This is a genomic window from Akkermansiaceae bacterium, assembly GCA_024233115.1.
GTDB lineage: Bacteria > Verrucomicrobiota > Verrucomicrobiia > Verrucomicrobiales > Akkermansiaceae > Oceaniferula.
Window position 1 is genome coordinate 230687 of sequence record JACKQB010000006.1, and the last position, 57671, is coordinate 288357.

Consider the following 57671-nt stretch of genomic DNA (forward strand, 5'->3'; position numbering starts at 1 on the left):
GATGTCCAGGTCGTTGAGAAGTTGCTGCCATTCGAGCTGCGGGCAATCCCTCCCGACAGGTCATAATACAGGCTGTCGTCCAGACCGGTGAAGGTCAGCGTAATCGTGTCGTTACCCGCGCCGTTGTCTCCGCCTGTGCTGAGCAAGCCGTCCGCATAGACATCCGCATCGCTTGCATCGATATGGCTCAGCCCAGCTGTCGACGCGACATTGCCGCCGTTGTCAAAGGGAGTGGTGGCCGTCACCGTTAGATCCACATCGACAGCAGCACCATCCGAAAAACGCACCAGATCCGTGATGCTGAGCTGGCTGCCGTGGATGACGTTGTAGTTGCCATTCGGAGTGGTCGTTCCGAAATCAACCCGGATCACATCCCCCAATGCGATGGCCGGCGCCGTGGCCGCAACCGCCTCCAGCGTCAGGCCCGCCACCGTAACGTGCTGACCATTGGTATTACCCGGCCGAATCACATGAATCACCAGATTACCACTCCCGTCGGTATTGAGTCCGGACAGCGTGCCGTAACCGACCCCGCTGGCGTCCGTGGTGAAGGTTTGCCCGTCCGCCTGCCAGATTGCATTGAAGTTGGCGTTGTTATTGTCGAAACCGCCGGTGAGATTGTAGCTCAGGCTGTCATCCAGCCCGGTGAAGGTAAGAACGAGGTGGCCCCTGTCACCCGAACCATCAATCACGGTATCACCACCAGTGAGGCGCGCACCGTCGGCATCGTTCGAGATGATCCAGTCGCTGTAGATGGTGCTGTCGGTCATCAGACCAGCCCCCTGGGAGCCGTTGTTTCCTGTCGCCCGACCCGTATCCTGGCCGGACCTGTTGGTAACACTGAAGCCCACGCCTGTCACCGAGCCACCCGCTGTGTCGACCAGGGTTCCGGAAAACGATTCGGTGGCTCCGTTCGCGATCACCACATCGGTGTAGGCATTGAAGTTCGCGCTGGGGACGGGTGCGGTCGTACCGAAATCGATGCCGATGGTTTGACCGGGAATGATGGCCGCCCGGGCGGACGGAATAGCCGATGCCAGCAGCAACAAAAAACAAGAGGTTCGGTTCATTTTTCCTGGATGATGGTTGTTGATACCTTTGAAGGACTACAGTAGCTGCACAGCATAAATGCGGTTCGGGATGATTGAAAAATTGTGTCAATGCGAAAGCGGGAAACGAGCCAACTCGTTTCCCGCCCGAAGGTTTTTTGTTTTCCGTTGTCGGAATGAGCGCTTGATCAGCCTACTTCCTGCGACGCAGGATCAGCGCCAGACCGCCGAGGCCGAGGAGGGCTGTGGTCGATGGCTCGGGGACCGCTGTCAGAGTAATATTATCCACAGCGACATGACTACCATCGATGTTATTCCGGCGAATCATGTAGAATGAGATCTTTCCACTGCCATCGGTGCTGAGACCAGTAAATGAGATTGATGCCAAATTGGGGCCTTGGGTATTCGAAACATTCCCCACCTCTTGCCAGAGAGCGGAAAAATTATCATTGTTTGAATGGACCGCTGAAAAATCATAGGTCAAAGCATTGTCCAACCCAGTGAAAGTCAGAGTGGCATAAGCACGATCACCCGATCCATCGATAACTGCATCTCCGTCCGTGATACGACCAGTGCCGCCAGAATCATTGGAAATCCATTGTGTCTCAGCAGCAGATGCTGCCTCACCGGCATTGTCGCCAGTCATGTTGGTAATACTGAAATCGACACCAGTGATGTTGGCACCAAGTGTATTACGCAGCACACCGCCGTTGAGTGCGTGCCCAGAGAATGCTGTGGTCGCAGTATCAGCTGTATCCACAGTTGTGAACGCATTGTTTCCTGTCGCCGTGGTCCCGAAGTTGATTGCGATGACATCACCCGCAACTATTGCAGCACCAGCTGCCCCAGTCAGCCCAGCGGCAAGTGCTAACCCTGTAAGTATGTTCTTTGTTTTCATAGTATGTTTGCTTTCTTCTTGTTAAGCATCGCACATTAGCGACGTTCAACCGCAACATACACTACTCAAGACATGTTTGCATATCCCCTAAAAAGGGTATTTTTCATATACCCCTGCACACCGTTCCGACCGAACCTTCACTCACTCGACAGAAAACGCCTCCAACCGTGGAAGGCTGAAGGCGTTTGCGTATGTGAACAAAGAATCGTTTACCTGCGGCGGCGCAGGACCAGGGCAAGACCGCCGAGGCCGAGCAGGGCTGTGGTGGCTGGCTCGGGGACGGCGGTCACCGTTAGCGTTGCGGTGCCATCGGGAATATCCCACTGGTTAGCCTGTTTTGATTTCGTAAAGCGAAACACAGCATACTGATTCGTGAAGCTATCACTGGCGATCGCATTGGCGTTATAGGATTTATTAGGACCGGTTGATTCGGCGCCGCTGTAGACGGTGGTAACGGTGGCGGCTCCGGCCCACGCGGCCCCATTCGCCAAACCTGTCGCTGTTCCATCCAATGTGGCGTCGGCAACCGTGCCAATGTATTCGATGGTCAAATTATTAAGTACCGGATTGTTGTCTTGAGCACCCAGGTTGAAGCCGAGTGAAAAGGTGGAAGCCTGGAGTTGAGCGACACTGTATGAGCTAAGATCAAATGTCATCAGGCCAACGAACTCGATTGTAGTACTGGAATTCCAGCCAGCCCGGACAACGGTAGCGTTGACGTTGTCTCCGCTATTATCAAAGTACGTTCCGTCAGTGTTTACGGAAAGCACGGCGGCGTTTGACGTAGCAACTAGCGCCGCAAGTGCCGTCGCAGTGAGCAGTAGTGTTTTCTTCATTGTGTTTCTATATTTGGTTTATTTCTGTATAATACGCAACACACCCCCACCAATTTGGATCACGGCTGTAAATGATTGGCAAGAATTGTAATCTTGAAAGGGGAATATGCACTATTCTGCGATACTTGTAAGCTAGGTGTTTTCCTAGGTGCCTCCCGGCTTGTGGGGAATGCCCGCTTTTTTTTCTACCCCATGGACATGAGCCTGGCAGCATGATAGCCTTCCGTCCAGCGATGCCCCGGTTCTCCATATTGCTGCTGCTAAGCCTGCTCCCGGGTCTTTGTATGGCAGAAAATGACCTGTCACAGGCAAGCACGGATGATCTGGAAGACCGGCTGGAGAAAATTGAAACCGAGCTCGATGGGCTGGCCCGTTTCACGCTGCGCAGTGGGGTCGGAAATATCGGATGGTTCTCAGAAATACAGAAGAACCCAAGGCGTCCTGAGTGGGCGGAAATCCGCTTTTCAGAGAGCCGCCAGTTTGACCAGATCGTTCTGGTTCCCGTTCTCTGGATCGATGCGGGAAAAGGGCCACAGGCGGACGGTTTCCCCACGGCATTCAAGATCATCGCCGGGGCTGATGGTGACACCGGGGGGCGTGTGATCGCCGAAATGGGGCCAGGCGACCCGTTCCTGCCACGCATCGCACCGCTGGTGATAGATGTGCCCCCGACAAGCGCGTCCTGGGTGCGCATCGTAGCCACCCAGCTCTCAGCCCACAGCAGAAACGGGAATCGTATTTTCAAACTATCGGAAATCATGCTCTTTTCCGGACAGCACAATGTCGCCCTGCATCAACCGGTGCGGGTTTCATCGAACGTAGGCGGCTGGGGAGAAGCCGCCATTTACAAGAAAGCCCTCGTGGATGGGTTGACGCCCTTTCTCATGGATGCCGCCACGGAGGAAATGGGCAATGCCTTCGTGACCTCATCCAACCGCGATGTCCCATTCACCTTGACGGTTGATCTTGGAAACAACCAACCGATTGATGGCATCCGATTCCATAGTGCGCTCATTGATGAATACGTGCCCCAAATCAATTCCTCCGACTTCGGCATGCCACGACAATTCACGGTCAAGGGAGCTAAGCGGGCGGATTTTTCCGATGCCGTAACACTGCTGGAGTATCGGCGCGATTCGGTGTATCAGGCGGGCAATATTCTGGAACAGCGGTTTCTGAAAACCGAATGCCGCTACGTCAGGCTCACGGTGCCCAAGGGCGGGTGGTCACTCGATGCCAAACAAACACGGCGCATCATCAGCCTGGATGAGATTGAGGTGCTTGCGGACGGACTCAATGTGGCCCGGGGGCGACCGGTTCATTTCCCCAGGAGAACAAGCTACGGGCGCGCTGGAAATGAACTGCTGACCGATGGACGAAACCATTTCGGGCGTATCCTACCCATCCGCGAGTGGATGGGGCAGCTGGCCAGACGCCATGACCTTGAAATCCAACAGCCACAGGTCGCCAGCGCATTGAACCTGAAATACGCCAAGCAAAAGGCAAACCTGAGACGCATGTCCTGGCTGGTGGCATTGCTGGCGGCGGGAATCGTCTTCGTCATTCTCATCGACCGGATGCTGCGCTTGCGCGCCGTGCTCAAAGTGCGCGAACGAGTCGCCGCCAACCTGCACGATGAACTCTCAGCCAATCTTCACGCCATTGTCCTGTTAGGCGACATGGCAAAAAAACACATCCAATCACCGGGCAAACTCAACGAGGTGGTCGACCGGATGCAACAAGTGTCCAAGCGTAGCCGCATCGCAGCACGCCACTGCGCGAACATGCTGCAGTCGGACTCTCTCTGCGAGGATCTGGTCAAGGAGATGAAGTTTTCAGCCGAGCGCCTGCTATCCGACACCAGTCACGAGATAAGCGTCGAAGGGGAAACCTTGCTGCAACAGCTTTCCAGACGCAAACGCAATGACCTCTTTCTTTTCTACCAGGAGTGCCTGATCAACATTGCCCGTCATGCGGAGGCCACGTCATGCAGCACCCGATTGATCGCTACACAAACAGAAATATCCCTGACAGTTTCCGACAACGGCCTGGGCATCAAGAAAGTCCCCCCCTCGCTGAAACGGCGGGCGCGCCTGCTCCGGGCCCATGTCATCGTCGAAACTCCCGAAACTGGTGGAACCCGCATCATTCTAACCTTATAATCTAAAGCGGGCCAAGACCAACTTACTGCCAATTATCCCCCCCAACAACGATCATGCAGCCTATTCGTATTATCCTCGTCGAGGACAGCCCGGCCTACCAGGAAGTCATCACATTCGGACTAAGTGATGAACCGGGAATCAAGGTCATTGACCAGTTCAACACCGCCGACGCCGCCATAAGATACTTGCGCCAGCTTCCCGCAAACGAGCAACCTGACATTGTTCTACTCGACTTGAACCTACCGGGAATCTCAGGTCTGGATGCCATCCCTCACATCAAGGGCTGCTCGCCTAACACTGAAATCATTGTCCTCACTGAATCCGAACAGGAGGCCGATATCCTGGCTGCGATCAGCTCCGGCGCAGTCGGTTACCTCTTAAAAGAATCCTCCTTGGATCAAATCACGGCGGGAATCCGGACGGTGATGACCGGCGGTGCCTCGCTCGATCCCGTCATGGCGCGCTACCTGCTCGACAACCAAAGAGCCTACGTGCCAACAAACAACGAGGAATCCCTCTTATCGCCGCGCGAAACAGAGATCCTTACCCTGTTAGCCGACGGCTTACCCCAGAAGCAGATCGCCGAAGGTTTGAAGATCAGCCCTAAAACCGTGGATTTCCACGTGGGTCATATCTATAAAAAACTGAACGTTCAAAATGCTCCGTCGGCCGTTGCCAAAGCATTTAAGACCGGCATATTCCCCCGAAAATAATCCAACCAGCATTCCAGTATACCAGCAACGCATGCTAAACCCACACTCATTTCAGTTCGATGGCATTACTTACCTTTTCCTTTTTACCGGTAAACTTTACATGTATCTGCCATCTGTTTCCACTCACCCTTGGGTGAGAGTGCCCTGCTAACTGTGACGGCGGTTTGCAACCGCCTGGTCAATGCTTCTATAGGTCTTGGCGGTTATCAACCGCCGCCACATGCGGATTCCAGGATTATTGGGGCTTCGCGTTTTTCTTATTCTTCACACGCTTTTTCTTTTGAGGCGGAACAGCCTGGGCTTCGCTGGAAAGGGTGCGGCGTTTTGCACCGAAGGTGCGGGCGTTGGCACCGAACTGATCGTGGTCGCCAATGTCTTTTTTCGCCTTCTCCGCCAGCTTCATCAACTCGGCGACAATCTCCGGGTTTTCGCCCGACACATCGTGCGCTTCTGAGATATCCCTATCGAGATGATACAGGCGGGGAGATTGGATTCGGATGGCATCGGTTTTCTTGATGTGGTTTCTCCACTTTGTAGCGATGCTTCCCTGGACCGGTTCGGTGTGCGGCAGCATCAGCTTCCAATTTCCTGAGCGCACGGCACGCAAGCAGTCGTGCTGGTAGTAAAAGTAGCTGCGCTTGAGGGTTTTCACCTCACCGCGAATCAATTTTGAAATATCGACACCATCAATCACACGATCTGTCGGAGCGGTAGTTCCCGCCAGCTTGGCAAGGGTCGGCATCAGATCGATGGTAGCTGCAATCGCATCGGTTTCAGCTCCCGCAGGCACCTTGCCGGGTGCACGGATGATACAGGGCACACGCAGGCCGCCTTCCCAGCAGGAGGTTTTTGCGCCGCGTAACGGATCGGCATGACCGCCGTGATCTTTCCGTATCCACCATGGTCCATTGTCGCTGGTGAAGATGATGTAGGTGTTCTCGTCGAGGCCGAGCTCCTTCACCTTGTCAAGTACACGGCCGACGTTGTAGTCGAGCTCCTCGATCACATCACCGTAGAGTCCCCCTTTCGACTTGCCTTTGAAATCCTTGGAAGCGGCCAGCTTGGTATGCGGCATGGAGTGCGCCAGATAGACAAAGAACGGACTGCCTTTGTTCTTTTCAACAAATGCCAGCGCCTCGTCGGTGTAGCGTTTTGTCAGGGTCGCCATGTCCGCCTGTTGATCGATCAGTTCCGTGCCTCGAATGAGGGTCACCATACTGTCATTGCTACTCGGCGTGCCGAAAAACGTATCAAATCCCTGGTAAGTCGGGAGCAACTCCTTCTTGTAATGGGACGGATGATGTCCGGCCAGATCCCACTTGCCAAAGGCGGCCGTTGCATACCCCTGCTTTTTCAACACCTCGGCAATCGTGATCTCCTCTGTGTGCAACTCCGGGTGAATCGAATCCGGGTCGGCCTGACGGGCGAAACGAAGCGGATAACAGCCGGTCATCAAAGCACCACGTGAAGGGCCGCAAACCGTCTGCGCATAAAAACCGGTAAAGCGCATCCCCTCTTTCGCCATCCGGTCGATACGCGGTGTCTTGATATCCGGCGAGCCATAACAGCCGAGGTCTTGATACCCCTGGTCATCGGTGAAGATGATGATGAAGTTCGGCTTTCCCTGGGCAAAGGCACATGCCGTCGCAAGCAGGGCGGTGAAGATGATGATGGCGGTTGTTTTCATGCTTGATGAGTGTGTTCTAATAATCTGGAGTCATCGATTGGGTCTTTTCAGATGTTTGTTGGTTGCCAGGACATACACGGGTCCGAGGGTGATATACTGCACTCTCAGATCCGGCGTGTTTGAGCCGGCGGCGGTTGTTGTTGTAACCGAGTTGCTCCCCTTTTTGAAAATGAATGCCTTGGTGACTACCGGCAGGCTGCGCAGCTTGTTCCAATTCTTGTCATAGACAGTCGCCGCACCGCCCCCCTCGAATTTCATGTATTCGTTGGGTTCGATGATCCCCTTGACGGCCAGCTCGCCGCCGTCCACCTTGATAAGTGGATCTTTCAAAGCGCCGGCGCCCTCCATGACATGGATCACCACCTGCGGCTCCTGCGCCTCATTGGGGTTCAGCAGCTCCATACTGGCTCCAGTCCGAATGTGCTGGAAACGGGGCACCGCACCCCACTCCTGGTCAATGGAGAACGGGGCGTCTTTTCCCGTAGTGCGCCCCATGACCCGGTGCGGCGTGTAGATGAATTGACCATCGGCGTTCTTGCCAAGCACCAGGACATCCTCACCCTGGTAATGGTGACCGTTTTTAGTCAAAAAACCGGCGACAAACTCCGCATCCGCATCGTCAAACACCGGGGCCAGTTCGACCCAGTGTTTGAAAAGCTGAAACGCATGACCGGTCAGGCCGTAGCTCTTCAGTGTATCCAGGCTCAGGCTGGCACCGCTTTGTCCTCCCAACAACGATGCCCGCCGACTTCCCATGGTGATCCCATCCATCACATCAAAATGCAGATCCAACATACTAACAGCATACTCGGTGTGTTTACGGCCTTTTTGATGGAGCCGTGGCCCGACCCGGATATCGCGATACCCGATAGCCCCGCTGATCGCCCGGGCGGCACTGAACTGGTGCTCAAAATTGGCCGGCAAGTTTCCACCCACCCTGCTGCCGGTAACGGGCTGGTCCACCCGACTGTAAACGTAGTCGGTGAAATCACGGACATACCACGGGTATTGCCCCATCCTGCCGGTGCCGTCAAAGTGAAGATGCCCGACATTCATCTCGTTAAGGAAGTCACCGTATTCGCCGCAAATTTCCTCGGCCAGACTGTCGGGTTGGCCAAAATCGTCCTCGAAATTAAACGAGCCATTGACCTCGACACATCCAGCCATTTCGGCGCCGGCTTGGTGTGCCTTCGCGGTGCTGCCACCGTATCCGCGCGAGCATTTTTCCAGAACCCACACACCATCTTTCCCATAGGTGGTTTTTTTCGCCCGGATGATCTCGTTGCCAACCCGCATGAATACCTCATCCCTCTTATCGAGGTATTCCTTTTCGACACGAAACCGTACCGTCGTGGCGTCAGGATCAATCGCCTCCACCAACTTGCCGGAGGCCCAGCACATGATCCGCTTATCCACAACAGTGGGTGAAATGTATTTTTTGTAGTACTTATCAATCTGGGGGCTGAGGCTTTTGAGTTGTAAATGGATGCCACGGGCCGCCAGGTAATCACTGTAAGCGCGCAGATCGGCTTTCCCGTTTGGAAAAACACGGGGGTCCACCGCAACCATGCTTTGTCCACCGACCCTCCAGTCCTTGGTAAACATATACACACGATTGGCTCCGCTGGGAATGACATAGGCCTCGGTCATTGCGTAGAGGTCTTCCAGGTTTTCTGCCGCGACACTTACCTTGGCGATGGTCGAAAACTTTTTCACCCACTGATCGACCCATGCCATCACATCGGCTTCGGTCCAGGTCTTCCGGCCTGCCGGGCGCACCATGTGGCCGGCCTGGCTCTGGGCCGACCAGATCTCCGCCAGCACCGCATCACGGGCGCCCCCCCGCAGCGTATCATCGTAAAGCACCACACTGCCACGTGTCCCGTCGGGCCGGGGCCGACCCCAGAGGTAGGGCCATTGGAGTTCCAGCTTCTTTTTTCTACGACCACCGGTATCGACGGTCATTAAATCATTGAGCGTGTACGCAGCGATCTGCTTGGCATCGATTACCAAACCCAGGCTGTGATCCCGGCCGTTCCCGATACCCCGGGCCTCCAGCAAATGGATCGCCACATGCTTGGGATAGGTATCAACCTGGAAAAGAAAACTTGGTGAGCCGCGGGGATGCGACACCTTGATCTTGTTTCCCGTCGTCTCAACCTCACTCAGGTGCACATCGGCATTTTTCCCACCTCGCACATTGTGAAGATAGAACCCGGATGACGATTTCGATGGCAGCAGATGCTCCCCGCCCAACACCAGCGCCGAGACCCGACCGGAGCCATCAAAACAGAGTTCCGATGCGGCTTGGGCGGTCAACGGAGATAACAGACTTATGATGACAAAAACCCTTATTCTAAAAAATGATTTCACGGTGGTTTACGATGGTGATGTTGTTGCAACGGCGCCCAGTTTGGAAAACAGGCGGTCGTCTCGATCTCTATTGCTTACCCAGAGGTACCGGATTCTCGACTGAGCCCGCAGGCCGGACCTTGGCTTTCATGTCTTTTTCAAATCCTTGCATCGCTGCTTTCAACTGCTGGACGACTTCAGGGTGTTGGGCGGCAACGTTGTTCTTTTCGGAAATATCTTCATCCAAATGATAGAGCGCCTCCTTGCCGTCGACGATACGGAGTTTCCACGACTTCCAGCGCACCCCCTCAAGCACCCCCCAATGGGCATAAAAGAAATACTCATGCGGGCTGTCGGCTCCTTTTACTAGTGCCGGCATCATGTCCTTGCCATCAATCACGAGATCATCCGGCAACTTGGCACCACTGAGCTTGGCAAATGTGGGCAGCACATCCATCGCCGTGAGCAGTTTGTGATTTTCGACACCTGCGGGAATTCCCTTCGGCCAGCGGATTACTGTGGGCACACGTTGCCCCCCCTCCAAGGTGCTACCTTTTTTTCCACTCAAGGGATTGGCGGAACCTTTGGCTGGACCATTGTCCGATGTAAAGAGCACAATGGTGTTTTCATCGATCCCCTGCTCCTTCAATGTCTTGAGGATCTCACCAACCGACCAGTCGATCTCATAGATGGCTGTTGAAAAAATACCTGGCTTACCAGCGCCATTGACCTTGAGTTGCTCGGCGTATTCCTTTTTCATTTCAGGCGACGCCGCAAGTGGGCCATGCGGGAGCGGGTGTGCCACGTAGAGGAAAAATCTCTCGTCTTTGTGCCGTTTGATGAAATCAACCGCACGTTTGGTGATACGCCGGGTCAAGTAGTCCGCATCCGGATCAAGCTCGACAACCTTCTCACCTTCTAACAATGGAAGTGGTGGAAACTTGAAAATCCTCTGGTTCTTATGCTTCGGATGAATGTCATGGCTGTAGGGAATACCAAAGTATTCCTCAAAACCCTGACGGGTCGGCAAGAACTCGGGCTGATCACCCAGATGCCACTTGCCGAACATACCCGTCTTGTAGCCTGCGGATTGAGCCACCTCGGCAATCGTCAGCTCCCTGGGGTTCAGGCCCCGACCATCCCCTGCCAGACAGACGGGAAACCGTCGACCGGCAGGGACATGCTTCATTTTGACCGCAATCGACGACGGCACATCCATATCGATGCGCGCCGGATAGCAGCCGGTCATCAGTGCCGCGCGCGAGGGTGTGCAGAGCGGAGCAGCAACGTAAAAACTGGTCAGTCGGGCCCCTTCCTTCGCCATCTGATCGATGTTTGGCGTATAGACGTGCTTGCCACCAAAACAGCCCAGGTCGGCGTATCCCTGGTCATCGGTGAAGATGATGATGAAGTTCGGCTTCTGGGTGTCGGCCGAGAGACTCACCGGAACAAACATGAGTACAAGAAACAGAAATTTCATGGGGTTGACTATAGTGATCATAAGGTTTTGTTAGTATTGTTGTTTTTTGCCGCGCTTCTTCTTCCAGTCGGGTGTATTCAGATTTCCTGGGTAGGCATTCGCAGGGCGGTCAGTGCCGTCCTGATTCCAGTCGCCAAGCTCCTTGCGGGTCTTTGCCGCCATTTTTTGTAGTGCATCGGTTTGTTCGGGATGGGCTTTCGACAGGTTATTCTTTTCAGCAGGATCATCTGTTAGTTTATTCAACGCCGGATGGTTGAGGTTCTTATAGGCACCTTTGTTTTTCGCCCAATAGACAAGGTTCGCAGAATTGCGTGGCAGGTGTAGTTTCCATGGCCCACGGCGAACCGCTTCGAGCGTCAAGCCATTGTAGTATGCAAATTCTGTGCGTGGGCTTTTGTCGGTAGCCCCCTTCAAGAGCGGCATGAGATTGTAACCGTCGTATTTTCGATCCTTAGGTAAGGATGCTCCACTGACAGCAGCAATGGTCGGCAGGAAATCCAGCGCCGCAACCATCTCCCCACTCACCTGCTTTGCGGGGATGTTCCCGGGCCAGCGGACCAGCGCCGGCACTCGGTGCCCGCCCTCCATGGTGCTGTATTTCCCCTCGGAGAACGGCTTTGCCGAGCCGGCCGGAAGCCAGGGCCCGTTGTCCGAGGCAAAAATGACCAGCGTCTCTTTTTCGATACCCAATTCCTTCAGTTCATCCAAAACGAGCCCCACATGGTGGTCCAGTTCACGCACCATGGCAGGCAGCACGGCGGGATTCATTCCACCTTTCTTCTTTTTATACGATACCCACTCGGCATCGGTGCAAAACTCTTTGTTAGGCGACCAGGGGCCGTGCACCAGATAGTGCGCGAGGTAGATGAAAAACGGTTTCTTTGCCGCCTGTTGTTCCTTCATGAAGGCAATCGTCGCATCGGTCAGTTTCTGATGGGCCTGGGCAAACATGATCATCCCCTGCGGCTCTTCGTTGTGCAGCCATACGTTGGCTTTACCGACCGGAAAATTATACAGGCTGCCCACGTATTGATCAAAACCCTGCTTGCGCGGGGCATACCATTCCGGCTCGCCCAAATGCCACTTTCCAAACGCGGCCGTCGCGTAACCCTGCGGTTTGAGAAGTTCGGCAATTGTGATCTCGCTCAATGGCAGGCCGACGTGTTGGTTCCAATCGACATCCCTCGGGTTACCATTCGGGCAAACCGGCAATCCGGCACGCTGTGGATAGCGACCGGTCAACAGCGCCGCACGGCTAGGAGAGCAGACATTGCTGGCCGACAGGTAATTGGTAAAGCGCATGCCGTCGGCAGCGAGCTTGTCGATGTTAGGTGTTTTTGTGACCGAGCCATAACAGCCAAGGTCACCGTAACCCATATCATCCACGCAGATGAGGAGAATGTTCGGTTTTTCTGCAGCGAAGCTGATCGCAGTGGTTAACAGCAAGGCGAGAAGGCATAGTTTGATTTTCATATTATTTCCGTTTAGTCTCTGGGTTTTCTTTCGGGTTTTTTCTCCCTTTGCTTACGCTTCTTTTCAGTTTCCTCCAGCTTCTTTGCCTGCGATGCTTTCTCCTGCTCCCACTTTGCGCGATCCAGTGGAGGGAAGATCTTCTTAAGTTCGTCCAAAGAATAGGCATTGCGATCATCAATCGTTAGATATTTTTTCTTGGATGGATCGACAGGGCCAAGCACGACTTTGGGAACTTCCCGATCATAAAACTTTCCTGCATCCAGCGGCGGGCATGGGGTGTTATCCGTCAGCAGCAAATTAACCCCCTCCTCCGTCGGAGCTGGAGCCAATTTGTTCTGCTCTTTAGAATTGTTCCGGTAAACAACCCCGACTCCTCCACGGCGGCGGAACTTTAGTTCACTGACGTTGTCGTGGGCGATGACACCGGATGTGCCGTTATCCGAATAGACCGATCCGGCGGCGTGGACTCCGAAGCCCTGCCCCTTGAAACCGGTGAAGGTGTTGTAGGCGATCACCTGCTTGAGCAGTTCCGGATACCCTTGGGTGTTCACATAATAGCCACCGACATCGTGTGACGCGAGATAAGCGATATCCATGACCAGATTGAACCGGATATCAGATTCCCTACCGAACCTGCCGACACCAAACCCACGCTGGCCGCCGTCGATTCCGGAATTTCCAACCCGGCGGATCACATTCCTGAGCACATGGTTGCGCTTGCCCCATACTTGCACGCCAGCAGTCCTCCGGCCCAGCCAGCCGATGTCTTCAATAAGGCATTGTTCGAGAATGTTGTCTGATCCCTCGATCCGCACACCCCCACCCCAGCTGTGCGCGATCCGGTTGCGCCACAGACGGTTTTTTTCACCCGAAACATAGACACCACACGAGGCGTCGACCCGACCACCGTAATCGGTCGCAGTAAACGCCGTCCAGGGAGACGGATAGAGAACCACACACTTGCGGACCTCGCAGCCGACCGCATCATCCATCCGGATCGAGGCCGCCTTGAAATGCAGTCCCTCGACAACGATGTGTTTGCGCTCGCGCAGGTCCAGTCCCCACAAACGATGCCTGATCTCTATCGTAGACTTGTCGGTGGTGCTTGTTTTCGGCGGATGGAAATAGAGGCGTTTTTTATCCGGACTCCAGAACCACTCTTCGGGCGCATCAAGGGCGGCCAGACTGTTGATGATGTAGCCCCTGCCAGTGCCCATCCTGGTGGTGTTCTGCTTGTTCCACGCGCGATGGCCGAATGCAAAGATGTTCAGTGTATCGCCTTTGGACGGCAGGATCAGGCCGGTGCAGGATGTAAAGGGATTGCGTCCGTGCATACCCGAATAAATGCCGCCCTGGAAATGATTCTCCGGAAAATCCTTCACTGCGGGAAACTTCACAATGCTCTGGTCGGGTGCCGGCGGCATCAGGATTTCCGTCGGCAGGTAATTTTTCTTGTCGGTGGCCAGCAAGGTCTCCTCCTCACCCATATCCGGGAAGCGTGCCACCTTCATGCGTTTGCCATCGACAAAGATCTGCCACACTTTTTCAGATGCGGGAATCGTCATGATTCTCCCACTATACACATTCCACGTGTCCTCAACGATATCACAACCATTGATTTCAACCCGATCGTTTTGATACGGCCTGAAGGTTAGATCATCCGTCTTCGGAGCCATGGTCTCACGATAGATACCGGCGTGGATCAGGCAGTGATCGCCGGACTGCATGACTGAGGTGGCTTTGCCAATGGTGAGGAACGGGGCGTCCAGCGATCCGGGATTCGAGTCGCTGCCATTCACCGCCACATGAATCTCCGCGGCATGGATCATGCAGGGTGACATGAGCAGGCTCAGCACCCAGCCAGCTTTCAATTTTTGATGGATGTTCGATTTCATATGTCTGCTTGTTACATGAGCAAATACCCAGGACTAACAGAGCCTAAAGACCTTCGTGAGCTATTGTTTGATAAATTCACACGTCCCCTTCCCAAGATCGAGCACAACCTCGACATGTTTGAACCTACGTCTCCAAACGTCACCGTTTCTTTTTCCATCTTCCTGAGGTGGCCCCAATGGCATACTCCATTCTGGGAACGGCTGCACGTTTTTAAACAACTCCGTTCCCGCATTGTTAGCTAACGGCTGCACGGAGTACTTCAAATACGAGTGTTCCCCCGCAGCGATCAGGAACATGGCCAGTTTGAAGTCGAAATAGGCATAGATCTCCGCCAGTTCATTCTGTTCTTCGGGTTGCAGCTTGTTCCAGAATTCAGGCATCGCCTTACGCGCCTTGTCCTGTTTCTGGGCCAGCGTGAGTTCCTTCACCGGGGTGGGTCGCTTTGCACTGACCGATAAGCGGATCATTTTTCCGGCTTTGGCGGCTTGTTGGATCAGACTGATCCCCTTGTGGGCATTCGCCACATAACCACCACCGGGGCGCTCAAAGGATTCAATGTAGGCGCAGTGGATATAGTCCATCACATAGGGCATGTTTCCGCCGGGCCGGTTCACACGCAGAAAATTTCCAGTCAAGACAACCTCATCGGCATACTCATCCCGGCACTGGGCGAGCAAGGGTTTGAGGCCTTTTCCCCGGTAGTCTTTCCATACCAGCTTACCTGCGTGGTCAACGTGTTTGCCTCCCCGCCTGCCGCAATCGAGTGCCTTGACCAGGGCGTCAATAAAGAAACTCTGCCCCTTTGCGCCGCTTTGGATCTGTTTTCCCGCCTCGTCGATCCACCATTGGCGCATACCTGGATCCAGCAGGTTATAATAAGGACAATCACCACCGACCACCGGTTTACCCTCGGCCTGATACAGATAGTGCTCAGGGTTCGTCTTGAAGTGTCCTTTTTTCAGACCCTTGCTGTCGTAGTCTTTTTCCAGGTTCATGTATCCGACGCCATACAGCCTGTTAGGATACCTGGCCTTGAATTTGTCCAGCGGCCCTGACACGCCGATGACTTTGGACGCCTTGCAAATGATATCGATTTCCTTGTCCGTGAAGTTGCCCCTCTTTCTCAGGTAGAGCCATCGCTGGGGAGTTTCCCAGGAGTATGGTGAGATTTTCTCCAGATGCTTCGGCAAATAGCCCATCATTTCTTCCGGAGTCATCGCTGTTGCTGCGGGACCGACAGCAGAAATCGATGCGATGGCTAGTATCAGTGACTTGGTATGGCTGGGGTTCATGGTTTTCACGCGATTTGGATTTGTTGGGAATTTCATATCTAACATTACGATGATTATAGCGGGCTCCTATTTAGATGAAATGAAGATGTCTATTTTCAGCATAGCTATACGAATTCGATATTCACACTCTGGCCAGCCTTCAGGCTTAGCCCGTTTGCAAAACTCAGCACATAGCGTCCAGATACCTCCTTAAAACCAACATCGATCGCCTTGCCATCGACCTCGCCCTTGGCACCGCTGGCGCGTGAACCTTCGACCCTAACAAAAGACAGTTTATTCAAGGTCAACTGGCCATGACGCAGTTCCAGCATTTCAGACTGCTTGCCACCCACGACCTTCTGCGAGAAGCTGCCCCAACCTTCGGCCGCCGTAAACGGAGCCTTGAAGTCTTCGGGATGAATGCGCGGGGCGAATGCGAGGTATCCCTTGGGGCCATGATATGCATATCCGCAAGCAGCGAGAAAGATACCATAGCCGGCCATTGAACGGGCGTAGTGGTCGCCACACTCGATCTCATTGTAAGGGTTGCGTTTCGACGCGCCGTAGCGCTCATGCACAGCCTTGGTGATCGCAAGCCCCTTTTCGACGAGAGCGGAATCCGGTTCGCCTTCGTAAAGCATGTGGGCAGCGACCTGATACTCGAAGCCGTTCATACATTCGTTGAAGTAGCCGCCCACACTGGTGAAGCGGTTAGGGTTTTCCTTGGAGCGTAGTTTATTTCCGGGGATGGCATCCTTGGCACCACCCTTCGGCCAGGTTGTCATCAGCAAGCCCGCTTCACCCGGCATCGCATACCAGCGGAAGGCGGCCTCAATTTCCCGGTGGTCGATTGCATACTGCCCGGCATCCGGTGCGAAGTTATACTTCCAAATGCTGTTGAGCGCGGAAACGGTTTCCCGTTTCGGAATGATACGCCCCAACCCAACCTGGTGGGCCCAGGCCTGGCCAATAACCTGGTCGATATGACAGCCTTTGTTTGTGTTCAGCCCTTTGTTCCCCTTGGGTGGTTTGTGGATGAAATACTCACCGTCGAACACCTGGGCCACGATATTCTTGTAGCCACGGTCCAACAGCGTGCGGCAACGTTTTGCAAATGCGTCATCGCCCACTTCGGAGGCCATCGCTTCGGCGGCGGCCAAGGCTCCGAGATAAATACTGCTCAACCAACCCATCGGGCCGTGCCAGGCGGCGTCGAGGGTGTGGGGTTGTGATCCCTCCCACATGCCGTTGTCGTCCGCATCCTTGCTGATGAGGAACTCAGTGGCCAGTTTCACGTCTGGCCACAGCCGTTTCAGGAAGGTGTCGTCGGCTGACATCTGGTGTTCCCGGTAGACGCGCATGATACTGCCGGCCTGCCCGTCGAGCGCTTCTTTGCCACCTTTCCGATGGAATTCTCCGCGATCCATGATCATACCGGATTGGGGATCGAACCCGATACCGGCTTTGAAATCGACCTTCTCACGGAAGGCACGTTCGACCTCCGGGAAGATGCGTCCAAGAGCCTGGGCGTAATACCAGACGTGGGTGCAGGTGCCCGGGCAACATTCCACGCCCTCCCAACCATAGGGACGACCATTTTCAAAGTAGTGGAAAGTCTGCGTGGCCATACAGTCGAGTCCGATAAAGCTGCGGTCGAGCAACCAATAGGGCAGCGTGCTGTCGTACCAGGTCTTGTTCCAGGCCAGGGTATCTTCGAGTAACCGTTTGTTTTCGCTGGCCAGATACCCGGCAACCTCCTGCGCCGATTTGAAGTGATTGCTGTAATAACGTTTCCTGCCACGGAAGATATGGCGTGAATCCTGTCGACTCCCTTTCAGTGGTGTCGCGTCAACCTCGGCATAGTCTGGAAAAAACCAGGTGATTGCAAAGTCGACCGTCCTCGACTCTCCGGGCGCGAGGATGAAATGGGCAAACAATCCACCTGCCAATGGCTCATGCAATGCTTTGGTGGCCGACGAGACTTCCTCAGTCGGCGCCGCCTGGTCAACAAAAGCGGCGGCGCCTCTGGCACCATCGAGCGAGGTGGCCGCTTTGATGTTCAGACCCTGCTCATTCGGGCTGTGCAGCAGCGACAAGGTCATCGAGCCATATCCGTGTTTCTGCCCCAGCCCCGGCCCCTCGATGGTGCCCGACATGCTCGCTAGATACTTCGATTGCACATAGCTGTTGCGGCGTTTACCCCTCGCCGTTTTTGGCAAGTAGGGACAGGTGGCGTTCTGCAACCATCCGCCGAGATCTACCTCGACGGATTCTGCTGAGGGATTCGTCACCGTATAACGCATCACCGTTGCCGGGACCGCGGAATCCCTCGCATTGAGCGGAATGAATGGAGAAAAGGCTTGGAGCTGCACCGTGACCGGACAAGCCTCGTCCGCATAACTCACCTTGCCGACTGGATATTCGCCACGGAACTGCACATCGGAAAAGCCCTGACGATCCAGCGTCTTGGTGCCCGCCTTGGTGCGAAGCAGAAAGCCCTGGGTCACATCGACCCCATTTTGCGCGCTGTATTTTTCACCCTGCGCAACCGGTTCCGCATAGTGCCCGCCCATGGGAAAGGCGAGGATCTTGTTGCCCGGATTCGGAACCCGATGGTAGTTGCTCTTGAAAATATCCCAGAGCCAGAGTTTGCCGTCGCCACCAAGGTAAAGCTGGCCGCAGCCGATCCCCCCGATGGGCATACCGACATACCTGAGCTCCCCGCCACGGTAAACTTCGGCCGCACCGCGCTGCGTCAACGAAGCCAACCACTGTGGACTCAACTTCTTGTCGGCGGGGACGAGATGCTTGGCGACGTCCGCATTCGAAAACGGCCCCGCCATTGCAGGCAGCCTGGAAAATGTTAGACCTGCACCGACCAACGCACCGGCCCTGATAAAATGTCTGCGGCTCCAATCAGCCGCGCTCCGTGGATCATTGCCTTCATCTGAATTGCTACCTCTTCTCATGGCACCGCTAACTTGATCCTCGTTTGGGTTTATTGCTGTTGGGCTCGGTAAGCCTTTAGCTCGGCAGCCATCTTCTGCACCACTTCAGGGTACTGGTTGTAGAGGTTTTTCGCCTGGTTGACATCAGCTTCCAGATCATAAAGCTGTGCCGGCGGTGCGCCTTTTTTCAATTTTCCATGTACGATATCGCTGTTGGTCGACTTGACCAGCTTGGTGGCTGCCACGTTCCCCGCAAAACCTCCGTCACCTCTCGCCGGAATATACATCCATTTCCCTTTACGCAGCGCCATGTGGGTTGGTTTGTTAGGTGTCACAACCATTTCAGTGCGCAACGGCTGAGCCGGATCACCTACCAGGGCTGGCAGCATGTTGATACTGTCTTGTCGCTCTTCCGCACTGAGTTCCCGACCCACAACCATGGCAAAAGTGGCTTTTAAATCGACATGATTGAGCAGTTGTTTGGAAACCTTGCCCGACTCGATCCTACCGGGCCACCAGGCGATGAAAGGCACACGGTGGCCACCCTCCCAGATGCCAAACTTTGAGCCTAACAAATCACCATTGATCTTGTGCCCCATCTTGGCCGCCGCCTTACCGCCGGTGTTGAACATACCGCCGTTGTCGCTGGTGAAAATAATAAGCGTGTTATCGAGAACGCCCGCCTTTTGCAGGCTTTTCCTGAGTTCACCGACAATCCAGTCGAGCTCGTGGGCGAAGTCACCGTAGAGACCGGCCTGGCTGGTGCCCTGGAATCGCTTCGCCGGGGTAAACGGATGATGCACCTGGGTTGCGGCAAAGTAGACGAAGAAGGGTTTTCCCGCACGGCTATCAATCCAGCCGGTGGCTTTCTGCGTGAGCATGGTGCCGACCTCATAGTCATCGAACAGTTCGTGTGCTTTGTTTTGTCCCTTGTAGGGGTTCGGTGTCCGGTGGCCCGCCTCCTTGGGAAGCTTCGACATCGGGTGGGCGCCCTTGCCTTTCCGACCGACGTCAACGATCGGATCATCCGGATCGCTGCCGTAAAAGTGGTCATTCTCGACGTAGGCGTAGGGTGGTGCGCTGTTGACGACGGGCATACCGAAATAATAGTCGAATCCCAGATCCTGTGGCCCGGGGCGCAGTGGCTCCTGCCAGTCGTTTTTTCCCTTTTTAAAACCGAGATGCCATTTGCCAAAAGCGGCTGTATCGTAGCCTTGACGCTTGAAAACATCGGCAATGGTCAGTGTTTCGGTATCGATCAGCATGGCGGTATCGAGGCCGGTAGGATTCCAGATTCCCTCGCCCCCACGGGCACGAAACGGATATCGCCCGGTCAACAAACCATAACGCGATGGCGTGCAAACCGCCGAGGCCGAATGGGCGTCGGTGAACTTCTTCCCCTCAGCCGCGAGTTTGTCGATGTTAGGTGTCTGGATCCTGGTCGCGCCATAACAACCCAGGTCCCCATAACCCAGGTCGTCGGCAAAAATGAGCACCACGTTAGGTGGCTTGACCTCGGCAGCGGACAGTAGACTGGCTGCCCATACAGCAACCGTGACGCTCGCGGCAATTGGTTTGAATCCCAGGTTCATTTATGCAAGTTGGATTTGAATATCGAGTGCCTCATCGGCCTTGATTACGACGGGACTCTGGAACTTCAAGCGCAGGTCGCCACCGTTGGTGTCGAGCTTTGCCATCACAGCCTGGCCAGCCAGCTTCACTTGGGCCGACTTGGCTTGTTTGCCATCGCCTGCTGATAGAACCACCTGTTTCAAAGCAACTTTGCCTTCAGCGATCTTGATGGAGGCGTTCAGCTGGCTGGCGCTGCGTTTCTGGGAGAAGAGGCCGTAACCTTCCGCCACAGTGAAGAAACTGGCGTGAGCCTCGGGTGTTAGAACAGGGCGAAAACCGATACGTCCTGCCGGGCCGTCGTAGCTGAACCCCTGGAGCGCGAGCAGCGCCGACCAGACACTGAGCGAGCGACCGTAGAATTTGCCACACTCGTCATCGCCAAACGGGTTGCCGGAGTAGCCCCAGGGGCCATTCTTCACCTTGGAAACCCCCTCGGTGCGCAGTCGGCCGTTGTAGCGGTCGAAGATCACCTTGATCACCATCAGGCCTTCTTTAAGCATGCCGTTCTGGATCAGGGTGGCGGCGGCTCCATACTCGAAACCGGTCATCACCTCGTCACCGTATTTCATGCCGGGGATCGGCTGCGGGTTCTTCGGCCAGGTGATCATTTTCATACCACCATCCTCGACCTCGCAGTACTGTCGCGGCTTAAGCGAGTGGCCGATGAAGTTGGTCAGGAAGTTGTATTTCAGCAGCGACTGCATCGCCTTGCGGGAACGCTCCTCCGGGTAGTTGCGGTCGATATCCAACTGGTCAGCCCACCACTCGCCGAGGATCTGGTCGATGTGACAGCCATCGAGATAGTCCTGGGTGCGATTTTTCCCCGGCTTCTGGATGTAGTATTCACCGTTCCAGAGGCGTTCGTTTTGCAGTTTTTTTCCTGACTCGCGGATCTTGCGGTATTCGGTGGCGGATCTTTGGTCGCCGACGGTATCGGCCATGCGTGCAGCTGCTTCGAGAGCCGATAGATAGAGCGTACCGATCCATGAGGAACAGCCCTCGAAGGCACCATCCAGAGTATTGTGCTGGACTGTCTCCATGTAGCCATCGCGACTAGGATCGTAATGCGAGATACCCCAGTTCATGGCCTTTTTCACCATCGGCCATCTTGACTTGAGCCAACTGTCGTCGGCGGAGCAGAGGTGCTCGCGATAGGTGTTCAGGATACCCCCGAACTGGCCGTCGGCTGCGGTCGCCCTGCCGTCATGCCTGTTAGGCATCAGGCCGTCGTTGACCTGCATGCTGTAGTCCTGGTCGCGCATCTTGCGGCCGAGTTCCGGCAGCAAGCGGGCGTGGGCCTGGGCGTAGTGCCAGACGTGCGCACAATTCCCGCCACAACAACCGGCGGTTTCATTGCATCCTTCCCAGACGCCAAAGTATCCATCGGCACTCCACCAGCAAGTCTGGCTACGCAAGACCGCCAGTTGCGAACTCATGCGATCGAGTAACCAAACCGGCAGCGTGGACGCGTAGAGGGTGTCGTGGAATAGGCGCGTGCGTGCAGTCAGGCTCTCGAGATTCTGCTGGATGTAGTCGGCAACCCCTAGGGCGCTCGGCCACCAGTTGGTGTATTGCTGGCCGGAGCTCGACCAGGCTGGCCCCTTCGCCTTCCCTTCGCCCTCAAGGGAGATGCGTTTGCCGCCCGAGCCATGTTTACCCGCCTTGAAATACCAGGTGAGCACGAAGGTGACGGATTTGCTTTCTCCGGGCGCGAGTTCGAGTGGTGCCGAGAGTGCGCCGTTCACCGTCTGGCCGGTGGCGGATACCTTTGACTTGGCGGGACCATCCAAGACACCGCCGGAGGAAACGGCGGCGTGCAGGGACTTGGCGGAATCCCACTCTGCGGAGCCACTTGCCCCCTCGGCCCGGGTCATCAGGACCATGTCGGAGTTATCGATACCGGCACGGGTCATGTGCAGCAGTGTCGCGTCACCTTTTTTCACGATCTCGTTCTGATTTTTTCCGAAATTGTCACCCTTGCCCTCGGCGAACCCGAGCGCATTCTTCTGTGCGGCGAAAACGTCGACCTTGACCTTGCCGGGCGATGTGTTTTTTGCCGTCACGGTGTAAATGGCACACGGGATCGCGGAGTTTTTCAGATCCATCGGGATAAACGGATTGAAGACCTCGAGTTCGACCTCGACCGGTAGGGCGGGCTCTTCGAAACGGTACTTGCCCAGCGGGTATTCACCTTCGAACTTCAGCGACTTCATTGCGGAGAACGGCCCGACCGCTTCGGTTTGCAAGGCGCGGACGACAGGCTTGGCACCGGCGGCTTGGGCGCGGATCGCGAGGAAGCTGTTGTCGATTTTCGCCTCGTTGAAATTACAGGCAATCTGCCAGATGGCGGGTTCCGCCTTGCCGTTGAACTGGATTCCGCCGGCACCGATGCCACCGACGATGAAATCGATCGCCCCGAGACGCTCGCCCTCGTAGACGGTCGTCTTGCCGTGTGAAGTCAACAAAGGGTCGTTGAGAATTGCCCGGGCCTTGGCCTCCCGGACTGCATCACGCCTGGCTTTCACCTCCGCCACGATATCTCCTTCCACCTTGAGCTTCTTCTGCCACTCCGGGCCAGCAGCTTTGAGATGCGACTGGATCTCCGGAGCTGTTAGCCCACGTGCAAAGCAGGCGACTTCGTCGAGAGAAATCTTGGTCGACCCCCAGCCATTGGAAACCGTCGTGCTGCCCAGTGTCATGGTGGTTTTTTTAGGCCCTTTACGGGTGTATTCATAAGCACCTCCCACCAGATTACACTCGTAGCCATCGACGTAGGCGCGCACATCCAAGTCAAAGCTTGTTAGAGCAAAGTGATACCAGCGACCTACTTCGACCGGTTGATCCGTCGGCAGATTGATCTCGGTAACCACCATGCCATTGGCATTCTGATAGAGGAGTTTTGAAAGGTCGTTTTTGACACCGATCACGTAAAGTGCCTGCTTGCCTTTGCTTTGCGCAATGATCACAGGATTGTCGTTGCCCTTGGGTTTGGCATCGATCTTGAAAAAGAGTTCGAGCGTCGTGGAGCGGCCTTTCAACTTGTCGGCACCCGGAACGAGGATGGACGCATTGGGTTCGAGGCTGATGGCTTTACCATCGATTGCGCCATCAACAAAGGTGGTCGCCCCACTTGCCTTGGCATTTGATTTACCCAGCACATCGACCAAATTGCCATCAAAACGCCAGTGACCACGCAGTGTCTGTTCGGCCCTCAAGGCCTTGGCATAGGACTCCCGACTACCCGCAGCCATCAGCGGCCCAGCCGTTAGACCGGCTGCAAATGACCCTGCAGCCACCAAAAAACGCCGACGGGATACGTTTGTCAGGGAAAACGGCGAGTTGCTGTCGTCGCGATTGCTTTCAGGCAAGATCTTCATGATTGGGAACAGGTTATTTTGATTGATTACGTTTCTTTTTCTTGTTAGAATTCTTCGCTCCCTTGAATTCTGTTTTGGCACGGCCTTTTTCCTTATCCGACAGCTTGCGCCAGTCGGTGACATGGTTGCTGACGACAGGAACCTCGGGGAAGAGAGAGCCGGTCGGGCGCTGTTCGGAGCCGCGCTGCATGTATTCGCCGAGTTTGGGTCGGGTTTTTTCCGCCAGTTCCATCATTGCGGCAACGCGCTCCGGATGCTGGGCCGCGACATCGTTCTGTTCCGCGACATCTTTTGCGAGGTTGTAGAGTCGGGGCGTTTGGATCGGCTTTTGTTTGTTCATCGACCAGAAAGGAAACTGTTTTTTCTCGCGCGGCAGGTGCAGTTTCCAGTCGCCGACGCGGACACACTGCAGGTTTTCGCAGTTGTAGTAATAAAACGGCTTCTCGGTCGAACGGGAGATCTCGCCTCCGGAAAAGAGAGCTGTCAGGCTGACGCCGTCGTAGATGCGGTCGGTGGGCATCGGAGCATGGATGATTTCACTCAATGTTGGAAACAGATCCATGGCGATCACAGGAACATCCGACACCGCAGGCTTGATTTTTCCTTTCCAATAGAGGATAAACGGCACCCGGTGCCCGCCTTCTAACGAAACATACTTGGTGCCGCTGTAGGGCCTGGAATACTTGGCGGAGGTTGGGCCATTGTCCGAGCTGAAGATAACCAGGGTGTTTTCCAGAATGCCGTTTTTCTCCAGCGCCTTGAGCATTTCACCGATCCCCCAGTCGGCCTCCTGGATGATATCGCCGCGCACGCCGTCATTCGACGAACCTTTGAACTTTGGCCCGGCTTTGTAGGGCGTGTGCGGGTAGTTGTGGGCAAAGTAGATAAAGAACGGCTTGTCCTTGAAATCCTCGATGTGCTTCACCATGCGCGCGGTGTAGAGATCCGTCAGTTTTTCCAATGGAGTGCTGGTGTAGATCACTTTTTTCTCATCAAAAAACTCCGAATTGTGTCCCATGTTATCGGGAGCTCCGTAGTAGTGGTCAAACCCCTGATGGTAATAGGAAAACTTTTCCTCCTTGCCGAGATGCCATTTGCCAACCATGGCAGTGACGTAGCCCTGTTTCTTAAACTGCTCTGCGATGGTGATCTCTTCGGGGTTCAATCCGAGAAACCAATGCGCCTCCCTGTTCTGGTTAATGCCCATGTAGAGGCCGCAACGCTGAGGGTAGGCACCGGTTAGAAATGCCGCACGCGACGGCGAGCAGATCGACGCCCCGGTGTGAAAATCAATGAACTTGATGCCCTCCGCCGCCATCCGGTCAATGTGAGGGGTGTTTACCTTGGTTGCACCATAGCAACTCACATCGCTGTAGCCCATGTCATCCATGAGGATGAAAATGACATTCGGTTTTTTGGCTGGCTCTGTGGGTGTTGATGATTCCGCAGCTACGGCTTGCCCGGCCAAGGCAATAACGGATGTTAGAATAATCCGGGATAGTGTTTGTTTGCTCATTTTGGATTCTGATTAGCTCCCGGGAAAATATCTTATACGGTCTTATCCCGCCTCGACCGTAAAAACCCTCCGGAGGGTCCGGAGGGTTTTTGTAAATCATCGATAGGGCATTTGGTTATGAGGCTACTTGCGCCGGCGCAGGATCAGGGCGAGGCCACCGAGTCCGAGCAGGGCGGCTGAGGATGGCTCGGGGATGGCTACGGTTCCTTCGACAACCAAGTTGTCAATTTGACCGCGCGATGTAGTCCCATTCCCATTGGAGCCCCACATGTAGATGCGGAACTCGACCGAAGTGATACCCTGAAATGTTGAATCTCCGGAAAGGTCGATGTGAATGTCGTCAAATGCCGTCAGGCCTTGGACAACCCCGATCACCTTATCCGTCGTCAACAAAGCATTTGCTGCAACCCAGGTAGACCCCCCGTTCACCTGTGCTAGCACGTTCCACGTATCCGCAGGCCTGTTGTTAGTGGTGGATGCCACAGCACCGCCAACCGAGAAGTCACTGATGTTCAGAGTCGTCCCCGGCGTATCCACAGCGATCGTGAATGTCACGTAATCATTAGCAGTAATGGCGTTGGCAAGACTATTTGCCGTTGCACCTTCCGTGGTTTGACCGAAGTTGCCTGAGTCGGTCCTGCCAAAGGCCGTTCCGCTGGCTGCAAATCCCGTGTTGTCGCCAATCGTTGCGGTATCATGAACGAACGGAACCCAGTTATTCAACCCACCCACCCCGTCAAGAGCACTGGTCACGATGACACCGCTGGCGAGAACCGTCGGGTCTCCCGTCGCAGGGTCGGTCCCCTGGGTAGACGTAAGAGAGTTACCGAAATCCCAACCAGCCAGAACGACCGCTTGGGTAGAAACAGCACTTGCGCACAGTGCGGCGCAGATGAATCCTAATGTCTTTTTCATGTTCTTTTTCATTTTATGATATTTTTCAGCATGCGAGCGTCGTTAGATTCTATATGACTCAATCTTGCAGACATTTCGCCCTACTTTCCACAGTATCATAGCCACTTCCAAACAGGCTGTCCATACCCTGAAAAGGGTATATTTCAGGGAAAACACGCATCCAGACGGGGGCCAACCATGATCAAAAATAAAGATCCAACCCACCTCACTAACAAACACGGTCTTATCGGACAGGTCAGAGAGGGCGGGTTAGCAACTTACCGGTAGGTTGCTCGTGCGCCCGGTTACCTGTCGCGATAAGGCACGGCCTGATTGCCGTGATGGGGCGAGAAAAAAATACCCTTTTCAGGGGATTGCCAAAACCGGGGCATGATATGCTATATTGTAACTACACCCGTGATGGCATCATGCAATCTACGGGTTTGCCTGGCCCATGAAAATAGGCGTTTCTCCATCACCTGAGTTTCCTGTTCGTGTTCCAACGAACCCTGCTCTTGCGTGTACCCGGGCAAGGAAGGGTTTTGCACTGATAGCGACCATTAGCATCATGGTGCTTCTCGTGATGATCGCCTTGGCGCTGTTGAGTCTCAGCACGCTGACGATCCGAAGCACGGAAGCTGACAAAAACCAGAAAACCGCACAAGCGAACGCACGGCTCTCCTTGATGATGGCCATGTCCAGACTACAGCTTCTAGCAGGTTCCGACACACGAGTCACGGCACCGTCGTCTGTGTTGGCTAGTGGAGGTGGAGGATACGGCTCGCCAGCATCTTACGGAGTGTGGCGTTCATGGGAGGGTGAGGACCACGACCCGGCTTCCGGACTCCCGGTCGCGCCGGATTATGCCTCAAAGCTACAGGACGCCGATGATTCAGGCGCGGGTGGAGGCAAGTTTCTCGGCTGGCTGGTCTCTGGTGAGGAAGCTGACAATGCGGCTAGCTCCCCCCCCCATCTGCAACAGGGTGCCAACACCGTCGCCTTGCTTTCAGACGGAACCCTGGGGACAAATTCAGCTTCCGAGGTTCACCTGCAACCGACACCCGTAGAGAATGGCGGCTCCTATGCGTGGTGGATTACCGGGGAAAATACCAAGGCTCGACTGAAGCCGACCGTGGCGGCGGCGGGAAAATTCGCAGCCACCGAACAAATACAAATCTCGCCCGGCCCAAGCGGCTCGGCTTTCAACATTGCAGACGCCACCCATGCCGATCGGGCCATCACCAGACACTCCCTGGATTTCCTGCGGAAAAATGACACGGCAATGCCGTCGGAGTATTTCCACGACTTGACCGCCTACTCGAGCGGCCTGCTGACCAATGTCGCCAATGGTGGTTGGAAGCGTGATCTTTCCCTGTTTGCCGAGAACTTCGATTCCATCCCGGAGGATTTTCCATCGTTTACCTTACGCCCCGGAAAAGTTTGGACGTCGGGTAAGTACAACAGCAGCTCGTCATCCAATCCACTTATTTACTCCTGGAGCAACTGGTCCAGATCACCTTTCCAGAACTCGGTCAGCTGGGCGGCTTTGGCTGACTTCGCAACCCAATACAAGCAACTGAAAAGCTCTGGCAATGCAGTGGCGGTGATCGAGGATTCAACGGAGTATCAGCGCGTACAAGATAACCAGCAGTGGGAGATGACCGATACCGTGCGTCGCATGCCCGTGGTCGCTCGTATTCACACCGTCTTTTCACTCAGTGCCAAGAAGATCAGCGACGATGTCTACCAGCCCTGTGTCGTTGTCAATCCGGTGGTCACCATGTGGAACCCCTACGATGTCGCATTGGATATGAGTTGGCGCGCGAACTTCTATATGGATGTCACCATGGCCTCTCCATTCAGCATCCGTTTTGAGCTGAATGATGTGAAGAAGGTGAAAAGCCTGGAGGCCATCGGGTTGAAGAATTTATACATACCAACCGGTTCCCCGTCCTCAACATGGCTACCCGGAGAAGTGCGGGTTTTCTCGCCGTCGGGTGGTGAAACCGTGGAAAACGAAACCAATGTGCTGCGATATGACATTGGATGCAATCCAGCAGGTGGTGTTCAGTACAATATCCCCGGTCTTGCCAACGCAGCGGGGAGCGATTCCCTATCGGCGACAGAGGCATTGCTGGTAGCAATTCATAATGGACCCAATGTGGAAGGCACCGGGGTATATTATACACTCAAGAGAGCCACAAGCAGGCTCACCAGACCGCCCAATACGGCGAATAAGAGTTGCCTGTTAGACGATTTAACCAACGCCCAACGGATGCTGGGGCAGAACCTGACTCTGACAGGGGTCAAAGACAGCTTGCATAGCTTGAGTAGCAACCCAAAGCCATTTCTGACAGTAGCCATGACCATGCGATACGCCAGGGATGTCAATGACCAGATGAGTAATATCATCGTCAATGGTATCCATAACATGAACCCGGCAGTTGGTTATATGGTTACGGCTGATGAGGACCAGAACGCCACCCCGTTGCTGGATCGGTTTGATCCCTATCCCTTTAACGTTCTGCTCTACCGCGTCAATGACTACACGGACCCAAACATGCCCTCCGGAATCATGCTGGACCCCGAGGGGTATGTGGGAAGCGGTTTTAAATCCAATGACGGGCTTTCCAACCTGATCCTGCTAGAGGTTCCCAAAAGGCCCCTGGTCTCGATTGGTGATCTACAGCACTTCAATGTCAACAAGTGCAATCACTGGCCACCCTACACACTCAACGCCCTGGGGAACAGCCGCACCAGCCCCTTTATAGAAAGTGATAAAATCCGGGTTTCCCAGACGAGTGGCAGGGTTGTCGGCCATGACCACAGCTACGCCTTTAATCACCTGATGCTGGACGATTGGTTTGTCTCCTCGCTTACTCCGGAAATGCAAGAATGGTCGTCGTCCGAAGCGCGGGGGATCGAGGAGGTGTATGCAAAACACCTCAGTGGCGAAAAACACCTTCCTCATCACTACTACAAACCCGCCAGCCCGGTAAGCGCCTCCCAGGCAGCCACGACAGCCGCTGGTTTCCTGGGCGACAAAGACGCCTGGCAGAAGGTGGCGGCCGAGCTTGAGGTGGAAGGCATGTTCAATATCAACTCCACCTCCGAGCTTGCCTGGGCGATGATCCTGAAACGGGCATTCGGAACGGGCTCTTCAGCAGCCGAAAATGGGGGTGTCCTGACTCTGGCCGACTCGACCCCGGGCACGGCCAATCCATCCACCACCCTGGAGGACGGCGATGGCAGCCCGTTCCCCCGGACTACCCTCATCTCCGATGGCTCGGCAGGAAATGCTGCGCAAACCATCCTTTCCCAGCACAAACGCTTCACGGACGAGCAAATAACGGCACTTGCCCGCGAAATTGTGGTGGAGATCAAAAAACGTGGCCCGTTCCTATCGCTCTCCGAGTTCTTCAACCGTCAGCTTGCATACGACAAGGATCTTGCGCTCGCAGGTGCTGTGGAATCCGCGCTCATGCGCTTGGCCTCATCCTACAACAGTGAAAACCCCTTCCAGGACCTGCAAAGGAATTTCACCGACACCGCCTCGACCCATAATTTATTGGGTGAGGCGCTCAGCTATCCCTTTCCCGAGGCCGCCGAGGGAAACCCCGCCTATGGGTTCCCAGGGTGGACGCGGCAGGCTGATGTGTTGCGTCCTATCAGCGGAATCCTTACCGCCCGCGACGACACCTTCACGATTCGCGCCTATGGCGATGCGCGTGACCCGGTTACCCACAAGATTCTCGCCAGGGCATGGTGCGAAGCGGTGGTCCAGCGAAAGGCCGATTACCTCGATAGTTCAGCATCAGGAGGCGACAACAAATACACACTCCCCTCGGACTCCACCCTCAATTCCGCGGTGAACAGGCGCTTCGGGCGGGCCTTCGAAATCATCCAGTTCCGCTGGCTGGCCTCCGACGAGGTCTGACACCCGCTTTCCTGAATCACCTGAGATACCCCGCCAACCCATCTATGCACCAGCGCGCCAGCCATTGCATCCTTGTCGTGTTATTCTGCCTCTTGACCGAGGTTCTCTATGCCGACCGACCAGTGCGTGTCCTCTATTATCAGGCACCTCCGGATGCGCCCGGGAATGCCTATATCTATGCAGGCCCGACACGGATCGGGCAAACCAAACTGCCACGCCACAACTTCTCCGATACCATCCAAATCCCCAACGCCAAAGGCAAAATCAGGCTGAGCTTCCTGGCAACCCCCCCGAAGGAAGGTGACGAGCCGCCCCAAAATGCCCCATCCGTCCTGATCCCGGGCCGCTGGGAAAAAATCCTTCTGTTAGTATCCGAGGACAAGGATAATTCCACGCTACCCATCAAGATAAGGGCCATTAATGCCAGCAACAATGCCTTCGGGCCTGGTAGTATTTATATGATGAACTTGTCTCGACTCAGGATCGGCGGCACGATCGGCGACAAAAAAATCGACCTGCTTCCCAGGACGGTTCAGATCATCAAAAACCCCATTAGCACGGACGGCCTTTATCCCGCCAAACTCTACACCATCAGAAAGCGAGGGGACAAGCCGCAGCGGTTCATCAAGCAGATGTGGGGGCATGACAGCAAGGTAAGGAAAGTTCTCTTTATCCTGCCGAGACCCGCGCCGCACCACGCAACCTACTACTGCGCCCCCATCCATGATTTCTGAGAGGCCTGGCTTGAAGACAGGCAGCCCAAGCCGCGTGTATGATATGCCTGTTCGGAAAAGGCGCCGCAAAAAAACCGTAGGGGCGAGATTGCCATAACAAAATATCCTCCGCCGCCGGGAATCGCCGCGCCCCCCTATAAAACAAAGTAGGGCCGCAGGGACTTGAACCCTGGACCAAGGGATTATGAGTCCCCTGCTCTAACCAACTGAGCTACAGCCCCCTTGAGTGGAGGCGCAATATACCTATTTACCTCATTCTGACAATGCCATATTAGCTCAAAATCCCGTCCCCATGTGACCAATGGCACCAGGCACGCGATCCGTAACCTTGACAGCAGGCGGTGGAAGCCTGATAAATCATCCCACTAACCCCACTAATTGACATGCGCTGGAAAGGTAGAAGACAAAGTACGAACGTAGAAGATCGACGAGGAACCACTGTCAGGGGTGGTGGTGGCCCCGTCGGGGGCGGTGCCCTGGGCAGCATTATCTTCGCCCTCTTCAAACGCGGCAGCGGTAAAACCAAGCTGCTCCTGATCGTCGGTGTCATCGCAGCCTGCTTCCTCTTTAAAATCAACCCACTCTCCTTGCTTGGATTCTCCAGCGGCGGCGGCAGCCAGGTCGTGCAAAAGGACGGCCCGCCACCCGATCCTGAAATGAAGGCGTATCTCTCGACCATGCTGGCCGATAACGAGGAGATCTGGCAGAAGGTGCTCGCTGCGGAAGGCATCAAGTACCGTCCTTCAAAAATGATCATCTACGAGGGACGCACCACCACACCCGGTGGTATCGCCGATGCCAGGATGGGGCCGTTCTACATGCCCGCCAATGAAGCCATTTATATCGACCCGTCGTTTTTCATCGAGATGAAAGAGAAATTCGGTGCCAAGGGCGACTTTGCCGAAGCCTATGTCATCGCCCACGAAGTGGGGCACCACATCCAGAAAATCCTGGGATACACCGATAAGGTCCACAGCCAGCAGGGGCGGATTTCCAAGACGGACTACAACAAACTCTCCGTCCGCCTGGAACTGCACGCGGATTTCCTCTCCGGTGTGTTCGCCCACCACGGGCAGGAGCAGTTCAAGTTTCTGGAAAACGGCGACATCGAGGAGGCGATGAACGCCGCGGAAGCCATCGGTGACGACCGACTCCAGGAACAGGCGCAGGGCCATGTGCAGCCGGACCTCTTTACCCACGGCACCTCCGCGCAGCGCAAACGCTGGTTCATGCACGGCTACAAACGCGGCGACCTCCGCGACGGCGAGAAAATCTTCACCATGCCCTACGAAGATCTGTAGCCGCGACCGGGGGAATCAAGAGAGTGCTGATGGAATTACACGCAACCGCATCGGCTACTGTAATCTTTTCATGCGGCTTAACACCGCTTGACAGGACGATCACTTCAACAGTCTTTCTTCCAGTGATTCGAGCGGAACACCCTTGGTTTCTGGAACCATCAGCATAACCCACAGCAACTGGAGCACCATCATGACAGCGAAAAAGAGGAACACCGCACCGGGAGAAAACATCGTTACCATTCTTGGAAAAAACGTCGTCAGCAAAGCTGCGAAAATCCAGTGAGTGGAACTACCCAGTGACTGCCCTCTGGCCCGTTGTTCGTTGGGGAAAATCTCAGCGATAAATACCCATATCACGGCCCCCTGCCCCACTGCGTGTGCGGCGATGAAGGTGAATATGCAGACCGGAATGATCGCGTAGTGCTGGGTGTAGAATGCCCACGACACGAGACCGAGTGAAAGGATGTATCCAAAAGAACCTATATACAACAAGGAACGCCTGCCCATGCGGTCGATCAGCCAAAGCCCGACAAAGGTAAAGATGAGGTTTGTGACGCCGATTCCGGCGGACTGCAAGAGCGCGGCATTCTCGCCGAGTCCCGTCATTTGAAAAATGCGGGGCGAGAAATACAAAATCGCGTTGATCCCGGAGAGTTGGTTGAAAAATGCGATCAGGAACGCGAGGACAATGGGAACACGAAGGCGTTTGCACCAAAACGGGCCACGGGGGCCTGAGGAGGCTTTCCCGAAGTGCCGCTCAATCTCATCCGCAATGGCGTTCGCCGAATCTGGGCTCGCCTGAGGATCAGAAGCCAACAAAATATCGACCGCCTGTTTACGTTTGCCACGCCGACCGATGAGCCAGCGCGGGCTTTCCGGAATCAAGAGACACATGATGGCGAAAATGAGCGCAGGGATGGCCTCGACCCCCAACATCCAGCGCCAGTCATTGTGCCCATGTCCGTTGATCAGGGCATTGGACAAAAAAGCGATGAGGATGCCTAACACGATATTGAACTGGAACATGCCCGCCAGACGACCGCGTTTCGCCGCTGGGGCGATTTCAGAAATATAGAGCGGTGCCGCTATGGTGGATACACCCACTCCAAGCCCGCCGATAAAGCGCGCAATGGTGAAAGTATAGACGTCCGGTGCCAAGGCAGAACCGACGGCAGATACAAAATACAGTATGCCAATCCACTGCAGTGTGCCCTTACGGCCAAAACGGTCTGTCGGCCAGCCGCCGATCAGGGCACCAATGACGGTTCCATATAACGCAGAGGCAATCGCGATCCCGTGCAGGCCACTACTTAAACCCCAGACGTTCTGGATTTTTTGTTCCGCGCCTGAAATGACAACGGTATCAAAGCCGAAGAGGAATCCGGCAAGAGCAGAGGTGATAGACCAGAAAAATAGTTTGTTCATCGTATGTTGGTTGGTTGTTGTAAAAGAAACATGACGGCATTGAGTTGAACCGCGCGGGTGATTTTTATTTTTCCTTCGCTCCGGCAGTCGGGTGGGTGTCATCCCATATCGATTTCAACTGCCACGCGCGCGCACTGGAAAGGCGGCTACCCCCCCTCGTAAAATAGCGCACATCACGGTGACCTGGTTCCGGGAAAATAAGTGATGTTAGAACAATCTCGCCGTCGTTAACAAAGACCTCAATCGACGACTGATCCACAAAAACGTGGAATTTGATGTCCCTCAGCCCCGGTATGACCGGTGCTTCGTCGATCACCGGGAAACGAGGGTTGAAATCGACTCTCCCCGAGTTTCTGCGGTCGAGAAAAACACGGGAGGTTCCCGGGTTGTAGCCCAGCCTCACGGTTTGGTTCGATCCCGCGCACAGATCCAATCCAAAGCTCGGGGCACCTGGGCGAAAGGTAAATCGCGTCTCTATCTCGTAAACATTTCTGGAGGGCGAAAACACGACACCCGGTTTATCCGTGGCGGTAATGACCACCGGCTTGCCACGTAATTTTTTCAAAGCCGGCAGCGGCGATTGGTGGATTTGGTAACCTTCCAAGCCCTTGACGAGACGAATGGTGCGCGGAATCGACAATTCACCGCGCCCCCAGTCCTTCGGCAGGTCGTTCGCATATTTCCAGTTACCCATCCAGCCGATCCATGAGTTCACCTTGCCGCTGTCATCCAGATCCCTGAACACCCTAAGCGCATAGAAATCATGCCCCCAATCGATCCATTTGGCGTGCTCCCTGTTGTGGTTTTTCCGTTCCTTTTCTGCTAGGTAAGCGAGAGTTTCCTTGTCCGGGGAAAATTGTTTTCCATCGAAGTCCCCCGTGAAATACTGCACTTTGTTAGGACCCATGCCGCAGAGCATCACCCACTTGTGACCACCCTCCGGAAGTGGGAGTTGGAAGAGATTCGGAACTTCCCAATTTTCAGAACACGCGCCCAGAGGTCCGAAAGTGCTTTGATGTGTCCAGGACTTTAGGTCTTTTGATGTGTGGATCCGGATTTGGTGTTTTTCGGGCACGGATGTTGCCATCACCCAGCTTTGGCTGGACTCATGCCAGAAAACATCCGGATCGCGCTCACTCTCAGCGCGCGCGGCGATGACAGGACTTGAAGGATAGTAATGAAATGTCCGATAATCCCTGCTATACGACAAACGCTGGTCATCGCCCGATTTCTTGTGAGCGGTGTAGAGAGCGACCATAGGAGGCTTCCCGCCGTTGCCGAAGCCGCTTGTGTTCAGGTGGTCCACTACGACTGAACCACTGAAATACTTGAATGAGCCGTCATCACCAGTCATCGGATACGGCAGCTCCCGCCAATGAACAAGGTCATCAGAGACAGCGTGTCCCCACCAGAACAGATGGTATAGACCCTCATGGCGGATCAACCCGTTTGGGTCCCCGAGCCAGCCCTTGGATGGGCTGAAATGGAATTGTGGTCGATATAGCTCGTTGTATAATCTCTCCTTTTGTGCCTGCAACAATGCGGACATTCCAAGACAGAGGATAAAAACGGAGCGATACATGCGGTTGTTTATTTTCCTTTTGAAAGTGGCTGGAGAACGATGCGATCGACCCTGAGAGCCTTGTCTTTACTTTCCAGACGAAGTTGCCGCGTCCCGGCATCGGGAAAAATAAGATTGGTAATAGCTCGTCTTCCGTCGCCAGTGAAGAGTTCCAAAGATGACCTGTCCAAATACAGGTCCAGGGAAAGTTTACCATCGGTTACGCGGTAAGGTGCCTCGTGACGCGCTGCAAAGAGAGGGTGAAAATCAGTATCGCCAGAGTGCGTGCGATCCACGACAAGGTAACCGTTTTCATAAGCCACAACGGTTTCATTATCGGCTTTCGTTGCAATCTTCAGCGCGATTTGAGTCTCTGCGTTCACCCTGGCGAGCGAGATGGAAACCTTCATTTCCCGGGGCAGATCATCGTGGCTCCCAAGCCATGCTTGCGCCTGCTGTAGCGTGCCTCCGGAAAACACACGGGGCTTCGGCTTTGTCAGCGTCTTCACTTCAGCAACCGGCCTTTGGGTGAGCCGGATGCCCTCGGAAGTCTTCAGCAGAGCAAACTCGCGAGGCAGTGTCATCGCCCCCCTCCACGGGGTAGTGGGGGTTTGTTCCGCATAGAGCCAGTTGTTCATCCAACCGATGCCTATCCGACGTCCGTCCGACTTCGGGATATCGGACCAGGTGACAATCGCATAGCAGTCCGCCCCATAATCCACCCACAGCGCCGGAGCCGGTGCAGCAGGCGCGGTTCCCCGGCCGAGACGGATATCGTCCACAAGGATATGACCCCAATCATTTCCCTCATAATCATCGAATATTTCCAGCGTTGCAGTCTTGCCGCGGAGGGCACGGAGATCCCATGACTTCTCTTCCATGTTAGGACTGTTATTTCCAGTGGCGCTGCGGACAACATCTCCGCCCACCCTCAGCCGCACGCCGAGTTTACCGGGGTGGTTGCCTCCTGCGATACGAAACGCCAACCAGTCGTCCTGGATTACAAAGCGCGGGGAGGTCAGGGTGCCGCGTGAAGCATCGGACTTACCGAAACTATTCGCAATGCCAGCTCCTTTGAAGCCCGTGATCGAACCTGCTGTCGGGTGCGCCGGCCCAAAGTCGAACGATTCGCCGTCCACTTTCCAGCATCCATAATCGCCCCCCTCAAAGTCCGCGATGGTCCGGAACTTCGATGGATCGGGTAATGCCAAATCCGGGGGGTAAGTGGCGTCCAGAGTGAATTGTTTGCCATCGAAATCACCCACAAAATACTGACACCCGGAGCCCCCGGCCGGGGCTCCCGGGTTCATATTTACGAGAAGAACCCAGCGTTTCTGTCCGGGCATATTCGACACTGGGAGCTCGAAGAGATCCGGGCATTCCCAAATGCCATTGGTCGCCCCGACTGGTCCGAAGTCACTCAGATGCTTCCACCCTTTAAGATCGGTGGATCCGTAAAACGACACCTTTTTCTCGGTGGACAGGCTTAATGCCATGATCCAGCGCTCGGAAGACTCATGCCAGAATACCTTGGGGTCACGGAAATCCGCCTTGTTGACATCAAGCACCGGGTTCCCGGCATACTGAGTCCATGTACGCCCGCGGTCATTGCTGAACGCGAGTCGCTGGTCCTGGCGGCCCTGACGGTGGCCTGTGTAAATGGCCACCAACGGCGGCTTGCCATCTTTGCCGAAGTCGCTGGTATTGTGCCAGTCCACCACAGCGGAGCCGGAAAACGCCATGACGTCATCCGTCTCGGGAATAGCCAGCGGCAGGTGACTCCAGGAAATGAGATCGGTGCTCATGGCATGCCCCCAGCTCATGTGCCCCCACTTGTCGCCCAATGGATTATACTGGTAGAACAGGTGGTACTCGCCCTCGTAATACACCATGCCGTTGGGGTCGTTGATCCAGTTCTTCTCTGCTGTAAAATGATACAGGGGGCGCTCCTCCTCTGCCGGTATGGAAGAAACAAGCAACAGCAGTGACAAAAGAATCTTTGATAAAGTCATGTCCATATTCCGGTTAGTTTCAAGGCATCTGATGATAGCCTTTTTCCGCATATTCGGAAACTTCAAGCGGCTCCTCATTGTCTTTGGTGGCGAAACTAATCATCTCGGTATGACCATCTACAAATAACACGATCAGTTTGCCTTTGTTCAGAAACGGACGGCTGCGCCCGATGTCGTTCAGCTGATCCCCGCTGAGCAAGTCCCCAGTATGCCAATTCCAATGTGGCACCAGGAGTGGGGTCCTGGCTGGATCGGCGACTGATGTCAGCGGGGGCTGGTTGCGCAGAATCATTTCCCAGTCGCGGGCTCTGGATCGCGTATAATGGTGCTCGGAAATGGACAGGTTCATGGCATAACCCGAGTAATAGGTCTCGAAGGCATCCTTGCTCATTTGAGGATTCAAGGCAACGGGTGTATTCCTCCACCACCACTCCTTGTTCTCCGAGATGGTTGTCATATCCGCATCGGGAAACTCCATCGAAGCGACCTCCTGGTTCCAGTGCCAATTCACGGGCTGGCTTGGATCGTCGGTGTCATTGAATTCACGCAAGGCGGGCAACCGGTCACCACTGTCCACGGCATAGAGCATGATGAAGCCGGATATTTGCCGCATGTTATTCAAAGACTTTGTCGTTCTACCGTTGGCCATCATCCTCCCCACCACGGTGAAGGAGAGGGCAGCCAACACCATTACAATAGCGATGACCACGAGGATCTCCACCAAAGTGAATCCCCGGGTCCTAGAAATGCTTTTCATAGCGGGGTGTTGTGAGGTGGCGGGAAAGGATGGCAATACGTCAGCCTTAGGCACGACGACGGCGGAACAAGATGAGTAAACCCATCCCTCCCAGAATCGCGGTTCCGGGTTCTGGCACGGCCACACCTGGATTGTTGGCAAGGAACAGGAGGTCGGACTCGGACTGGAGAGCATCGTAGATCTGGACGTCCGCTATATCGAAGCCGGCACCGAAACTAACGTAGTCGGAACCAGACTTTGCGCTTCCCACTGAAAGAGCACTGGTATCCTGCGCTGCGCCAGAATCAAACGTTGCGGTAGATCCCGTCAGACTGGTAATTGTACCGCCGAGCTGGGTGACATACAGATAGGCACTTCCGTCAGTGCTGTTGTATCCTCCGGCAATATGAAAGTAAGTCGCGGGATCGGTATAGTCATCACCTACCGGGATGCCGCTGCTGGCTCCCATGACACTGATGGAACCATAAAAATCCTTGGTTCCCGGATTCGTGCCCCGGACGACGAACTCGATATTACCGTTCTCGGTGTGCTGAACTTGCCAGCCGACACGCTGGTAATTGGCAAAGGTGTTTCCAGCGGCACTTTCCTTCTGCAGCAATGTGGTATAGTTCTCTATTTTTGTGGGGTCCACAATCATGGAGAATGCAAAAGTGTCAATATCCAGGCTGGTGCTAGACGCGCTGATCCGGGTGCTACGGGGATCTCCAAAATCGAGTTCCATGCGTGTTTCATTGGCATCAAACGTTGCCGGAGCTCTTGTCGCTACATCTACTACCATATTCGGACCTCCGCTGACTTCATTGGTATATGGCGATGGATTGTCCATCGTCCAATGTGAGACAAGTGCTGCGGATAGACTGGCGGGAACCATGATGGCGCCTGCGATGACGCTGCTTGAGATAAGGCCTTGAAGGCTTTTGTTAATTGGGTTTGTTTTCATTTTATTGTGGGTTGGGTTTGAGTTATGCGGGTTGGGCTTTCTCTACTGGAGGAAAATATGGAGTTGGGTCATTACCAGATCATATGGGAGGGATGGGAAAATTTTCATACGCCAAAGGATGTCGGACATTCGACCCCCTCGGGGGAATCGAGGCACCCGTCCCAGTTGGTCCACGAGAAGCGATCACAGATGGACGCTGGCAAGTTAGGGATAGCTCCGTGATGAGCGCAAACGTGGGCCGCCACCTCATTGGCATTTTGCGAAATGGTTTCTAACGACCAACCTTGGAGAGCCCCCATGACGGTAGCCGCAGTGAATGAATCGCCGGCCCCAATCGTATCGCGCACGTCAGTGGAAAGAGCGGGACTCTCGCACCAACGATGACCGTTACCTAGAACACTCCCTCCAGATCCGCGTGTATAAACCACCAGGCGAAGCTGGTAGCGGCTCTGCAGTTCATTGAGTTGGTCACTAGCGTCATCACCCGTTAGCTTCAGAAGCTCGGCGATGACGGGGAGCTCTGCGTCACTTAGCTTGCATACATTGGCGAGGTTGAGCGACTCATGAAGAATATTCTCTGTGAAAAAATCACCGCGCAAATTGACATCGAACACTTTTAGCGAAGATTCCGGAGCTTCGGATACTAGTGTGCGAATGGCCTTGCGTGAAATAGCTGAGCGCTGGCCTAAACTGCCAAAACAAATAGCGTTCGCATTGCTAACCAACTGGCGGTGCTGCGGGGTGACACAGAGATGGTCCCACGCAACGTTGCTGCAAATCTCAAACTGGGGTTGCCCGTCATTCCCCAGTGTCACCATGACTGAACCTGTTGGGTTTTGAGAATCGGTTGTGACTCCTTCAGTCATGATACCCATTCCATCCAACTCGTTCACGATGCGTTGACCTGCGTCGTCCGCTCCCACGCGACTGATAACTGCAGCCTTGGCTCCAAGGGACTTCGTATGACAAGCGAAATTGGCAGGCGCTCCACCCATCCGTGCACCCGCAGGGAGAATGTCCCAGAGTAGTTCTCCTATTCCTATGATAATGGGTTTCATAAAGTTATGTAAGTTACGAATGAGCCTTATACATCATAAGCGCGCATTTCATTCATGGGATTTAGTTACCAATCACCCGATGACTTGTAAATTTTTAATTGACAGGCATGACACTTTCCTGTCTTTACAGGTTTTACCAACCTGTAAACCGTTCAACTAATGAAAAACAGCCCAAAACAACTACCTAGATATGCAGAAATAGCTCACGCACTACGTGAAGAAATTGTAAAGGGTCGTTATGGCAATGACGGGCGCATGCCTAGTGAGGCTCAGCTGGTGAAGAGATACAAGGTTTCAAGACCCACTGTAGCCAAGGCGCTTAAAGTCCTGTGCGACGAGGGTATGGTAGTAAGGCGCGCTGGTTCTGGCTCCTACGTCAAAGAAGGCACTAAGGTGAATATACGTAGCACTTTGATGGCATTGTTGATTCCTGATCTGGGAAACACCGAGATTTTCCAAGTGATCGGAGGGGAGATTTCAAGTCTCGCACGCATGCATGATTACGGATTAGTCTGGGGCGGCTCGGAACCGGAGGTTTCAACCAACGGGCAACATCAGATAGAGAGTCTTTGTAAACAATTCATTGAGCGAAATGTGGCGGGCGTCTTCTTCGCACCCTACGAAATCGTAGAAGGCTCAGAGCGTGTGAATCACTCTGTGGCGATGATGCTGCGTGACGCTGGTATTCCTGTTGTTTTGCTGGATCGTGATTTCACCAGCTTCCCGATGCGGAGCGACTTTGACCTCGTGGGCATCGATAACTTTGCAGCCGGATACATGCTGGCGGAGCACCTCTTCAAACTGGGGTGCACATCGATCCATTTTTTGACCCGCCCACACTCCGCCCCCACAGTCGAGGCGCGGATAGCTGGAGTACGCGAGGCGTATGCAAGACACCAAATCGAGACACCTAAAAACTGGATTCGCATAGGGATGATCGAAGATAAGAAATTCATCCGTGACATTTCAGGACTAACACGACCCGATGCATTCATCTGTGCGAACGATCATACGGCGGCACACCTGATGTGTGAATTACAGCGGATCAACATCCGGGTACCTCAGGATGTCAGAGTTGTGGGCTTTGATGATGTCAAGTTAGCCTCCCTAGTCTCTCCCCCACTGACTACGATCCATCAACCATGCCGAGAGCTCGCTCAGACGGCATTCAGGGCAATGGTCGACCGCCTGGGTGATGTCACATTACCCTCCCGTAAACAGGTGCTGGCACCCCGCCTGGTCATACGTGAGTCTTGTGGTGCCTACTTGCCGCACTCCAGTTGACCTACACAAGCGGCGTAAACATGACCTCATAACGAAGTTCGAAGAGCTAAGAGCATGCCTCTTACGGAGCCCCATAGTAGCCTTGACCTGCGGCTCATTCTCCACAAAGATATTGCCCATGTGGAAATACCTTTTCTTTTCTCTCTCAGCTGCATTTGCGCTGATACTTAACTCGTGCTCCACTGGTGGCGTATCCAGCGGAACCTACGGACCACCCAACATGGGAGGCCCATCAACGGCTGAACGCGCCGCGAAAATCGCTAGCGAACCTACAGGCGACTTCTTTTACGGTCGACGTTACTACGTCGAGAAAACCCGCTTCTGGGGGTATCTTCGCAAGCCACGGCAAAGCGCCAACTCCGCGCAGCTTGTTGTCTTCAACGAAAGCAGGAAACTCAACCCGGACCGGCTGCCGGAGGCCGGCCCCCCAGGGAGAAGGTATGGGTTCGACCAGAATTTTGAATACCGTATCCACGGCTACTACACGGGCCAAAAGGTCTACGAGGTAAACTCGAACCAGATCCTCCCCGAGTTTATGCTCACAGGATATGAGCTGGTCTCGCCTACTCCGGGTTGGCTTTTCAGCCCCAAGGACCACTACAACCCGCAAAGCATTACTCTCCGACCAGGTTTTTAAGTATGGCTATTTCACGCGATGAAATCGCTGCGGTCCTCGACGAGATCGCACTCCTGTTAGAAATCAAGGGCGAGAATCCTTTCAAGACCAGAGCCTACCGCACCGGCGCGGAAACGGTGCGCAATTTCCAGGGGGAAATCGTTGCCATGGCGGCGGCGAACAATCTGGAGGGCATCAAGGGAATCGGCAAAGCGCTGCAGGAAAAACTCCATGAGCTCGCCAGCACCGGCAAACTCGAATTCCACCGCAACCTGCGCGCCGAGTTCCCCCAGGGGCTCTTCGACCTCTTTGGCATCCAGGGCCTCGGCCCCAAAAAAGTCCGCGCGCTTTACGAGCAGTTGAACGTCGATTCCATCGATGCCCTCAAGGCCGCCTGTAAGGACGGTCGCGCCGCCGCCCTCCCCGGCTTTGGTAAAAAATCCATCGACAAGTTACTCGAGTCCATCGCCATGAAAGAACAGTTCGCCGACCTATTCAGGCTGGGTGACGTGGCCCCGCTGGCGGAAACAATGCTTGAAACCCTCCGCCAGCACCCGGATTCACTGCGCGTCGCCATCGCGGGTTCTTACCGCAGGAGCAAGGAGGTTCTTCATGACCTCGACTTCCTGGTCGCCACCTCGTCACCGGCGAAACTGACTGCCTTTTTCACCTCGCTCCCAGAAGTGCACTCGGTGATCGCCTGTGGTGATACCAAGGCGTCGGTCCGACTCGAAAACGGCCTTCAGTGCGATCTCCGCGCCGTCTCTAACAACCAGTTCCCCTTTGCCCTGCAGTATTTTTCCGGCAGCAAGGAACACAACGTCGCGCTGCGGTCGAGGGCACTCAAATACGGTTGGTCGCTCAACGAGTACGGGTTTACCCCGAAAGACAAAACCTCCCCCGCCGCCCCTGCGGTCAAAGAGGAGGCCGATATTTACCGCATCCTTGAGCTCGACCGCATCCCGCCCGAACTTCGTGAGAACATGGGGGAAATCGAAGCGGCTGACGCAGGCGACATCCCACGCCTCATTGAGCTGGAAAACCTCCGTGGCACCTTCCATAACCACACCACGGAATCGGATGGTAAAAACTCCCTCGAGGAAATGGCCGAAGCCGCCCGCGACCTTGGCTTGCAATACCTCGGTATCGCCGATCACTCCAAAGCCCAGTTCCAGGCGCGCGGCCTCCAGCCGGACCGACTCCTGCGCCAGGTTGACGCCATCCGTGAACTGAACAAACAGTGGGACGATTTTCAAATTTTCTCCGGCACCGAGGTGGATATCCTCAAGGACGGCAGCCTCGATTACGAGGACGATGTGTTAGAACAACTCGATTACTGCGTGGCATCGATCCACAGCTCGTTCCAGCTTTCGGAAAAAGAACAGACCGCCCGTATCATCCAGGCGATGGAGCACCCGCTTGTCACCATGATCGGACACCTGACAGGCCGCCTTCTGCTCAAGAGAAAGGGCTATGATCTGGATATGGAAAAAATCCTCGATTGCGCGGCGGCCACCGGAACCATCATCGAGCTGAACTGCAATCCACGCCGGCTCGATATGGACTGGCGACACTGGCACCGCGCCCGCGACAAGGGGGTGATGACCTCCATCAACCCCGATGCACACGACGTGCAGCACCTGCAATACCTCGCCTTCGGGGTGCGCATCGCCCGCAAGGGATGGCTCCGGCGGGAGGATGTCCTCAATACGAGGACTCTCGATGAAGTGCGCGAGTTTTTAAAGTAGGACAGCTTTGCAAGCTGTCGGCAGGATATGTGCCTAGGTTGCCGACAGCTTGCAAAGCTGTCCTACTCTCCCCCCCCTAGCACGCAGAATGCATGACGTTGATAAGGTGAAAAATTGCGTGTTCCATGGTGCGGATCCATTATAGTCGGATCTAGTCAACACCCACCCCCCGACTCACGTGCCATCCCCCGATACAAAACCTGACATCAAAAAAGCAGCCGACCGCGAACTCATGGCCATTTCCCAGGGCCAACTCACCGCCAGCGAAGGGGCTTCCCTGGTCATGCGCTTCATCAAAAATGAGGAAAACAACATCCTGCAACGCCATCGCGAGGGTGCCGGGGGGCTGGAAATAGCTTCTGCCCGCGCCGAGCTGCTCGATGCCGTACTCGGGGTCATGTTTATGGCTGCCATCAACCGCCAGAAAGGCGACCACCCCGAAGTCGCCCTGGTCGCCCAGGGGGGCTATGGCCGTGGTAATCTCAATCCCGGCTCGGACCTCGATCTGCTGTTCCTGCTACCCAGCGCATCCAACAAGATCCCGAAAAGCATCTCGGCCACCATTGAGGAAATCCTCTACATCCTCTGGGACGCAGGCTTCAAGGTGGGGCATGCGTGCCGCTCCATCGCCGAGTGTGTCAGCGAAGCCCGCAAGGACCAACAGAGTAAAACCGCGCTGATGGATGCCCGCTTTGTCGTCGGTGATAAAAAGCTCTACAACACGTTCACCAAACGCTTTGACAAGGAGTGTGTCAAAAAGGGGCAGGAAGCCTTTTTCGACCTCCGCCGCAAGGATCTCCGCCAACGCCACAGCAAGTACTCGCATACCGTTTTCCTGCAAGAGCCACATGTGAAGGAAAGCTGCGGCGGCCTCCGAGATTACCAGAATGTGCTCTGGGTCGCCCACGTCAAATGCGGTTTCCTCAAGCTCAAGGAACTCGTCAAAGCAAAGATCATCACCAAGAGCACCTGCCGCCAACTCAATGAAGGCTACGATTTCCTCCAGCGCGTGCGCAATGAACTCCACTACGACAGCGGTCGCTGCACCGACACGCTGACCCTGCGGCTTCAGGGCGTTGTGGCCACCAATTTCAACTACCCACAGAAAACCATCCTCCGCCGCTGCGAGGCATTCATGCGCGACTATTACCGTCACACACGCGCCATCTACACCCACAGCACCTCGCTGATGGAGTACTTCGAGATCGAACACCAGAACAACAAGGGCAACATTCTATTGGATATCATCCCCTTTGCCCGCAAAAAAGTGCATGCGGAACAATTCGATGGCTTCATCGCGCGTGACGGGAGGATTTTCCTCGAAAACACCGACGCCCTCGCGGAGGACCCTAACAGGTTGATGCGCCTCTTCCAGCACTGCCAGATCCGTGGTCTAGAGCTTAGCCCGCAAGCGAGGAAATACATCCACATCGCCGCCAAGAAAATCGACCGTTCATTCCGCTACAACATCAAAAACCGGGAGACATTCCGCGCTATCCTGGAGCGCAAGGGGGAGGTGGCTCACATCCTCCGCATGATGCACCGCACCAAGGTCCTGGATCGCTATCTACCTGAATTCGGCGCCATGGACTGCCTGGTGCAGCATGAGTTCTTCCACCGCTACACCGCGGACGAGCACACCCTGCGCTGCATCGATCAACTCGACAGCCTGACCGACCCCCCCAAGGAGAATGCTCCAAACCGGAAGCTCTACCGCCAGCTGCTCCACAACATCCTGGACCCGTATGCCCTTTACCTCGCCCTGATCCTACATGATTCCGGCAGGGCCGAAAACGTCCGCGAGCACATCGATGGCTCCACCATGCTGGCCGACAAGGTCTGTCGCCGGCTTCAGATCCGCAGTGGTCGGCGCGCCATGGTCATGTTCCTCGTCGACCACCACCTCACGTTCTGGCGCTACGCCACCAGCCGCGACCTGACAGACATCTCGGTGATCGAGGAATTTGCCAGCATCATGAAGGACAAACGCAACCTGGATGCCCTGCTGCTGTTTACCTGGGCCGACTCTAACGGCACCAACGACGAAGCATGGTCGCCCTGGAAGGAAACCCTCATGCTGCAGCTCTATCACTCCACCCGGCTGTGGCTCAAAAAAGGCAAGGAACACTTCAAACACACCCTCTCCGAACACAAGGACAACCTGCTGGCACGCTGCCGCAAAACACTCAGCCCGTCCTACCACGAGCAGATGGAGCAACACTTCGAGCGCATGCCGGCCACCTACTTCAGGTTCCGTGAGCCACGCAATATCTCACTCCATATCAAGTCAGTCCAAGCCTTCCTGAAACGTGACCAGGCCTCGGACGACGGCACCTTTGAATGTGACATGACCTGGATCGACCGCGATGACCGTTCCCACACCGAACTATTGGTCACCGCCTGGAACCGTCCGCTTTTCCTGGAAAAAGTCTGTTGCTCCCTCGCCGCACACGAGATCAACATCATCAGCGCGGACGTCTACACCCGCACCGATGGCATCGTCTGCGACCTGTTCCAGGTTTGCACCATCGACCACAATCCGGTCACCTCGGAACGCGACCGCAAGAGGGTGCTGGAAACCTTCCGCTCCATCAACGCAGATCCCGACCCCCACAAGAACTACGAGCCGGAAAGATATCTCAAACCCAAGACCAACCTGCTACGCACCGACAACACAGAAGGTGGCATCCCCTTCCCCACCCTGGTTCACGTCTCTAACGACCTGAGTTCCATCTGTACGGCTATCGATATTCAGGCACTCGACCGCATCGGCCTCCTACATGACCTCTTTATCACCATCGACCAGCTCGGCCTCGCCACTGTCCACGCCCGCATCTGCACGGAAAAAGGCGCCGCCATGGACACCATCTACGTCACCTGGCCGGACGGCTCCAAGGTGTTGGACGAAAAGAAACACCGCGAGATCGAACGCGTATTAAGCGAGTTGATCAAGTAGGCAGGGGCGGGGTGTCGGGTGTCGGGTGTCAGCCTGGAGACAGGATGTCAAACGGGCTGATGACGCCACAGCCATTTGCACCCTTGGCGACGTGAGTATAGATCTCCGTGGTTTTGACATCTCCGTGGCCCAGTAGCTCCTGGATCGTGCGCAGATCACTTCCAGCCTCAAGCAGGTGCGTGGCAAAGCAATGCCGCAGCACGTGAGATGTCACCCTCTTTTCGATGCCTGCCGCCAGAGCCGCCCTCTGCAAGGCCCTCGAATACACGGCGGGGTGAAGATGATGCCGCCTGATGATCCCGGATTCAGGATCCTTCGATTCATGGTCTGATGGAAAAAGCCAAAACCACGCCCAGCGCTCCCCAGCCTTCGGCATCTTCCTTGCCAACGCACCGGGCAACTCAACACCAGGCGAATCATTCCGCCGGTCTTCCTCATACAATAGCCGCGCTTCTTTTTTATGTTCCTCGATAGATTCAACCAGCTGAGTGGGCACCACCGTCACCCGATCCTTGTCCCCCTTTCCAGCTCTGACCGTGAGCTGTCGTCGCTCAGTATCCACGTCCTTGATGCGCAGATTGACCAGTTCACTGACACGGAGTCCGGCACCATACTGGAGTTGCGCGGGCAGACGGTAAAGCGGCTCCAGCTTCTCGATCAATTTCATCACCTCCTTCATATCGAGCACCACAGGAATGCGTTTGGTGGTCTTGCGCAGCTTTACGCCCAAGTCCACTTCCTCCATGCCGCACACATCACGATACAGAAAAACCAGGGCGTTCAGAGCCTGCTTCTGGGTGGCAAAGCTCACCCTTGTCTCACTCACCAGCTGCGCCAGCCAATCACGCGCGCATCCGGGATCCAAAACCCGCTCCCTGCTCCCTGCCCAGGCGGCGTAACGCGCAGCCCAGCTCCCGTAGCCCTGCCTGGTCCTCAATGCCAGCCCGCGCCTACCGCCAATACGCTCCACCGCATCCCTGACCTTCTCCGCCAGACTCACCGTCTGCCGCCCTTCCCTGGCGCATATTTCCAACCATTGAATATACCAGCGAACAGCTTGAGCCCATTGCTCCAACTGCCACTGCTTACGCTCTTTACACGCAACCTCCTGCTTCCAGAACTGACGCGCAGATTCTAAACCGGGCTCTAACCTCCTCGAAACGCGCCAGGTTTCAAACCAGGACAACAGAAAGGCAAAACCCTGTTTCTCTCGATCGTTCAAGTCCCGGGAAGCCATCACATCCTCACGCCAGCCACCTTCCCGGACCAATGACAAACCTCCGCCGGGAACCTCCTGATCCACTCCCAATGTATGATATCCACTCATATGAACACCTTACTGTTCACCCGTGCATCCAGACAAGAAAAAAACATCACTTTAAAACAGGCTAACCATCAAAGATCGAAGACTAAAATGAAAAGCGTAATAAAACCTCCAAAAACAACAGAAATCCCGAAGATATCCAAAACCTAACTATTATTTTGTTTGACCTACCCCAACAGAACTTACTACCCTCACAGCAAATAGATCGGGTAAACACTCTCTGCTAAATCTTCCTAAACGGTCAAGCATCTGTAAGTTCCTATTACCCGAGTCAACGAATAACAATGTTCTCCGAGAAAATGAAACGCTCCAAGGGAAAACGCTGACTCAACCTCGAAACTCAAACAACCCCACTCAACACACCATGAAATGGATCCCCGCAGCCCTCATTGCCCTTCTCATCATGCCCGCCTCTGGCGAAAACTCCACCACGCAGGAAAAGTCCGCCTCAGCTCCCTACAAAACCGCTGAGAAAGACCCGGATAACATCGTCACTCTCCAGGCGGAAGGAAACACCCAAACCATCAACATTTCCCCCGAGGACTCCGAACTCAAATTTTACGCCGAAAGCAGCAAGCTCCACGTCGATGCCGCCTGCGAACTTAGCTCCAAAGACAAGAAAACCAACGCCTCTATCGTCATCCAAGGCCGGGGCAAAGGCAAAGACACCTACCAAGGAGCCGTCTCCATTGCCGACACCCAATCCCTCGCATCCCTCTCCCACAACGGAACCCTGTATTCTTTCACCGAGGGCACCATTCACATCGAGCAACTCGACAAAGCAACCGGTATCGCCCGAATCGAAGTATCCGGAAAATGCACCATCAAAGTCGGTTCATCCTTCAAGGGCATGAAACTGGACGTCCCAGCCACCCTCGAACTCTACGTCAAAACACCCAACATCCGCACCTTCAAATAACCACCCTCCTTCTTTTTACTCATTTCTCGCGTTTCAATTCTATCCATCACCAAATGATCCTCCCGGGGCCTTTTGGTAATAGAATATAAGGGGACGGACAAAGTGCTATGGGAGAACAAGACGGTGGTGGACAACCGGCTACCCGTCCCGAGTCGAAATGACCCTCCTGACTACTACCTTTAACCCAGTTGCGGAGTGGCGCTCCCGGTAGCCGGTGCCACACCTTGACGTTGATATGGCTGATGATTTGTCAAGTGGGTGTTCTTATATTTATCTAACATGGTTATGGTAGGGTTGCGATGCTGGGGGTGGCGGCAGGATAGAAGCGGGGAACTTGCGGGCGTGGTGTGCATTTCGCGCAGACGTGGTATGCTGATATGCGAGGACTGGCCGTGCCCTCCGTAGTCTTGACGAAGGAGGGGGTTACCTCAGTTTTTTGTCTTCACCGGTGGCCTTTGACTCTCTCTCGAATCGAGCGCTCATCCCGCTTTCGCGAAACTAGCTCATAACGTCATCGAGTGCCGGCCTTGCGCCTGTTTGTTGATTGTCGCTGTTCCCCGCCTCTGTTCTGCCGTCGGGTTTGTTGATGGGTTTGTCTTTTTCTTTTTGGGTGTGGAGGTCTCGTCTCCTCCCTGGAGGCGGTCTTTGTTTTTTCAAACCGCCCCCCGCCCGGGATTGGGGCGGTTTTAAAAAATGAAGTCTGCCGGCGGTCTAATGGCTCTGCATGGTGGCTGCGGATGACCCGGGTATGGCAAGTCCGCACTTGTTTTGAAGTTCCCAGATGAAGGCCGCAAGCTCGCGGGCGACCGCCACCACGCATTTGGAGTCGCGCATTCCCCGTGCCCGCAGTGTGCGGTAACGTTTGCAGAGCCTGTTCTGCATACGCCACGAGAGCGCTTTGACTTCCTTGCACTGCCCAATTTGGCGCGTGGTGAGGGCTCCACTTATTTTGGGTGCCCGGCGGAAGTGCTGGGCACACTCCACCAGCATCCAGCGGACGTGGGCATTGCCGCATTTGGTGATGCCTCCCTGCCGCCGTTTTGACCCGCTGCTGTGTTCTCCCGGAACCAGGCCGAGGAAAGCCATCAACTTGCGCGGGTGTTCGAAGCGGCGCAGGTCGCCGAGTTCACTGACGACGGTCATGGCGGCCACTTCCTGGAAGCCTTTGAAAGCCATCAGTGCGCGCACCACGGGCTCCCATTCCCAGTCGGGGAGCAGTTGCTTGAGTTTGTCGGTGAGGCGCGTGACGCGCTCAATGCAGGTGTCGATGGCCTGCATGTATTCCTCCAACACAACCTTGTGGGCGTCGTTGGGCAGGGTGAGATCGCGCAGGTATCGCATGTGCGCGGGCGTCCATTTGCTTTTCCCGGAGTAGCTGAAACCGATTCGCAGAAGAAAGGAGTTGAGCCGCTGCTTGGCGCGGGCGAGGTCGTCGGAGGCGTCGGTGCGGGCGCGGCAGACGTCGCGCACGGCCTCGTCCAGGGCGGGCGGGATACGCACCGGAGTGATGTCACCGTTGCGGAAAGCCCTGGCAATGAGCTTGGCGTCGCGTTTGTCGGTCTTGATTTTCTCATTGGGTCTACGTTCGGTTTTGGAGGGTGCCATGACAGTGCAGTCGACCCCGAGCTGGATGAGCCTGCGGGCGAGAACGAAACCGGTCGGCCCGGCCTCGTAACAAACCTTGAGGTCCCGGAGTTTGACTCCGAACTGTTTGGCGAGTTTGCGTAGGACACGCTCAACCGCGAGGTTGCTGCCGCCGCATTCCCCGTAATAAACGGCTTCACTGCGGGAGCCGCTGAAAGTGTGGGCGATGGCGATTGTTTCCTTGTGGACATCGAGTCCGATGTAGTATGTTTTGTTCATGGTGTTATCGTTGTTTGCTTTTGTTAATGACGCTAACGCGCTTAATATGCGGCTCTGCTCCTACCGGATTAGCCCGCGAGAAACGCGGCAGCGGTAACACCGTCAACTTAACCATTACCGGCTGAATCACCACGAGCTTCAGCCATATAATCTCGCCAGAAAAATCATGCCTCAATTACCGTCAGGACTAAAAGTCTATCTCTCAAGCCTTGCCGTCGTGGATTTTCAAGGACGCAAGGACTGGTTCAGGTGTCCCGAGGGTCATTTTTGGTATCTTACGCCCAATCTTTCAATAAGTCCTCCACCGTATCGACCGCAGGACGAGATTACCTTAGATTTTCAGTCGGCTCCTGTTCCACTGAATCGTGACGAAGCGATGCACTTTGTTCATGTGCTTCTCGAAGATCCCGAGTTTGGGATCTATTGGCGAGGTGACTGGTTGCCCGACCTTCACGAGACCTATCCGCTGTCCAAGGATGACCGTAATTTCTGGCTCGGATGGATCGGTCAGAACGACGATTTTCTCGACCGTCTGATTTCGACTGCTCGCGAGCAATCTGTTGCTACCCGGAACTTCACTGGCCAATACAAGAATGTCCCCCGGGATTCCATGATCGGGATGCGGATGCCAGCTTGGTGCCTCGGTAAGGAAGTCGTTGAGGAGCGAGTATTCTTCTATCCACTGTCACAACTGCTGGCGAAGTCACACAGACTTCCCTCCAGCGTCCAGCAGCTTGATTACGAGAGTGCCGTCAACATCGTTGGACAGGCATTGCACCAACAAGGTTTCAAGATCATCCATGCGGATCGTGATTACGAGGCTGATTTCAGTTTGCTGGCAGAGAGCAACGTTGGGACGATTGCGATCAAGGTGACTACTCGCCGTGCACCAGTAGAGCCAGCATTTACCAAAGACGAGGCGGCGAGATTGAAGCGTTTGCCTCGCGCTCAGCGGTATTTCATGGCTCCAGTCGGCTTGATGCCGGTCGCAGAGCGTTCACCCGACGGACACCTCGGATTCCATGCCAAGTATGAAGGCCTCATCGAAATATAAAGCAAAGGCGAACAAGGCGCGGCTGGACAACCGCTGGGGCTGCTCTGTCGGCCATGCTTTCCGTAACTATAACCCGCCATCCCGTCTCGACGCTCACCCCCGCCCCAGCGGTGCCAGCGCTTAAACGTTGTGCTAAGAAATGAGGGCCATTCTAACGTGTATGATCGTCTGGTTCAGTGCTCTTGAAGTCAGCGTAGCTGAGATCGCGATTGCTGGTGGTCGCATGATGAACCCTGGGTCCTGGCCCTACATGAAGAACGAGTCCGTTGCGGGCTTTATTGATCGAATAGGCGGAATCGAGCCGTCGGTCTACAGCGTAGAGGGCGAGCCATTTTTGTACCCGATCACCTCGCTACGAATTTCGAACAAAAAAGGAGTGAGCCAACAGTATTCGATCAAGCGGGATGCTTCAAAGCTCTGGAAACGGAAACTCGAGGACGGAGACATCATAAGGTTGCTAACGGTGAGTCTCTTTGAGTCCGATGAGTATCCTCGATGGAAGGGCAAGAGACCTGCGAACTGGAGAATCCGAATCCAGAAAGCACAACAAGTCGAGGCACCGAATCCCGGCGATAGCTGATCGTTGTTCGCGAGAGGCTACAGGCCTGCGGGGTTGTCAGGCGGGAATCGGTGCTCTATGACGTTGATATGGCTGATGATTTGTCAAGTGGGTGTTCTTATATTTATCTAACATGGTTATGGTAGGGTTGCGATGCTGAGGGTGACGGCAGAATAGAAGCGGGGAACTTGCGGGCGTGGTGTGCATTTCGCGCAGACGTGGTATGCTGATATGCGAGGACTGGCCGTGCCCTCCGTAGTCTTGACGAAGGAGGGGGTTACCTCAGTTTTTTGTCTTCACCGGTGGCCTTTGACTCTCTCTCGAATCGAGCGCTCATCCCGCTTTCGCGAAACTAGCTCATAACGTCATCGAGTGCCGGCCTTGCGCCTGTTTGTTGATTGTCGCTGTTCCCCGCCTCTGTTCTGCCGTCGGGTTTGTTGATGGGTTTGTCTTTTTCTTTTTGGGTGTGGAGGTCTCGTCTCCTCCCTGGAGGCGGTCTTTGTTTTTTCAAACCGCCCCCCGCCCGGGATTGGGGCGGTTTTAAAAAATGAAGTCTGCCGGCGGTCTAATGGCTCTGCATGGTGGCTGCGGATGACCCGGGTATGGCAAGTCCGCACTTGTTTTGAAGTTCCCAGATGAAGGCCGCAAGCTCGCGGGCGACCGCCACCACGCATTTGGAGTCGCGCATTCCCCGTGCCCGCAGTGTGCGGTAACGTTTGCAGAGCCTGTTCTGCATACGCCACGAGAGCGCTTTGACTTCCTTGCACTGCCCAATTTGGCGCGTGGTGAGGGCTCCACTTATTTTGGGTGCCCGGCGGAAGTGCTGGGCACACTCCACCAGCATCCAGCGGACGTGGGCATTGCCGCATTTGGTGATGCCTCCCTGCCGCCGTTTTGACCCGCTGCTGTGTTCTCCCGGAACCAGGCCGAGGAAAGCCATCAACTTGCGCGGGTGTTCGAAGCGGCGCAGGTCGCCGAGTTCACTGACGACGGTCATGGCGGCCACTTCCTGGAAGCCTTTGAAAGCCATCAGTGCGCGCACCACGGGCTCCCATTCCCAGTCGGGGAGCAGTTGCTTGAGTTTGTCGGTGAGGCGCGTGACGCGCTCAATGCAGGTGTCGATGGCCTGCATGTATTCCTCCAACACAACCTTGTGGGCGTCGTTGGGCAGGGTGAGATCGCGCAGGTATCGCATGTGCGCGGGCGTCCATTTGCTTTTCCCGGAGTAGCTGAAACCGATTCGCAGAAGAAAGGAGTTGAGCCGCTGCTTGGCGCGGGCGAGGTCGTCGGAGGCGTCGGTGCGGGCGCGGCAGACGTCGCGCACGGCCTCGTCCAGGGCGGGCGGGATACGCACCGGAGTGATGTCACCGTTGCGGAAAGCCCTGGCAATGAGCTTGGCGTCGCGTTTGTCGGTCTTGATTTTCTCATTGGGTTTGCGTTCGGTCTTGGAGGGGGCCATGACGGTGCATTCAACCCCGAGCTGGATGAGTCTGCGGGCGAGCACAAAGCCGGTGGGTCCGGCTTCATAACAAACCTTGAGATCCTGGAGGCTGACTCCGTACTGTTTGGCGAGTTTGCGCAGGACGCGCTCCACCGCGAGGTTGCTGCCGCCGCATTCCCCGTAATAAACGGCTTCACTGCGGGAGCCGCTGAAAGTGTGGGCGATGGCGATTGTTTCCTTGTGGACATCGAGTCCGATGTAGTATGTTTTGTTCATGGTGTTATCGTTGTTTGCTTTTGTTAATGACGCTAACGCGCTTAATATGCGGCTCTGCTCCTACCGGATTAGCCCGCGAGAAACGCGGCAGCGGTAACACCGTCAACTTAACCATTACCGGCTGAATCACCACGAGCTTCAGCCATATAATCTCGCCAAAATAATGAATGCAATTACCAATGCAATTATCATTCTCTCGTGTGTCGCATTCACAACGGCACATGCAGAGGTCACGATTACTGGAAATGTAAAAGATCCGAAAAATCTGCAACACCAGGAAGGGGTAACCCTGGGCAAAGCAATTAAAGACTGTGGCGGTCTAAATGTATTCGCACACATTCTTGTGGTTTTTCGGCAGACCGACGATGTGAATTGGGTATACACATTTGATTTCCGCACCTTTCGATCAAAGGCTGTTCAGAGCTTCCGATTAAATGACGGTGACAAGATTCATGTCACAGGCAAGCAGCTCTACAGAGGTCGCCCAACTATTCCAAGCACGTTCCAAGATTTGATTCAGAAGAGTAATCTCGATTGCATACGTGTGGACTATGCTCGCCTCACACTACCAAAAGGCGAACAAGGCAGAGCACACCAATCCACTACCCGTCCAGAGTCGAAAATTTCAGATGATTCCAACCCTTAACCCCGAAGTCATAGCGCGCCCCCGGCAGTGGATGGGTGTCTTATGACGTTCTCTCTAAAAATGAATCGCTACAAGGCCATGCTCCACGGTGAAAATTTCCTTTTGGATCTAGGCGATGGAATAGCGAAACACGGTTTCTACACTCCCCGCTACACGAATGCGGAGTCCGAGGTTGATGCCGATCAAGCCTTCATCGACGAGTTCCGGGCGTCATCGAAGGCGGATGAACTTCGGAAGGGCATGAAGAACCCTGTGGATGATCCTCCCAAGATTACGATCGAGGAGATATCCGAATGTCCCCAAGATGAAGATTTCGAAGACGGAGTGCTTCCCGGATTGGCCTTTTACTCAGATGACGATGAGCAAGAAGAATCCAACTGAGAGAACAAGGCGCGGCACCCAATCCCTGACCGCGCTCTTGTTTCGGATCGATTCTATGACTTTAACCATTAACCTGTCATCGACGCGCGCCTCCCAGTCAGGGATTGGTGCGCTTTGACGTTGATATGGCTGATGATTTGTCAAGTGGGTGTTCTTATATTTATCTAACATGGTTATGGTAGGGTTGCGATGCTGAGGGTGACGGCAGAATAGAAGCGGGGAACTTGCGGGCGTGGTGTGCATTTCGCGCAGACGTGGTATGCTGATATGCGAGGACTGGCCGTGCCCTCCGTAGTCTTGACGAAGGAGGGGGTTACCTCAGTTTTTTGTCTTCACCGGTGGCCTTTGACTCTCTCTCGAATCGAGCGCTCATCCCGCTTTCGCGAAACTAGCTCATAACGTCATCGAGTGCCGGCCTTGCGCCTGTTTGTTGATTGTCGCTGTTCCCCGCCTCTGTTCTGCCGTCGGGTTTGTTGATGGGTTTGTCTTTTTCTTTTTGGGTGTGGAGGTCTCGTCTCCTCCCTGGAGGCGGTCTTTGTTTTTTCAAACCGCCCCCCGCCCGGGATTGGGGCGGTTTTAAAAAATGAAGTCTGCCGGCGGTCTAATGGCTCTGCATGGTGGCTGCGGATGACCCGGGTATGGCAAGTCCGCACTTGTTTTGAAGTTCCCAGATGAAGGCCGCAAGCTCGCGGGCGACCGCCACCACGCATTTGGAGTCGCGCATTCCCCGTGCCCGCAGTGTGCGGTAACGTTTGCAGAGCCTGTTCTGCATACGCCACGAGAGCGCTTTGACTTCCTTGCACTGCCCAATTTGGCGCGTGGTGAGGGCTCCACTTATTTTGGGTGCCCGGCGGAAGTGCTGGGCACACTCCACCAGCATCCAGCGGACGTGGGCATTGCCGCATTTGGTGATGCCTCCCTGCCGCCGTTTTGACCCGCTGCTGTGTTCTCCCGGAACCAGGCCGAGGAAAGCCATCAACTTGCGCGGGTGTTCGAAGCGGCGCAGGTCGCCGAGTTCACTGACGACGGTCATGGCGGCCACTTCCTGGAAGCCTTTGAAAGCCATCAGTGCGCGCACCACGGGCTCCCATTCCCAGTCGGGGAGCAGTTGCTTGAGTTTGTCGGTGAGGCGCGTGACGCGCTCAATGCAGGTGTCGATGGCCTGCATGTATTCCTCCAACACAACCTTGTGGGCGTCGTTGGGCAGGGTGAGATCGCGCAGGTATCGCATGTGCGCGGGCGTCCATTTGCTTTTCCCGGAGTAGCTGAAACCGATTCGCAGAAGAAAGGAGTTGAGCCGCTGCTTGGCGCGGGCGAGGTCGTCGGAGGCGTCGGTGCGGGCGCGGCAGACGTCGCGCACGGCCTCGTCCAGGGCGGGCGGGATACGCACCGGAGTGATGTCGCCGTTGCGGAATGCCCTGGCGATGAGCTTGGCGTCGCGTTTGTCGGTCTTGATTTTCTCATTGGGTCTACGTTCGGTTTTGGAGGGTGCCATGACAGTGCAGTCGACCCCGAGCTGGATGAGCCTGCGGGCGAGAACGAAACCGGTCGGCCCGGCCTCGTAACAAACCTTGAGGTCCCGGAGTTTGACTCCGAACTGTTTGGCGAGTTTGCGTAGGACACGCTCAACCGCGAGGTTGCTGCCGCCACATTCCCCGTAATATTCCGCGTCCTTGCGCGATCCTGAAAATGTGTGGGCGATGGCGATTGTTTCCTTGTGGACGTCGAGTCCGATGTAGTATGTTTTGTTCATGGTGTTATCGTTGTTTGCTTTTGTTAATGACGCTAACGCGCTTAATATGCGGCTCTGCTCCTACCGGATTAGCCCGCGATTCACGCGACAGCGGTAACACCTCTATTCTAACTTTAACCGGTTGAACCGCCAATCGCATCAGCCATATAATCTCGGCAGAAACAAAACTCTATTATGACTATCCCAGAATCACTACTTCAGCGGATCGAGAGCGAGACCGGTTCGAGGCCAACTCCCGCGACTGATGAGCAGCTTGAAGCGCTTGCAGCGAAGAACGCCAATGGAGACACTCTGGAGTATTATAGAGCGTACAATTTCTACGCAAACGTAGACTGCGTAGAACTCGATCAGGCTGATGCCAATCTCGACATGATGGACGGGATTACTCCGAATTGTGAGGTTTGGCAGCACGGGTTCATCTCATTCGCACGAGACCTTGAGGGTCGCGCCTATTGCTTTGACCAGAACACGCGCGATCCGGAGGGACGCTCAAGAATTGTCAGGCTTTCCTACACATTCGGAGACGACACGTCGGTTGAGATGATCTCCGCAGCTGCTGAGGTCATCGCCCCAAATCTCCTGGAATTCTTGGATCTTTACCTAGATTCGAAAGTGGACTCCATGTGACCCCAAAAAGCCGAACAAGGCGGCGCTCCTAACACCTGCCCCGCCGCGAGTCGAATTTTCCATGCCCATTCCACCTTCAACCCGCAGTCGAAGCCGCGCCCAAGGGCAGGTGTAGGAGGCCTTCGACGTTGGCCAAAAAACGTAACTATGAAAATTACAACAATGAAAACTCTAGTCTATCTCGCATCAGTAGGTATTTGCCATTTTTGGGGACACACTGCGAGTGCACAAACTCCAATTCTCTCAGTTCCTGCAGGCGCGAAGCTTGTGCTAGACGAGGATTGGGCGACGGGGCGCATCGACCCGGCAAGGTGG

40 protein-coding genes and 1 tRNA gene (2 of these 41 running past the window's edge) are annotated in these 57671 nt (G+C 55.0%); 16 read left to right on the forward strand and 25 right to left on the reverse strand.

Going from position 1 to position 57671, the window contains the following annotated elements; all coding sequences use genetic code 11:
• The 3 genes from H7A51_17085 to H7A51_17095 form a co-directional block, all read right to left on the reverse strand.
• Window positions 1–1070, reverse strand: partial view of a sulfatase-like hydrolase/transferase gene (locus tag H7A51_17085; GenBank protein ID MCP5537934.1) — the beginning only. The gene continues 3082 nt to the left of window position 1, outside the view; only the first 1070 of its 4152 coding nucleotides appear in the window; the start codon lies at window positions 1068–1070; its stop codon lies beyond the left edge, outside the window.
• A 172-nt stretch (window positions 1071–1242) separates the two neighbouring features.
• Entirely contained in the window at window positions 1243–1947 is a 705-nt protein-coding gene (locus H7A51_17090) for a PEP-CTERM sorting domain-containing protein (protein ID MCP5537935.1), read from the reverse strand.
• Window positions 1948–2156: 209 nt separating this feature from the next.
• Window positions 2157–2783 (reverse strand): PEP-CTERM sorting domain-containing protein, encoded by a 627-nt coding sequence (locus tag H7A51_17095; GenBank protein ID MCP5537936.1) that lies wholly within the window; start codon window positions 2781–2783, stop codon window positions 2157–2159.
• A gap of 212 nt (window positions 2784–2995) precedes the next feature.
• Here H7A51_17095 and H7A51_17100 point away from each other — a divergent pair, with 212 nt between their 5' ends.
• Window positions 2996–4945: a hypothetical protein gene (locus tag H7A51_17100; protein MCP5537937.1), complete on the forward strand. Its 1950-nt coding sequence runs from the start codon at window positions 2996–2998 to the stop codon at window positions 4943–4945.
• Window positions 4946–4995: 50 nt separating this feature from the next.
• The gene (locus H7A51_17105) at window positions 4996–5658 is read left to right on the forward strand and encodes a response regulator transcription factor (GenBank protein ID MCP5537938.1); all 663 of its coding nucleotides are present in this window, start codon (window positions 4996–4998) and stop codon (window positions 5656–5658) included.
• 235 nt (window positions 5659–5893) lie between these two features.
• Here H7A51_17105 and H7A51_17110 read toward each other — a convergent pair whose 3' ends face one another.
• The 11 genes from H7A51_17110 to H7A51_17160 all read right to left on the reverse strand — a co-directional run bounded on the left by H7A51_17110 (window position 5894) and on the right by H7A51_17160 (window position 26205).
• Window positions 5894–7345: a sulfatase gene (locus tag H7A51_17110; protein ID MCP5537939.1), complete on the reverse strand. Its 1452-nt coding sequence runs from the start codon at window positions 7343–7345 to the stop codon at window positions 5894–5896.
• Window positions 7346–7375: 30 nt separating this feature from the next.
• Window positions 7376–9718: a hypothetical protein gene (locus H7A51_17115; GenBank protein ID MCP5537940.1), complete on the reverse strand. Its 2343-nt coding sequence runs from the start codon at window positions 9716–9718 to the stop codon at window positions 7376–7378.
• Between the two features lie 67 nt (window positions 9719–9785).
• A complete protein-coding gene (locus H7A51_17120; GenBank protein MCP5537941.1) occupies window positions 9786–11177 on the reverse strand; it encodes a sulfatase in 1392 nt (463 codons plus the stop codon).
• 30 nt (window positions 11178–11207) lie between these two features.
• Window positions 11208–12650: a sulfatase-like hydrolase/transferase gene (locus H7A51_17125; GenBank protein ID MCP5537942.1), complete on the reverse strand. Its 1443-nt coding sequence runs from the start codon at window positions 12648–12650 to the stop codon at window positions 11208–11210.
• 11 nt (window positions 12651–12661) lie between these two features.
• Complete coding sequence (locus tag H7A51_17130; protein MCP5537943.1) at window positions 12662–14545, reverse strand: right-handed parallel beta-helix repeat-containing protein; 1884 nt, start codon at window positions 14543–14545, stop codon at window positions 12662–12664.
• Window positions 14546–14605: 60 nt separating this feature from the next.
• The gene (locus H7A51_17135) at window positions 14606–15847 is read right to left on the reverse strand and encodes a hypothetical protein (GenBank protein MCP5537944.1); all 1242 of its coding nucleotides are present in this window, start codon (window positions 15845–15847) and stop codon (window positions 14606–14608) included.
• Window positions 15848–15942: 95 nt separating this feature from the next.
• Complete coding sequence (locus H7A51_17140) at window positions 15943–18786, reverse strand: hypothetical protein (protein MCP5537945.1); 2844 nt, start codon at window positions 18784–18786, stop codon at window positions 15943–15945.
• Between the two features lie 29 nt (window positions 18787–18815).
• Window positions 18816–20357: a sulfatase-like hydrolase/transferase gene (locus tag H7A51_17145; protein ID MCP5537946.1), complete on the reverse strand. Its 1542-nt coding sequence runs from the start codon at window positions 20355–20357 to the stop codon at window positions 18816–18818.
• Window positions 20358–23774, reverse strand: a complete 3417-nt coding sequence (locus H7A51_17150) for a glucosylceramidase (protein MCP5537947.1) — start codon at window positions 23772–23774, stop codon at window positions 20358–20360.
• A 13-nt stretch (window positions 23775–23787) separates the two neighbouring features.
• On the reverse strand, window positions 23788–25290 hold the full coding sequence (locus tag H7A51_17155) for a sulfatase (GenBank protein MCP5537948.1): 1503 nt from the start codon (window positions 25288–25290) through the stop codon (window positions 23788–23790).
• A 123-nt stretch (window positions 25291–25413) separates the two neighbouring features.
• Window positions 25414–26205, reverse strand: a complete 792-nt coding sequence (locus H7A51_17160; GenBank protein MCP5537949.1) for a PEP-CTERM sorting domain-containing protein — start codon at window positions 26203–26205, stop codon at window positions 25414–25416.
• A 547-nt stretch (window positions 26206–26752) separates the two neighbouring features.
• On the opposite strand from H7A51_17160, the gene H7A51_17165 reads away from it, so the two are divergent.
• Window positions 26753–30121 (forward strand): hypothetical protein, encoded by a 3369-nt coding sequence (locus H7A51_17165; protein ID MCP5537950.1) that lies wholly within the window; start codon window positions 26753–26755, stop codon window positions 30119–30121.
• A gap of 44 nt (window positions 30122–30165) precedes the next feature.
• Window positions 30166–30855, forward strand: coding sequence for a hypothetical protein (locus H7A51_17170; protein ID MCP5537951.1), 690 nt, complete (start codon window positions 30166–30168; stop codon window positions 30853–30855).
• 147 nt (window positions 30856–31002) lie between these two features.
• Here H7A51_17170 and H7A51_17175 read toward each other — a convergent pair.
• Window positions 31003–31076, reverse strand: a tRNA-Ile gene (locus H7A51_17175).
• Window positions 31077–31238: 162 nt separating this feature from the next.
• On the opposite strand from H7A51_17175, the gene H7A51_17180 reads away from it, so the two are divergent.
• Complete coding sequence (locus H7A51_17180) at window positions 31239–32156, forward strand: neutral zinc metallopeptidase (GenBank protein ID MCP5537952.1); 918 nt, start codon at window positions 31239–31241, stop codon at window positions 32154–32156.
• 99 nt (window positions 32157–32255) lie between these two features.
• On the opposite strand, the gene H7A51_17185 is transcribed toward H7A51_17180, so the two are convergent.
• From H7A51_17185 to H7A51_17210, 6 genes are all read right to left on the reverse strand, one after another.
• Window positions 32256–33683 carry a sugar porter family MFS transporter gene (locus tag H7A51_17185; GenBank protein ID MCP5537953.1) on the reverse strand — a complete coding sequence of 476 codons (1428 nt, stop codon included), beginning with the start codon at window positions 33681–33683 and terminating at the stop codon, window positions 32256–32258.
• Complete coding sequence (locus tag H7A51_17190) at window positions 33646–35163, reverse strand: glycoside hydrolase family 32 protein (protein MCP5537954.1); 1518 nt, start codon at window positions 35161–35163, stop codon at window positions 33646–33648. Before H7A51_17190 ends, H7A51_17185 begins: the two co-directional genes overlap by 38 nt.
• Before the next feature lie 8 nt (window positions 35164–35171).
• Window positions 35172–37160, reverse strand: coding sequence for a glycoside hydrolase family 32 protein (locus H7A51_17195; GenBank protein MCP5537955.1), 1989 nt, complete (start codon window positions 37158–37160; stop codon window positions 35172–35174).
• A gap of 13 nt (window positions 37161–37173) precedes the next feature.
• Window positions 37174–37911, reverse strand: a complete 738-nt coding sequence (locus H7A51_17200; GenBank protein ID MCP5537956.1) for a type II secretion system protein — start codon at window positions 37909–37911, stop codon at window positions 37174–37176.
• A 46-nt stretch (window positions 37912–37957) separates the two neighbouring features.
• The gene (locus H7A51_17205) at window positions 37958–38851 is read right to left on the reverse strand and encodes a PEP-CTERM sorting domain-containing protein (protein ID MCP5537957.1); all 894 of its coding nucleotides are present in this window, start codon (window positions 38849–38851) and stop codon (window positions 37958–37960) included.
• A gap of 104 nt (window positions 38852–38955) precedes the next feature.
• Window positions 38956–39909 carry a carbohydrate kinase gene (locus H7A51_17210; GenBank protein MCP5537958.1) on the reverse strand — a complete coding sequence of 318 codons (954 nt, stop codon included), beginning with the start codon at window positions 39907–39909 and terminating at the stop codon, window positions 38956–38958.
• 159 nt (window positions 39910–40068) lie between these two features.
• On the opposite strand from H7A51_17210, the gene H7A51_17215 reads away from it, so the two are divergent.
• The 4 genes from H7A51_17215 (at window position 40069) to glnD (ending at window position 46513) form a co-directional block, all read left to right on the forward strand.
• Complete coding sequence (locus H7A51_17215; protein MCP5537959.1) at window positions 40069–41193, forward strand: GntR family transcriptional regulator; 1125 nt, start codon at window positions 40069–40071, stop codon at window positions 41191–41193.
• A gap of 220 nt (window positions 41194–41413) precedes the next feature.
• Window positions 41414–41830, forward strand: coding sequence for a hypothetical protein (locus H7A51_17220; protein MCP5537960.1), 417 nt, complete (start codon window positions 41414–41416; stop codon window positions 41828–41830).
• 2 nt (window positions 41831–41832) lie between these two features.
• Window positions 41833–43557, forward strand: coding sequence for a DNA polymerase/3'-5' exonuclease PolX (gene polX / locus H7A51_17225; protein ID MCP5537961.1), 1725 nt, complete (start codon window positions 41833–41835; stop codon window positions 43555–43557).
• Window positions 43558–43735: 178 nt separating this feature from the next.
• A complete protein-coding gene (gene glnD / locus H7A51_17230) occupies window positions 43736–46513 on the forward strand; it encodes a [protein-PII] uridylyltransferase (protein ID MCP5537962.1) in 2778 nt (925 codons plus the stop codon).
• A 28-nt stretch (window positions 46514–46541) separates the two neighbouring features.
• Here the strand turns inward: glnD and H7A51_17235 are convergent, their stop codons facing one another.
• Complete coding sequence (locus tag H7A51_17235) at window positions 46542–47840, reverse strand: integron integrase (protein ID MCP5537963.1); 1299 nt, start codon at window positions 47838–47840, stop codon at window positions 46542–46544.
• Between the two features lie 361 nt (window positions 47841–48201).
• On the opposite strand from H7A51_17235, the gene H7A51_17240 reads away from it, so the two are divergent.
• Entirely contained in the window at window positions 48202–48756 is a 555-nt protein-coding gene (locus tag H7A51_17240; protein MCP5537964.1) for a hypothetical protein, read from the forward strand.
• A 711-nt stretch (window positions 48757–49467) separates the two neighbouring features.
• Here H7A51_17240 and H7A51_17245 read toward each other — a convergent pair.
• Window positions 49468–50619 carry an IS110 family transposase gene (locus H7A51_17245; GenBank protein MCP5537965.1) on the reverse strand — a complete coding sequence of 384 codons (1152 nt, stop codon included), beginning with the start codon at window positions 50617–50619 and terminating at the stop codon, window positions 49468–49470.
• A gap of 166 nt (window positions 50620–50785) precedes the next feature.
• Here H7A51_17245 and H7A51_17250 point away from each other — a divergent pair, with 166 nt between their 5' ends.
• A complete protein-coding gene (locus H7A51_17250; GenBank protein MCP5537966.1) occupies window positions 50786–51673 on the forward strand; it encodes a hypothetical protein in 888 nt (295 codons plus the stop codon).
• 139 nt (window positions 51674–51812) lie between these two features.
• Window positions 51813–52253 carry a hypothetical protein gene (locus tag H7A51_17255; GenBank protein MCP5537967.1) on the forward strand — a complete coding sequence of 147 codons (441 nt, stop codon included), beginning with the start codon at window positions 51813–51815 and terminating at the stop codon, window positions 52251–52253.
• Window positions 52254–52797: 544 nt separating this feature from the next.
• Here the strand turns inward: H7A51_17255 and H7A51_17260 are convergent.
• Window positions 52798–53949 carry an IS110 family transposase gene (locus tag H7A51_17260; protein ID MCP5537968.1) on the reverse strand — a complete coding sequence of 384 codons (1152 nt, stop codon included), beginning with the start codon at window positions 53947–53949 and terminating at the stop codon, window positions 52798–52800.
• 163 nt (window positions 53950–54112) lie between these two features.
• Between H7A51_17260 and H7A51_17265 the strand changes: the two genes are divergently transcribed.
• Window positions 54113–54595, forward strand: coding sequence for an SLBB domain-containing protein (locus H7A51_17265; protein ID MCP5537969.1), 483 nt, complete (start codon window positions 54113–54115; stop codon window positions 54593–54595).
• 60 nt (window positions 54596–54655) lie between these two features.
• On the forward strand, window positions 54656–54976 hold the full coding sequence (locus tag H7A51_17270; GenBank protein MCP5537970.1) for a hypothetical protein: 321 nt from the start codon (window positions 54656–54658) through the stop codon (window positions 54974–54976).
• A gap of 601 nt (window positions 54977–55577) precedes the next feature.
• Here the strand turns inward: H7A51_17270 and H7A51_17275 are convergent.
• Window positions 55578–56729: an IS110 family transposase gene (locus H7A51_17275; protein MCP5537971.1), complete on the reverse strand. Its 1152-nt coding sequence runs from the start codon at window positions 56727–56729 to the stop codon at window positions 55578–55580.
• Window positions 56730–56903: 174 nt separating this feature from the next.
• Here H7A51_17275 and H7A51_17280 point away from each other — a divergent pair, with 174 nt between their 5' ends.
• Together H7A51_17280 and H7A51_17285 are read left to right on the forward strand one after the other, a co-directional pair.
• Window positions 56904–57356, forward strand: coding sequence for a hypothetical protein (locus H7A51_17280; GenBank protein MCP5537972.1), 453 nt, complete (start codon window positions 56904–56906; stop codon window positions 57354–57356).
• A 195-nt stretch (window positions 57357–57551) separates the two neighbouring features.
• Window positions 57552–57671, forward strand: the 5' end (the start) of a protein-coding gene (locus tag H7A51_17285) for a hypothetical protein (GenBank protein ID MCP5537973.1). Its footprint extends 957 nt past the window's final position; only the first 120 of its 1077 coding nucleotides appear in the window; the start codon lies at window positions 57552–57554; the stop codon falls past the right edge of the window.

Coding starts and splice junctions, on each gene's coding strand:
- H7A51_17090 (MCP5537935.1), bottom strand. CDS start 1,947: ATGAAAACAAAGAACATACTTACAGGGTTAGCACTTGCCGCTGGGCTG.
- H7A51_17095 (MCP5537936.1), bottom strand. CDS start 2,783: ATGAAGAAAACACTACTGCTCACTGCGACGGCACTTGCGGCGCTAGTT.
- H7A51_17100 (MCP5537937.1), top strand. CDS start 2,996: ATGATAGCCTTCCGTCCAGCGATGCCCCGGTTCTCCATATTGCTGCTG.
- H7A51_17110 (MCP5537939.1), bottom strand. CDS start 7,345: ATGAAAACAACCGCCATCATCATCTTCACCGCCCTGCTTGCGACGGCA.
- H7A51_17120 (MCP5537941.1), bottom strand. CDS start 11,177: ATGAAATTTCTGTTTCTTGTACTCATGTTTGTTCCGGTGAGTCTCTCG.
- H7A51_17125 (MCP5537942.1), bottom strand. CDS start 12,650: ATGAAAATCAAACTATGCCTTCTCGCCTTGCTGTTAACCACTGCGATC.
- H7A51_17130 (MCP5537943.1), bottom strand. CDS start 14,545: ATGAAATCGAACATCCATCAAAAATTGAAAGCTGGCTGGGTGCTGAGC.
- H7A51_17140 (MCP5537945.1), bottom strand. CDS start 18,786: ATGAGAAGAGGTAGCAATTCAGATGAAGGCAATGATCCACGGAGCGCG.
- H7A51_17145 (MCP5537946.1), bottom strand. CDS start 20,357: ATGAACCTGGGATTCAAACCAATTGCCGCGAGCGTCACGGTTGCTGTA.
- H7A51_17150 (MCP5537947.1), bottom strand. CDS start 23,774: ATGAAGATCTTGCCTGAAAGCAATCGCGACGACAGCAACTCGCCGTTT.
- H7A51_17155 (MCP5537948.1), bottom strand. CDS start 25,290: ATGAGCAAACAAACACTATCCCGGATTATTCTAACATCCGTTATTGCC.
- H7A51_17160 (MCP5537949.1), bottom strand. CDS start 26,205: ATGAAAAAGACATTAGGATTCATCTGCGCCGCACTGTGCGCAAGTGCT.
- H7A51_17165 (MCP5537950.1), top strand. CDS start 26,753: ATGGTGCTTCTCGTGATGATCGCCTTGGCGCTGTTGAGTCTCAGCACG.
- H7A51_17170 (MCP5537951.1), top strand. CDS start 30,166: ATGCACCAGCGCGCCAGCCATTGCATCCTTGTCGTGTTATTCTGCCTC.
- H7A51_17180 (MCP5537952.1), top strand. CDS start 31,239: ATGCGCTGGAAAGGTAGAAGACAAAGTACGAACGTAGAAGATCGACGA.
- H7A51_17185 (MCP5537953.1), bottom strand. CDS start 33,683: ATGACACCCACCCGACTGCCGGAGCGAAGGAAAAATAAAAATCACCCG.
- H7A51_17190 (MCP5537954.1), bottom strand. CDS start 35,163: ATGTATCGCTCCGTTTTTATCCTCTGTCTTGGAATGTCCGCATTGTTG.
- H7A51_17195 (MCP5537955.1), bottom strand. CDS start 37,160: ATGGACATGACTTTATCAAAGATTCTTTTGTCACTGCTGTTGCTTGTT.
- H7A51_17200 (MCP5537956.1), bottom strand. CDS start 37,911: ATGAAAAGCATTTCTAGGACCCGGGGATTCACTTTGGTGGAGATCCTC.
- H7A51_17205 (MCP5537957.1), bottom strand. CDS start 38,851: ATGAAAACAAACCCAATTAACAAAAGCCTTCAAGGCCTTATCTCAAGC.
- H7A51_17210 (MCP5537958.1), bottom strand. CDS start 39,909: ATGAAACCCATTATCATAGGAATAGGAGAACTACTCTGGGACATTCTC.
- H7A51_17215 (MCP5537959.1), top strand. CDS start 40,069: ATGAAAAACAGCCCAAAACAACTACCTAGATATGCAGAAATAGCTCAC.
- H7A51_17220 (MCP5537960.1), top strand. CDS start 41,414: ATGGGAGGCCCATCAACGGCTGAACGCGCCGCGAAAATCGCTAGCGAA.
- polX (MCP5537961.1), top strand. CDS start 41,833: ATGGCTATTTCACGCGATGAAATCGCTGCGGTCCTCGACGAGATCGCA.
- H7A51_17235 (MCP5537963.1), bottom strand. CDS start 47,840: ATGAGTGGATATCATACATTGGGAGTGGATCAGGAGGTTCCCGGCGGA.
- H7A51_17240 (MCP5537964.1), top strand. CDS start 48,202: ATGAAATGGATCCCCGCAGCCCTCATTGCCCTTCTCATCATGCCCGCC.
- H7A51_17245 (MCP5537965.1), bottom strand. CDS start 50,619: ATGAACAAAACATACTACATCGGACTCGATGTCCACAAGGAAACAATC.
- H7A51_17250 (MCP5537966.1), top strand. CDS start 50,786: ATGCCTCAATTACCGTCAGGACTAAAAGTCTATCTCTCAAGCCTTGCC.
- H7A51_17255 (MCP5537967.1), top strand. CDS start 51,813: ATGAGGGCCATTCTAACGTGTATGATCGTCTGGTTCAGTGCTCTTGAA.
- H7A51_17260 (MCP5537968.1), bottom strand. CDS start 53,949: ATGAACAAAACATACTACATCGGACTCGATGTCCACAAGGAAACAATC.
- H7A51_17265 (MCP5537969.1), top strand. CDS start 54,113: ATGAATGCAATTACCAATGCAATTATCATTCTCTCGTGTGTCGCATTC.
- H7A51_17270 (MCP5537970.1), top strand. CDS start 54,656: ATGAATCGCTACAAGGCCATGCTCCACGGTGAAAATTTCCTTTTGGAT.
- H7A51_17275 (MCP5537971.1), bottom strand. CDS start 56,729: ATGAACAAAACATACTACATCGGACTCGACGTCCACAAGGAAACAATC.
- H7A51_17280 (MCP5537972.1), top strand. CDS start 56,904: ATGACTATCCCAGAATCACTACTTCAGCGGATCGAGAGCGAGACCGGT.